This is a genomic window from Spirosoma areae (genome assembly GCF_054781775.1).
This window is the reverse complement of the sequence record NZ_BAAGTT010000040.1, coordinates 403,224-460,894: the sequence shown is the minus strand read 5'-3', so window position 1 is coordinate 460,894 and position 57,671 is coordinate 403,224. Positions and strand designations below refer to the sequence as shown.

The window sequence follows — 57,671 nt, the reverse complement described above, 5'->3', positions numbered from 1 at the left end:
GCCCGTAAACTGATTCGAAACGCCGAGCAGCGACGCATCACGGCGGGGATGATTATTGTAGCGGCCAATGCGGGTGGCGCCTGGTCGCCCATTGGCGACGTCACAACAACGATGCTTTGGATTGGCGGGCAAATCACGACGGTCAACATCATGCGTATGCTGTTCCTGCCGAGTTTGGTGTCCATGCTGGTACCACTGGCTATGCTGATGCGGATGTACAAGTCCGACACGCAGGCGGTTACACTGACCAATAAATCAGGCATCAGCCGGCCGTATGTAACCCCTGCGGCCCGCCGGGAACGCCGGATTATGCTGGCTACAGGCTTAGGGGGCATGTTGTTCGTACCTGTTTTCAAGACCCTCACACATCTGCCGCCCTACATGGGCATGATGCTGGTGCTGGGCCTGATTTGGGTCGTGTCGGAACTGCTCCACAGCGACAAGGACGAGGCTGACCGGCAAAAGTTCACGGCGGCTTATGCCCTCAGCCGCATTGACGCGCCGAGTATCCTGTTTTTTCTGGGGATTCTGCTGGCCGTCGGGTCATTGGAAGCAACGGGGATTCTGCGTAGCCTGGCCGGATTGCTCAATGGGGGAGTGGGTAATTTAGACGTGATCGTGCTGCTGATTGGACTGGTGTCGGCGGTGGTCGATAACGTACCGATTGTGGCCGCAGCGATGGGCATGTATGACCTGCAAACCTACCCAACCGACGCCAAACTGTGGGAGTTTCTGGCATATTGTGCCGGTACGGGCGGGAGCTTACTGCTGATTGGGTCGGCGTCGGGCGTGGCCGTCATGGGCATGGAGAAGTTAGCCTTTGGCTGGTATCTGCGGAAAATCAGTTGGCTGGCATTGATCGGCTACGTTACCGGTGCGCTGGTGTATCTGGCCCAGTTCGCCCTGGTTAACAACAAATAAGTCAGGCTATTAAACGGCGTTGTTGTTTTGGCGTCTAAAGCTTACTTTTGACTAAAACCATTGACAAAACCATGAAAAAAATACTGTTTATCGCCTGCCTGCTAACGGCTTACTGGCAGTCGGCAGCGGCTCAGTCGACGCCAACCGCCGAGGAAGTAATCGGCAAATACATTACCGCCATTGGCGGAAAAGAGGCCCTCATGAAAGTGACTGACCTAACCACCACGATGTCGAGCGATGGGCAGATGGGCGCCATCCTGATTACCCGCAAGCAGAAACTGCCTAATAAGTTCTCGATGGTTATCAATGCCAACGGGATGGAAGTGATGAAGCAAACCGGCGATGGCTCAAAGGTGCTGATGGGCGGGATGCAGGGGAGCCGTACCATCGACGGCCCGGCGGCTCAGCAGATGACCCTGATGAGTACGCTCTTCCCGGAGGTACATTATACCGAAAATGGCGTGAAGTCAACCCTCGTTGGCCCCGAAAAAATAGATGGGAAAGACACCTACAAACTCAGCCATACGATAGGGGAGGGAGGGGCCGTCTGGACCGATTTCTTCGATACGGAAACGGGCCTGAAAGTGCAATCGATTACGACGAACAAATCGCCCCAGGGCGAAATGACAACGACGACCACCTATCTGGATTATAAAGACGTAAACGGCATCAAATTCCCGATGACGATTAAGCAACAGTCGCCACGCGGCCCCATGACCATGACCGTCGATAACGTGAAGATGAATAAAGGCCTGAAAGATTCGGATTTTACGGTGAAGTAAGTAACCTGCAGCGTGGACGGTCGGTCGCGCTGCCATTACAAAAAAGACCGCTGGAGAAAACCAGCGGTCTTTTCTGTTGAATGAAGTTTTATCCTGTTAGTGAACGATAACCCGCTGGGCTGCCCGGCGAACGCCCGCTTCGGCTTGTAAGAGGTACATACCGGCGTTAGCTTGTTGAATTGGCCACTCAAATTGTTTGCTGCCACTGAATGCCGGTATCTGAACATCCAGAATTGCTTTACCGGCTGCGTCGAGTAACCTGATACGCACCGTCGCGCGGTCGGGCTGGTCAATTTCTATGCGAAGTCGTTCACTAACTGGATTCGGTATCACGCGCACGGCAAGCGATATGTCTGGTTCCAGTGCGGTCAGGACAAAGGCAAAAACATCGGACGGTGGAGATACACAGCCATTTAGGGTCACAACCACAAAATAAGGATTGCTTTGGAAGGGTGTGAAGGTCGACGCTGTTGCATTCGGAATGGGTTGCCCGGTTGTCAAATTTGTGCCGCTGTACCATTGCACGCCCGATTGAGCACTACTCACCAAATTTCCTCCCGATGGCGTAATCGTTGGCTTGGGCGGCAATGGGTTTTGCGCTGTTAACGTCCCCGAAATAGCCGACGAACAGCGATTGTTGTCTGTTATCGTCACCGTAAATTCCCCTTCGGGTAAGCGCGTTACGCTGGGGCCTGTGCCCAGCGAGTCTGTTGGTTTTTTTGTCTGCCAGGCATACGTAAAGGGTGCCTGACCACCCGTAACCTGTACAGTCGCGCCCCCATCGCGCCCGCCCGCACAGTTCACATTTTTCAGATTTGCTACTGTCAGCGTTGCGGCTGTTGCATTTGAAATAGTCACCGTCAGCGAGGTTGGACAGCCCGCTTCGTCACGAACAAGTACAGGATACTGACCCGATGTGAGACTTCTGAACGTGTTGCCCGGCTGAAACCCCGACTGCCCTACCTGATACTGTTTTTGACCAATGCCGCCACTGCTGGTCAAGGCCACCGAACCGTCGGGGCAGGTGCAGCAGGAAGCCGCCTGCGTGGTGGCCTGTAGCAGCAATGGTTCCGCTTTCTTAACAGCTACTGATGTGTTGGCCGTACAGCCGTTTGCATCCTTCGCTACAACGGGGAATGACCCTTCGCGGATGTTGCCAAAGGCGCTGCCCGCCTGAAACGCCCGCGTGCCAACCTGATATTGATACGGGCTTGTTCCTCCATTGGCCGAAGCCGTTATAGATGCAGTACTGTCATTCACACAACTAACCAGGGTGGCCGTTGCAGAGACAATAAGCGGTGCCGGTTGATTGACCGTTATGTCGGCTTTGCCTTCACAACCGTTATCATCTTTCACAGTGATGGTGTACGTTCCGGCTTTTAAATCACTGAACGTATTGTTGGGCTGTTGCGAATTTTGCCCTAACTGATACTTGTAAGCACCGTTCCCTCCCGATGCCGCCACGCTGATTTTGCCTGAACTTTCCTCTGCACAACGGGCAGGTGTTGGTGTTAAGCTAACTACAATCTGATTGGGTGCTCCTACGTATGCATTGGTTGTGGCTGAGCAGCCTTTTCCATCAGTAGCCTTAAGAATGTACTCCGTATTGGCTTTTAGATTCTGAAACTGTCCATTGCTTTGATCTGAGCCGCCATTAATGGCATACTTGAAATTTCCATTACCACCCGTAGCTTCCACATTGACAGCCCCATCACTACCACCGGCGCATTTGGCGTTGACAGGGGCTTTTACCGAGAAGGTAATTGGGTCGGGCTGTTTGACTTCGACCTGAGTTTCGGCCTGGCAACCGGCCTGATCCCGTACCCTCACGGTATAGGTGCCTGCCCGAAGACCCGAAAACGAAGATGAGGATTGAAAGTCTGTTCGATCCAGCAGACTATATTTTTTGTCATCTAAGCCGCCCATAGCTGTCGCCGTAATCGACCCATTGGCGTCACCGGAGCAAGTAGCCGGCTGTGCCGAAGCGGATGCACTCAGCTTCGGACTAACCTGTAGCGAGACTGCACTGGATAAAGCAAATCCGCAGCCACTCGTTACGCGCACCTGATACGTACCATTGTCGGCCGTTGTGACATCGCTGATAATCAATTTTGCAGTTGTGTCAGAAGCTTGTACGGTTGTATTAGAGAGGGGTTGTCCATTACGCGACCATAGATAACTTATATTGCCGCTTCCAACTGCCGTTACGCCAAAAGATGCCTGACTTCCCTCGCACACTGCCGATTGATTGGGCTGTATAACGATAGCGGTTGTCGGATTGACCGAAATGGTCGTAGTTGCCTTTGCTCCCTCCACATTACTAATAACACAACTGGCCGAGTAGTCAGTTTTTTGCGTTGGATTCACCGTGATGGATGAACCAGACGCGCCGGTCGACCATTTTATGGTACCCGCACAATTGCCCGCCGTCAGCTTAACCGATTCATTGGGGCAAACTATATTTTTGTTGGCCGAGATTGTTGGCGCGCTTGGTGCGTTAACGGCGATGGTGATTTCGTTGGAGGGATCACTATTACAGCTAAGTAGAGGGCCTCGCCCAACATCCTTACAGGTGACTGTGTATCGAGTAGTTTGTGTTGGTGAGACAATAATCTGTGATCCTGTTTTTCCATCAGACCAAGAAAAATTACCCCCCGAGCAACTTCCTGTTGCTGTTAATGTTGCTGTTTGGCCAACTGTAAGATTATAATTGTTACTACTGATAGCCGGGGGCGTTATTTTCCAGACACTTATGTTCTTAGTAGTTGGATCGCTTTCGATTCCCTTTATTGTACATGTAGTATAAAAAACGGAGCTATAAAAATTAGAACCAGTATTGTTGGGAACTGTCGATAAAGGCACACTAACAAAGTTGTTACCAACAAAACTCTTATTATTATCATACCAGCGTATTACTCCTCCATCACAACCAGACGCTCCAAGAGTATAAGATGATTTATTACAATAAGTTAGATTGTCACTTGATACATATGGAGCCGATGGAAGTATTCTCAAAATATAATCTTCCGTTTCGCCGTAGGACATCACTGAGCAGGCATCAGTCGTTTGTGTGCGTATCCGCATTCGATAATTTCCGGCTACATTATTTCTAAGGGTAAATGTAAACGTAGGCGAGTTGTCTGATTTGATTAGCTCATCGCTGTCAAATGTCCCGTTACTATTATAGTCAATCCAGACAGCGTAATACGCCTGATTACTAATGCCGGTGTAGGTGCGGGAGTCATACTCATACGTATTGACTGTCATGTTGTAACTGTATCCGGTCGTTAACACAATCGGGTCATCTGTGCCACCGGCTGTTCGGTTAACAACGCCCGCGTAGCCTGCCTGCGAGCAGCCCGTACTGAAGGTGCGGTTATTCAGTGTCACATTGCTGATGTACAACCGTCGCTGAAGTGTGTTGCAGTCGACAAAGTTGTATTTGGGCGTACAATAGGATGCCTGCCCGAAGGAATAGCCGCTACTTAAAAGCAGGGAAACACACCACAACCAGGTGTAGGCGCGGGTTGGTAAAGAATGCTTCATACGGTGATGGATAGATTAGAGGACAAATACATAGCTAAAGAAGGTAAGTTATAGCGGTATATATCCGTAGACCGTAAAAGGTAAGTCCTTCTCTGAAGCCTTATTTACTAAGCGGTGTATTAGGGGGCACTTGACCTACAAATTCTTAATAAACTCCTCCAGCGCGTTCAGGTGCTCCGAAAACGCCTGCTGACCGGCTTGGGTAGCCGAGTAGGTGGTATTAGGCTTGCGCCCGATAAACTGTTTCTGCACGAGCACATAACCCGACTCCTCCAGTGCGCGCAGGTGCGTGGCGAGGTTGCCGTCGGTCAGGCCGAGCAGTTCTTTCAGCGCGTTGAAACTCATGAACTCATTAACCATCAGGACCGACATGATGCTTAGCCGCGCTTTGCTTTCAAAGGCTTTGTTAAACTGAGCCAGCAGGTCGGTTTTCATGGGTAGTTCGTTCATATTTGTAGTACATGGCCAGCCCATACACAATGTGCAGGACGCCGAATCCAATGGCCCAGGTCAGCAGGTTATAACCCGGCAGAAACAGCGACAGCAGTCCCAGCCCAATCTCGCAGTACGCCAATGACTCCACATCCCGAAGCGTGTATTTACTGCCGTTAAGCAGGGCCAGCCCATAAAAAATAAGTGTTGCCGGAAAGGCCAGCCAAATCAAATTGTAGTAGAGCAGGGCTAAGCAAAAAACGCCCCCCGTTGCCAGGGGCACGGCCATCGCCCAAAGCAGCCGTTTCGACGGTTGGTTCCAGACCGTTTGCCCCTGCCGCCGGGCTTTCCGAACGGTAAAATACGTGCCCGATACCAGGGCCAGCACCAGCACAACAGCCGCAACCGTCACTAAAAATCCGACCACCGACTGATGGGTTACGTCGTCATATCGTTGCAGCCGGTCATAATTCAGCGCGGTGAGCCAGTTGGTTCGCAGGCGCATGTACACAACGGTCGCCCCTGCCAGCGCAACAACACCCGCCGAGACGCCCGATAAGCCGCTCAGTGACAGAAATTTAGAGGAACGCTCCATCAGGCTGCGGATTTCCGTCAGCGTTTGCAGGTGTTCGCGGGATTCGTGCATGATCAAAGAGCGAAAGAATGAATGAGTGAAATCGGACCGCCGAAGCGGAGCGAGACTGGAACTGTGCAAAAGGTAGTTTATTGGTGATGTAGTGAACTGATTTCCAACAACCTGCCGCCGAGGATAACAAGCCCAACAAGGGCGGCCGTAATAGCTAACATCAGCACAGCCCCCGACGACAAATCTTTAATGGCTTTGATTTGCGGATGCAAACCGGGCGACACAAAATCGCATAACTTCTCAATAGCCGTATTGAACGCTTCGGCGGCCCAAATTAAGCCAATTTGCGTCAGAATAATAGCCCACTCGACCCGGCTGAGTTCCAGAAAAAAACCGGCCGCAATCACCAGTCCGGCAACCAGCAAATGTACTTTGGCATTGTTCTCGAAGCGGAACAAATCAACAACGCCCTGCCCGGCAAACCGGAAACTGCGCCCCACTTTACGAAGGTCAATCATTGGGCAAACATAGCGTTAAAATAAGCGAATTTTAGTACGCTCAAACTGCCGCCCATCAAGAACGTCGCCCATGAGTATGGCTCCCCGAACTTGTAGATACGGTTTCCGGACAGTTTTGGGGAGGTCGAAAACCAACTGGGTTGAGTCGGTGTGGCCCGCTGGTGTTTTGTACTGGTCATGCCAGCCGAAGGGTTGCAGAGTATTTAACTGTTGCTGTGCATTGGTCTGATTTTCAAACACCTGCCCACTGGCATCGGTAACGAAAGCCGTTGTGTTTGTCCACTTATGATCGACCCGTTTGGCCTGATTATCCACCTGAAAGGTGACAATCCAGAAACGGCCTCTGGGTTTTAACGTACCAAGAGTGTCCCGCACATTAACCTGCTGAACAGAATACAAAAAGTCATCGTGTAAAATGGGGTCAGCCAGCCCTATCTCCTTCTCGTGAGCTGTTTGGCAGGCGTTCAACACCACCGCCATAGTCAATACGACAAGTAATGGTCTCATCTATCAATTGATTTTACGTTGTTAATTCGTCCTGCGTTTGGTTGTCATGCTCAACGTACCAGTAAAAGGCTACGTACACAATAACCAGCACGAAACCATAGGCGACTGTCAGTTTCAGGCTCAAATGGTCGTGGTAGGAGTGAGCGATGGCCCGCGTGAGTAACCAGGGCTTCGTCAGGATGTCCCAACTGTTCCAGCGGCCAAACCGACCCAGGTAAATGCCAAACCCGGCCAGCACCTGACTCCCCAGAATCAGCGCCCAGGCCAGCCACTGACCCGCCAGCGGCCTAAGCATTCGATGCACAATCAGCACAGAGTACAAGCCTGTCAGTAAGCCCGTTAGCGCGAACAAAAAGATGGTCATGGTGTCGAACCAGAGCAACGGATTATCGACATGCCGGATGTGAAACAGGTCGGTGATGATGTAGGGTGCGTTTGGAAAAAAAACCAGCCAGGTCAATAGCCCCGTACCCAGCAACCATCGACTGCGGAAGCCGGACAGCCTCAAATCGCGCAGCACCAGCACAACCCCCAGCGGAAACCAGGCCAGAAACAGGTTCCAGGTGAGCATGACGAAAAACCACCAGTTGCCGGTTAGCAGGCCCCGCACCGTAACTAAACTTAATCCGGCTATCGTCAGCAGCGTTAAGGCCATCAGTCCTTTGCCGGGTCGGGCGTCTTGGGGCGAAAGAGTGCCGGGTGTATAAGCGGGGAAAAAGGATTGTTCCATTATTACAAAAGTACTTTGTTGTACAAAGTAAACAATGAATAAGGTAGCCATCAAGCGAACGGGTGAAAATATTTTTTATCGGTTTAGGATAAATTCGATTTGCTGACGGAACCAAGTTGTCTGAACGAGTCGCTTTTTGTCCAGATTCAAACGTGTCAGGTAGGTTTTATTGAAGGCGTCTTTCATGTCAAAGTATTTATAAAACCGCTCAAACTCGTCGCTTTGCAGGTCATCGACAATGGTATCGGGCGTTTTGTCCATCATATCACCCGTTTTTAGTTCTTCGTATGAACGGGAGGATTTTAAGTTTAGCAACAGGGAGTTAAACCGCTCCTTCTTCTGCCGCAGGATTTCCGCTCCATAAGCAGCCTTGTCAAAATCAGGATGGTTTAATTCTGTAATGTTATCGGGGTGGTAAACGTAATTTTCGAAATCGTAATATCGCAGAATGCGATAATTCAGATGCAACTTCTCAATACGGTCAATCTCCGTATCCGATAAATAGTCACGGTCACGGAGGGCATAATAGCGAGCATCATTTTTCGCTTGCAGAAACAGACTTCGAACGTCTTTCATCCCCACGAACAGCGTATCAGGCAAAGCCAGCAGGTTGTAATACTCATCATTCTGATTCTCACACAATACGATTTTCTTGCCCTTCATAATCTCAAACAACATCTCTTTGGGAACGGCAATGTCGTACACGTCTAACCGCTCTTTCGGTTGTGGGAGCAGCGTTTGCGGCTGGTCGAAATCGAGGTCATCAAAATCAATGATGACACCCTTGTCGTATTTGCGGGCGTAGTCAATGAACCCCAGCGAGTGCGAGGCCGTCCAAAGTTGACAATTTTCGGGAATCCAAGTTTCCGTAATTTCTTTGAGCAAATTGAATTGCAGTTTGGTATCCAGATGCAGGTCAATTTCATCGAAGAAGTAAACGGTATCGGTGAACTGATCCCGACGGACGAGCAGGTTTAACAGAATATTTAGCACTTCTTTCTCGCCTGCACTCAGATAATCGTAAGGAATTTCTGAATTGCCTTTACGAAAATTTATCTGGGCAGGCTTTCCTTCTAAAGGAGGTAATATTTCAAATAATGATAACGTAGTGTTATTTGTGGCCCCAAAAATTTGCTTAAAGGCATTATTAATGGCCCCAATGTATGTTGCTCTTATTTGTTCAGCAGAAGAGTTATCTCTGAATAATTCACGTAAAATCTGACCTGATATACGGTCGATGTCATTCTCAAACCTGTTCTCACGATCAATAAAGTTTAAAGGTCTATCTGAGTCATTTTCAATATCAAATGAATCGTCAGTTTGCCTTCTCACTAATCTCGAAACCTGTCGAAAACTGGTTCGTCCGTAAAACGAACCGCCATCAAATATAGGATCACTCAATGCTGAAGAATTGATGATGTGCTTTTTTGAATCGGCAGTAGTAACTGAAAGAGAGTAAGACTGGTTTCTGTCCTTCACTCGATCTACTACTCTGCTTGATATCGCTATAGCAATACCTCGTTGTCCACTTCTGCTCACACGTGACGTATCTACTTTCGAAGCACTATTAAACACCTCAAACGCATCAAACACCGACGACTTCCCTGATCCGTTCGACCCAATGAGGAGCACCAGTTTAGCATCGGCAGGAATACCGTCGATGGTTAGGTCTGTGAAGCGTTTAAAATTCTGGAGTTCTACCTTGGTAATGTGCATACTTCAAAGTTGAAAAATTCCGGTTGTACTTAGGCCATTCGCTGCCTTCCTGATAACGAGAATAGGTTGAAGAAATCAATCGCGACAAGAAATTTTTTGTATACTAACTATTAATTATGGTTTATAAAATAGACGTTAATGGACTTTAATTTGAACTAACTGTAACAAAGGCAGAGATTTCTGTATTTTTATAGCATAATAGTAAGTAAAAGTACCCGCCTGAATTAAACTAATCCATTTATCCTCAGTCTAAACGTTTCTTAACAACCCCATAATCTACTCATGCCCGTCTGGAACGCCGATAACGCCCGACACCTGCTCGCCCGCGCGTTGTTCGGCTATACGCGAAATGATCTGAGCAGGGCCTTGTCGTATGCGTCGGCGGCTGATTTCGTCAGTAAAGAATTGCTGGCCGATTTGCCACTCCCCGCGCCCCCTAATGCCTGGGTTACCGAAGCGCCGGTGGCCAACGACCCAAATACCGGTACCCGCTACACCGAGTTGACCACCTGGTGGCTGAAACAAATGCTGACGGAAGGCACCTCGATGCGCGAGAAAATGGTGCTCTTCTGGCACAATCATTTCGTGTCGGACCGGGAAAAAGTCAACTACCCGCAGCACATGTATCAGCAGAACGACCTGTTTCGGACGTATGCGTTCGGGGATTTCAGGCAGTTTGCCAAGGACGTGACCATCAACCCGGCTATGCTGATTTACCTCGATGGGCGGCAGAATAACAAAAATGCCCCCAACGAAAACTATGGCCGGGAACTGATGGAACTCTTTACGCTCGGCATCGGCAACTATACCGAAACCGACGTGAAGCAGGCCGCTTTAGCCCTGACCGGCTGGCGCGTCGATGGCTTGAAACCCACGTTTAACAAAGCCAACTTTGCCGATAAAGACAAAACCTTTCTGGGTAAAACCGGCAACTTCACCTATACCGACATTGTCGATATTATTCTGACCAAAAACGAAGCGGCAGAATTCATCTCCCGAAAACTCTACAAAGAGTTTCTCTTCTACAAACCCAACGAGGTGTTTGTGAAAGAAATGGCTGATGTGTTTCGCAAAGCAAATTATAACATCCGGGCGGCACTCCAGTTTTTGCTGACCTCCGATGAGTTCTACAAACCCGAATACCGGGGGGCGAAAATTAAAAACCCCGTTGAACTGTCCGTGGGCTCACTCAAGTTCCTGAATATCAGCAAGCCTGATTTTAACTACATCGCCGAAACCTCCCGAACGCTTCAGCAGTATTTGTTTTTTCCGCCCAATGTAGCGGGCTGGCCGGGGCAACGCGACTGGATCAGTTCGAACACCTACCCGGCACGGGGCGGCTTTTCGGACGCGCTGGTGAATGGCCGCAAAAGCAACGGACAGAATTTGTCGTTTAAGGTAATCCCGCTCGATTACGCCCGCAGCTTTAAAAGCTCGGAAGATGCTCCGCTCTTTGTGAAAGATGTTATTAGCCTGATGCTGGTTGTGCCACCAACGGCGACGAAAGAAAAACTGCTGTTAGACACACTCTTAGACGGAACCATTGTGAGTAACTGGTCTACCAATACGCCAATGGCCGACGTTCGTATTCAGAAATTTCTGAAAGCCGTTATGCGCCTACCTGAGTATCAACTCATTTAAAGAGCGAAAGAGTGAAAGAGCGAAAGAGTGAAATCCTCCGGTAGCCAGCCACTCTTCCGCTCTTTCACTCTTTAATCATGAACCGCAAAGACTTTCTACGACAATTAGGGTTGCTGACGGGCGGGGTTGCCTTCGGGGTGAAGGGTATGCCAGTGCGGGCCTATGCCCATAGCCCGTTCATGTATGATTTGGCCGGTACGAATGGGAACATTCTGGTGCTGGTGCAGCTATCGGGCGGCAACGACGGCATGAATACGGTGGTGCCCTTCACGAATGATATTTACTACCAGAAACGCCCGACTATCGCCATTCCGAAGGATAAGGTACTCAAACTGAACAGCGAACTGGGGCTAAACCCGGCAATGGCGGCCTTTAAAGAACTGTACGATAATGCCCAGCTATCGGTCGTTTCCAACGTTGGCTACCAGTCGCCAAATCGCTCGCACTTTCGGTCGACCGACATCTGGCTGTCAGGCTCGGATGCGAACGCATACCTGGATGAAGGCTGGGTTGGCCGGTATCTGACGCATAAATTTCCGGCTTATCCGGTCACACTGCCCGAACAGCCATTAGCGGTGCAGTTGGGTTCGGTGGAGTCGATGCTGCTGCAAAGCGAGGTGGGGTCGATGGGTACGGTGTTCGATAACCCCGACGCGTTCTATCAATTAGTGCAGGGAACGAGCGCCGACACAGCCACTATCCCGAACACGGTGGCGGGCGAAGAACTCAAATTCCTGCACCAGATAGCGGCTCAGTCGATTCAATACTCCGACATTATCAAGAAGAAAGCGGACATTGGTAAAAACGCCGTTACCTATCCCAACACCAACCTGGGCAAGCAATTGGCTATCGTGGCCGACCTGATTGCCGGCGGATTGACAACACCCGTGTATTTAACCACCATTGGCGGCTTCGATACCCACGCCAACCAGGTTGTTGCTGCCGATACGACAACGGGAAGCCATGCCAACCTGCTGAAAACGGTGGCCGAGGCCATCACAGCATTTACGAAAGACCTGACGAAGCAAAACCTCGGCAATCGCGTAACGGTAATGACGTTTTCGGAGTTTGGCCGACGGCTCAATCAGAACGGCACCACCGGCACCGACCACGGCACCGCAGCGCCCCTTTTTGTGGCTGGTCAGCCGGTTCGGGGGGGCGTTGTGGGGACGGCCCCCGATTTGAAAGACCTCGACAGCAGTGGGGATATAAAATTCAAAAACGACTTCCGGCAGGTGTATACCAGCATCCTGCGCGACCACCTCGGCGTCGATGCGGCTACTACAAAAACCATTTTAGGGCGTGACTTCGAGATTCTGCCAATTTTCCGTCAGACACCGGCCTTAGAGGTTACGGAAGGTCAGGTGGCCCTAAGTCAGAATGCGCCCAATCCGTTTGCCGATGCCACCGAACTTCAGTTTTCGCTCAAACAGGCTAAAGATGTCCGGCTGAGTGTATATGATATGAAAGGGCGCGAAATCATGGTTCTGCGTGAAGGCCGGTTCGACACCGGCAACTACATTGTTCCCGTTAGTGGCGTGGGTCTGATGGCGGGCCATTATCTCTACAGCCTGCAAACCGACGAAGGACGGCAGGTGAAGCGGATGATGAAGGTTTAACTAAGAGGAGAAAAGGGAGGAGGGGGAGGAAAGGAATAGAGGGAATTCACATTTCCTTTTTCCTTTCCTCCCCCTCCTCCCTTTTCTCTCTTTTTGTTATCTTTACCCAAAAGCAACTATGGCGATGGTAGCAGTCGACAATCTGGCAGAATACCTTCTGGAGCAACTCAAGACGCAGGAGATGGTGCGCGTACTGGCTTCGGAGGCTGAGTATCTGGATATTGCCCCCGGATTTCCGGGACGGCTGGAATACCAAAATGGCGAAATAATAGCAATGAGTTTAGCAACTGCCCTTCATGAATTAGTCGTATCATTTATCAGCCGTTTACTGACGAACTATTATTTTGACAAAGATTTTTTAGTGACCAGTAGCAACGCCGGAATGCAGATTCCTCGCCCCGACGGCAGCTATTACCAGCCTGACCTGATGGTGACAAAAGGAGCCTGGCAGTTCAAAGAAGGCTCGAAATCAATCATCACGAATCCTTATTTGCTGGTCGAGGTCATGTCGCCGGGTACGCATCGGTACGATAAAGAAGACAAGTTGCCCTTGTATAAAGATGTTCCAACGTTACAATACCTGATTTATGCAGCCCAGAACCGGCCCTACCTGACCGTTTATGAGCGCACAAATCAACCCGATGTCTGGCTTAATACCGATTACAAATCCCTTGATAGTGTAGCCCAACTTGGCGATTTAGCCTTGCCGCTAAGCGAGATTTACCACAAAATTCAGTTTCCTCAAGCCTAAACCTAAAAGCCGGGCCGCCGTTGCGGTTTAAAAAACCGTTTAGGTTTACAACCTCAATGAAGCAATTCCACCAACTGCCCCCCCGCCGTCAGGAACAATTAATGGCGTTTGACCGGCTACTGACCATCATGGACGAACTGCGCGAACAGTGCCCCTGGGACCGCAAACAAACGCTGGAAAGCCTGCGCCACCTGACCATCGAAGAAACCTACGAACTCTCCGATGCCATTCTGGAAGGCGACCTGCCCGAAGTTCGTAATGAGTTGGGCGACATTCAGTTGCACTTGGTTTTCTATGCCAAAATTGCATCCGAAACCGGAACCTTCGACATGGCCGATGTGCTCAACGGCATTTGCAATAAACTCATCAGCCGCCATCCGCATGTCTACGGTGACTCGGACGGTCGCACTGTGATTGCCGAAACTGAGGAGCAGGTCAAAGCCAACTGGGAGCAGCTTAAACTCAAAGAAGGTAATAAGTCGGTGCTGGGGGGCGTGCCGGGGTCACTGCCCGCGCTGGTGAAGGCCATGCGGATTCAGGAGAAAGCACGCGGGGCCGGTTTCGACTGGGACGAAAAACAGCAGGTGTGGGAGAAAGTGGAGGAAGAGATGCAGGAATTTAAAGCTGAATTCAATGCAGAGGCCAACCAAACCATCGACCACCAGCGTGCCGAAGGTGAATTTGGTGATTTACTCTTCTCACTGGTCAACTACGCCCGCTTCATCGACATCAATCCCGAAACCGCGCTGGAACGAACCAATAAAAAATTTATCAAACGCTTTCAGTATCTGGAAGAGCAGGCCCGCGCCAACGGTAAAACACTAACCGAGATGACGCTGGCCGAAATGGACGTGTACTGGAACGAAGCGAAAGAGAGTGTATAATGAAGAATGTACAATGGATAATGAACGACGCATTCCCATCGAATCTCAAACCGTTATACATTCTTCATTAACCAGTATTCATTAATTATGCGAATAGTCTTTATTACCGACCCACATCTTGGGGCTGAAGATGAGCAGCCCGAAGGCGTTGATGTCCGGCAAAATTTCCGGAAGGCACTGGCCTATACAACCGACCTGAAGCCGAATTGTGTTGTCGTTGGTGGAGACATCTGTAACGCCACCGGCGACAGGGCCATCTATGAGTGGGCAAAGAACGAATTAGACAAACTATCGCTGCCTTACTATATCATTGCTGGCAATCACGATGATTCGCCCCTGATGGCCGATGTGTTCAGAAGAAACCAGGATCGGCATGATCGCGAATTGTATTATGCCTTGCCGCTGGAGGGCCGCCCAGCCTTGTTTTTAGACTCAGCCAAAGGTGAGTTTTCTGCTACCCAATGGACCTGGTTTGGCGAGTACATGCGGGCGCTAAAGGAGAATAACCTGCTGATATTCATGCACCACCCGCCCCTGCCCGCCGACGTAACCTTTATGGATACAAAATACCCGTTTCGGCAAAGCGACGAGTTCCTGAAACTCACTCATGATTTACCCTGCCATGTTACGGTTGTTTGTGGGCATTACCATGTTGAGAAAGTTGTGCAGCGCGGTAATCTGCTGGCCTTACTGTCGCCCTCCACATTCTACCAGATGAAACAGGATACACCCGGATTTGCCATCGATCATTACCAGATTGGGATTCGTGAAATTAACCTTACCACACACGGTACAACCAGCACGGTGCATTATATTGATCCGGACCAACCGAAAACCTAAGCGATGCAGCAGGTACTTTTACGGCGCTTCTCTTTCAATAAATCGTATTGCTACTCATCTGAAAATCAGCATTTATACGGTTGACCGATTTCGTAGTTCTTCGGTAAAAACCGGCGCGTAATCGACTGACCTTTGAGAAGTTTTCACCATAAACCAACTTCTCGAACATGGAAACTCCTAAAGACAGTAAAGGCAGCGAATTCCACGTGTTGCTGAGCGGCATGAAATTGCCCGCTAAACTCGAAAGCAAGATTGCCCTTCGAATCCAGTCTGCCGTATCGTCGGTGTTGTCGGACTATCCTAACCCCGACGATCCCGACGGCGATGATGGCCCCGCTGGCGGGGGCGGGGGTCCATTTCCCGGCGGGGGCGGTCTGCCGTATGCGGTTATCCCGTCGATTCGCTGGAAAGGCTACTGGATTAAAGCCCTCGGAAACGACTTAAAAATAAATACGGCTGAGATCGACACGCAGCAAATCCAGTTACAAAAGGGGGTTCAGGTTCATTAATCGCCATGCTAACGCCCAGCACCACCCTCTGCCCCAGCGCACGCGCCGAAGAAGGCGCATTGCTGCTGGGTGTTGTTGGCCCCGACCAGTCGGTCAGGATGCTTTCGGAGCCGGAAGTACTTACCCCCGAATTAGCCGAAGCGGTTGCCGCTATCGACGCCCCTGAACAACAGTTTCGGTTTGCGAATCGCTGTGTTAAAGCGGGCTGTAATCAGTGGCATGAGGGGCGATGTGGGGTAATTGACCTGGTGATGTCGTTCAACCGACATCTGGCGGAGCCAATTGCATTGCCTGCCTGCGCCATCCGGTCCCAGTGCCGGTGGCACAAACAAAACGGTCCTGTTGCCTGCACGGTTTGCCCCTTCATCGTGACCGACTCCGCGCAAACGAATGAGGAGCGGTTGGTGTACATCGATTTACACGCTTACGAACGAAGCGCGTAATTACGCCCTTGTTTTCGCTCGGCTCTGGCCGGGTGAAGACCAGGCAGAAGGGCCTCCGGCCCGGATTGACTAACGAGCAAATAGCGTTGATAGTCAATCCGGGCCGGAGACCCGTTAACTTTGTAACACAGACGCTGAAAGCGAATGTCGTTGACAGCCAGAACTACCGCGCCGAATAATTTGGCGCTTCTTTCTGAATGGAAATATCGTGCGGATGACTCTCGCGCGAACCGGCGGTGGTAATCTTCACAAATTTGGCTTGCTGGAGGGCCGTGATGTCGATGGCACCGCAGTAGCCCATCCCGGCTTTCAGGCCGCCCACCATCTGATACACAATCTCGGCCACTTTGCCTTTAAACGGCACCCGCCCAACGATTCCTTCCGGCACGAGTTTCTTGATGTCGTCTTCGGCATCCTGAAAATAGCGGTCTTTTGAGCCGTCTTCCATCGCTTCCACCGACCCCATGCCCCGGTAGGTCTTAAACCGGCGACCTTCATAGAGCACCACTTCGCCGGGGGCCTCTTCGGCGCCAGCCAGCAGCGAGCCAATCATCACCGTACTGGCGCCACCCGCGAGGGCTTTCGTAATGTCGCCCGAAAAGCGAATGCCACCGTCGGCAATCACCGGAACGTCGGTTCCCAGCAGCGCTTTGGCCGCTTCATAAACGGCCGTTAGCTGGGGCATCCCAATACCGGCAATGATGCGCGTGGTGCAGATGCTACCCGGCCCAACGCCCACTTTCACGGCATCGGCTCCGGCATCGGCTAACGCTTTGGCACCGTCGCCCGTCGCCACGTTTCCGGCAATGACCTGTAACTTCGGAAACTGTTGTTTGATGTTCCGAACGGCATCCAGAACACCCTTCGAATGGCCGTGTGCCGTATCGACGCTGATGACATCCACCCCCGCTTTCACCAGAGCTTCGATACGCCGGTGCAAATCCGGCGTGACACCCACAGCAGCCCCTACGCGCAGGCGACCCAGTTCGTCTTTACAAGCGTTGGGGTGGCTCTTTTTCTTCAGAATATCTTTGTAGGTAATCAGCCCCACCAACCGGTACTCGTTGTTGACGATGGGTAGTTTTTCGATGCGGTATTGTTGCAGAATACTCTCTGCTTCTTCGAGCGTTAGCCCTTCCCGCGCCGTAATGAGGTTGTTGCGGGTCATCACATCCGTAACGGGTTTGGTCATGTCGTGCTGGAAACGCAGGTCGCGGTTGGTCAGAATGCCGACTAACTTCCCCGTCTCATCCACAACCGGAATGCCGCCAATCTTGAACTCGCGCATAATTTTGAGCGCGTCGCCGAGGGTAGCGGTCTCCAGCAGCGTGATGGGATCGATAATCATCCCGCTTTCCGACCGTTTCACCTTGCGGACCTGCTCGGCCTGGGCTTCAACGCTCATGTTTTTATGGATAATACCAATGCCGCCTTCCTGCGCCATGGCGATAGCCAGCGCCGATTCGGTAACGGTGTCCATTGCCGCCGAAATAAGCGGAATGTTCAGTTGAATAGTACGGGTAAGCTGGGTTGTTGTTTGCGTATCGCGTGGGAGAACCTCCGAATAGGCAGGTAAGAGCAGTACGTCGTCGTAGGTGAGAGCCTCGTAAAGAAACTTGCTGGTATCTAAGCTCATGAGCAAATAGCCGATTTGTTATTTGCCGGATAAAAGTACGTAATGATTTACGATTTATGAAGTACGATTTACGATTTCAGGTATCCAGGCCTAAACCGTACTTCATAAATCGGAAGTCAATCCAGCGTTATATGAATCGTTTTGCCGTTATCGCCCACGCTAAACTGGCAGTCTTTAAACTTAGGGGCCGAAAATGTCGGACGGAAATTGTTGCTGAGCCCGTAAGGTTCTTTTGGAATGCCAAAGATGCCTTTATCCATTTTGCCGTTGCCATTTTCATCGTGAAAAACAGCAATGGCATACTCGCCCGGTTCAACGGAGAATGCGGCCTGAATAGTACTGCTTTGGGCATCCAGTTTTTTGCCTTCTGCCGGTTTGCCCGAAGGAAACCGACTGTCGGGCCGGAAAAGGGCAAAAAAAATAGCTCCCTGCCGGGTGCGAATGTCTTGAACCTCAACCAGTAAATTGACTTTCTGCGTTGACGTTTTCGGGTGCTTATCCGTTAAGAACAGACCCAGAATTAAGGGCAAATAGAACATAGACACTGTGTTTTTCTAAAAACGGATTTATCTTGCAGTTATGATAGCCCAACCGCCCCCCCCGCTCAAACGATGGATGACCAAACCGTTCCCCGATTCGGTGGAGCAACGAACGGCTATCGAGTCCTTAACTCAATCATTGGGCATAAGTTCATTTTTAGCGGCTTTACTGGTGCAGCGGGGCGTACATACCTACGACGCGGCCCGGTTGTTTTTTCGCCCCGAAATTACTCACCTGCACAACCCCTTCGAGATGAAGGACATGGACCGGGCCATTATGCGGCTGCAAATGGCGATGCTGCCCGAACGGGAAGAGAAAATCCTTATTTACGGCGACTATGATGTCGATGGGACAACCTCGGTGGCGCTGGTCTACGGCTTTCTGAAAAAGTATCATCCGGCCATCGATTATTACATTCCTGACCGCTATAAAGAAGGGTACGGCATTTCGCAGCAGGCGATTCAATGGGCGTTCGAGTCGGGTTTCTCGCTGATTATCGCCCTCGATTGTGGCATCAAATCCATTGAGCGCGTGGCCGAAGCAAAAGCGCTCGGCATTGATTTTATCATCTGCGACCACCACCGCCCCGGCCCTGCACTGCCCGATGCAGCCGCCGTGCTGGACCCGAAACGGGAGGACTGCCGGTATCCCTACAAAGAACTAAGCGGTTGCGGAGTGGGCTTCAAGCTGTTGCAGGCGTTTTGTCTGCATAAAGACATTGACCTGCAGCACCTCTATCCGTGTCTCGACTTAGTGGCGGTCAGTATTGCATCGGACATTGTGCCGCTCACGGGCGAGAACCGCATATTGGCCTACTATGGCTTAAAATATCTTAATGCGGCACCACGCACGGGCCTGAAAGCGTTAATCAACATAGCGGGCTTTTCGCAGGAGTTAGACATCACGAATCTGGTATTCGGGTTAGGGCCGCGTATTAATGCTGCCGGTCGGATTCAGCACGCCAAAGCTGCGGTGCAATTGCTGCTGGCCGAATCGGAAACGGAAGCCAACGCGTTTGCGATGGCTATTAATAAGCACAACAATAGCCGACGCGAATTCGACAGCAGCATTACCGAGCAGGCATTGGCCATGATTCGGGAAAGTGAACTGCTGACCCAGGCCAAAAGCACCGTGCTGTTCGATGCGGGCTGGCATAAAGGTGTAATTGGTATTGTGGCCTCGCGCTGCATCGAACATTTTTACCGCCCAACGATCATCCTGACCCAGTCGAACGATAAAGCGGCCGGGTCGGCGCGGTCGGTGCCGGGGTTCGATGTCTATGAAGCCATTGAGGAATGCGCCGATTTGCTGGAGCAGTTTGGCGGGCATACGTTTGCGGCTGGCATGACCATGTCGGTGAGCAATATCGATGCCTTCCGGCAGAAGTTTGAAGAAGTTGTGGCGCGGAAGATCAAAGAGGAACACCTGACGCCCCTAATCGATATTGATCTGCCACTCGATTTCAGCGAGGTGACCGACAAGCTGTATCGAATTGTGAGACAGATGGGTCCCTTTGGGCCACACAATATGCAGCCGACGTTTATGACCGACGATGTGTATTTGGTCAGTGAACCCATTATTATGAAGGATAAGCACCTGAAAGTTAACGTAAAGCAGGGTAGATCGGGACATACGTTGACTGCCGTTGGGTTCGGCTTTGGCCACATGGCCCACCAACTTCGGCCCGGTCGGCCCTTCTCGATTTGTTATCAGGTCGAGCAGAACTTTTACAATGGAACCGTATCGCTTCAGTTGATGCTGAAGGATGTAAGAGTTTAGTTGATAGTTGGTAGTCTATAGTCGTCATCCACTAACCGCAATGGCGGTTGGACCGTGACTATTGACTACTCACTATCGACTATTGACTAAAACAAATGATTCTTAGGACCGAAAATTTAATTAAGAAATACGGGTCGCGCTTGGTTAATAACAACGTGTCGTATCAGGTTGAAACGGGCGAAATCGTAGGGTTGCTGGGGCCGAACGGCGCGGGCAAAACCACCTCGTTCTACATGGCCGTTGGCTTGGTGAAACCCAACAGCGGCAAAGTTTTTATCGACGACAAAGACGTAACCGACCTGCCCATGTATAAACGGGCGCGGCTTGGCCTGGGTTATCTGGCGCAGGAAGCCTCGGTTTTTCGGGATCTGACCGTGGAGGAAAATGTGCTGGCGGTGCTCGAAATGAGCACTTTACCCAAAAAAGAGCAGAAGGCCAAAGTAGAAGAACTGCTCGAAGAATTCAGCCTCACGCACGTTCGCAAGAGCAAAGGCAAGGTACTCTCGGGTGGCGAACGCCGGCGCACCGAAATTGCCCGGGCACTGGCCGTAGACCCCAAGTTTATTCTTTTAGACGAACCCTTTGCGGGTGTCGACCCAATTGCGGTGGAAGACATTCAGAGTATCGTGTCCAAACTGAAACACCGCAATATTGGCATCCTCATCACCGACCACAACGTCAACGAAACCCTCTCCATCACCGACCGGGCGTATCTGCTCTTCGAGGGCAAAATTCTGAAGCAGGGCACCGCCGAAGAATTAGCCAACGACGAGCAGGTTCGGCGGCTGTATCTGGGCCAGAATTTTGAGTTGAAGCGGAAGGTGTAACGCGGACCGTCCGCGTTACATCACCCCAGCACCTCCCGCAACACCGGCAATGACTTAACCTCGCCAATAGAATCGAGGTGAATCTGATAGTAGGCCACCAGTGCATCGACCAGTTCATTGCGGCTTGACCGGGCCAGTTTGATGGGGGTTCCAAACGGCTGCCGGAGCATGATGTTCAGGGCCGTTTCCATCTCGGTATCGGGCAGAAACGGGTATGAATTCTCGCGGAGCTGGCTCTCGAACTCGCGGGCCGATTCGGGGCCGAAGCCCAGAAAAAACGATAGTTTGAGTAAAAATATGAGGTGAAAATTCTCGTAGTTCGTTCGGGCCTCTTCCAGAAACAAGACTGAATCCATCAGAAATCGGAACAGTATCGGGCTGCTGGCTTCCTCTTTCAGCACTTTGTTCAGCATCTCCGTTACGAACATGGCAATGGTCGATTTAGCGACCTCAAAAGGCAGACTTTGAAACGGGTAGCTGGTTTTAATTTCCGAAAGCCGGTGCAGGTCGCGGTCGTGTTTGTTGTAGACGACCATATCCAGCAAGGTCAGCGGCTGAAACAGGGCGATTTTATTGTTCTTGCTCCGGGCCGTGCGAACACTGTTGACAATATAGCTTTGCAGGCCGAACTCCTCCGTATAAACGCGGGCAATAATGGACGTTTCGCGGTAACGGATGTAACTGAGGGTAATACCCCGTGTTTTTTGCAGCATTTGGTAGGTGAGCAGTAGCCTACTAAGATAACTCTTTTTCGATAAAATTCCGGCAAAATGCCTTAATCTCGTCGCGAATCCGGCGGTAGTTTGCCATTACCTCATTGGGGTTTCTCATCACTTTGGAAGGGTCTTCAAAAGTCTGCTAAAGCCGATTAATTTTCCCGATCCAGTGTGGGCAGTGCGATTGCCAGTGTAAAGCACTAAAATTTGCTTCATAATCAAAGGGTTTTCTTCATGACAATTGCCGAGGACGGACAGAGGCTGCTGAACTGGCTGGTTTGCTGAAGGGTATCGGGTACGGTGGTTCGCGAGATGCGCTCGAAACCCAATCGTTCGAAGTAGCGGTCGGCGGTGGTCGTGAGCAGGTATAACTCATGAATGCCCTGGCGATGAGCTTCCTGACGAGCTACATCGCAAAGCTGTCGGGCGATGTCCTGATTACGGACGTCGGCATCGACGCAAACCGAGCGAAGCAAGCCAACATTACCATAGACCTCAATGCCAACGGAGCCGATAATCCTGTCGCCCTTGAGTGCCAGCCAAAAGTTGGGCAAACCATTCGGCAAATCATCGCCGGACAGTTGATTTCGGATCAACAGTTGCGCCAGCATAGTTAACTGGTCAGGTCGGGCAGATTGAATCTGGATAGCCATCGTCGAAAATTTTAAGTTAACAATGCGGGCAGGAACGCGAGTTTGCCTGCCCGTTTGTTGCTGGATTTAGCAGCAATCATCGCAGCACCGACCGTCGGGGGTGCAGCAGCTTTGGCGCGGGTCAATCAGGATGGCTACCCGTGCCGGATGGGCGAAGGCTTTGGTCAACTCCGCTACACGATTCTGATGATCAGTGAATATTTCTGCTTTTGTTAAGCCCATGCTGTAGACGAGGTCCTGATTCATCGTAATATTACGATGAAGTAAAATCAGATGCAAATTTTCTTTGCAAAATGTATTCTTCTTTCGCTCATGAAACTTTATAACACCAACTCCGGCATTGTCCTCGAGTTCGATAAGCAATTTTATTCTGTACCGGCTACCAATTGGGACACAGTAGTCAACCGCGACGATTTGCCCGATTTTCTACGCAATGTAATCACGTCGGCTCCCGCGTTAGACAAAGCGCAAAGCTGGATTCAAACGGGTCTCCTGGCGCCCATTGGTCGGCAGGAAGTGTGGGCGTCGGGGGTGACGTATTTGCGTAGCCGGAATGCGCGCATGGAAGAATCCAGAAAATTCGGGGGCGATACCGGGGTCGCGTCCGACTTCTACGACCGCGTTTACGATGCCGAACGTCCCGAATTGTTCTTCAAATCGACGCCTGAGCGTGTGGTAGGGCCGGGTGCCAATGTCCGTATCCGGGCCGACTCGACCTGGAACGTACCGGAGCCTGAGTTGACGCTGTTCATCACGTCATCGGGCAAAATTGTGGGCTATACCTGCGGCAACGACATGAGTTCGCGGAGTATCGAGGGCGAAAATCCGCTGTATCTGCCTCAGGCCAAAACCTACGATGGCAGTGCGGCCCTCGGCCCGTGCCTATACGTGCCCGAAACACCCATTTTGCCCGATACGCAGATCCGGCTCGAAATCATCCGCGACCATCAGGCGGCTTTCACCAATAGCATCGCCATTAACCAAATGAAGCGGCAACATACCGAACTGGTCTCGTTCCTGTTTCGCGAGTGTTCCTTCCCGAATGGTTGCTACCTGATGACTGGCACCGGTATTGTACCGTCCGACGATTTCACGCTTCGGTCCGGTGATGAAATCAGTATTACGATTGAGGGTATTGGCACGTTGATGAACGTGGTGGCGTAGGCAGGTTGTTTTTCGTAGTTTTGGCAGTAAATCGCGCTTCCTGTTATGATCACCGAACTCGCGCAACTCGACCCGAACGGCACCTACACCTACGCCGATTATCTGAAATGGCGTTTTGACGAAAGTGTGGAGCTAATAAAGGGCAAACTTTACGACAGGTCGCCTGCGCCCCGCTCAAAGCATCAGCGGATAGCCATGCGGTTGTCAGGTGAATTATACAGCAATTTCCGGGGCCTTACTTGTGAAGTTTATCCAGCTCCCTTTGACGTCAGGCTGCCCAACCCCGACTACGAGCCGGGTTTCAACAACAAGATTTACACGGTTGTTCAACCGGACATCAGCATCATCTGCGACCCCGCCAAGATCGACGAGTTTGGCTGCGTTGGCCCGCCCGACTGGATTATTGAGATTACGTCGCCTTCGACGCATAAAAAAGATTTTAACGAGAAATTTGACCTCTACGAGTCGGCGGGGGTGCGCGAGTATTGGATAGCGGTCCCAAAAAGCCAGGAGATGTACGTCTACGCGCTCGAAAATGAACGCTATACCGAACGAGAGGTATATGAACAGGGCGCTAAGGCCACATCGACGCTTTTCCCTGAACTAACCCTTGAACTGGACTGGATTTTTGGCTAAGCCCTTACGTTACGACCCGAATTCTTGCCTTCACGTCGGTCACTTTTCCCCGCAGGGTATCCAGCGAATCGTCCATGACAGTTACGTGACCCATTTTGCGGAAGGGTTTGGTGATGGCTTTGCCGTAGAAAAATGGAAAGATGCCGGGCATAGCCAGCAAATTTTCCAGCCCTTCATACACGGCCGGACCCGTGTGGCCATCTTCGCCGAGCAGATTCACCATTGCCGCTGGTTGATAGGCTGTAGTATCGCCGAGGGGATAATTCAGGATAGCCCGCCAATGCTGCTCAAACTGCGACGTAACATTGGCCCGCATGGTATGATGGCCGCTGTTGTGCGGACGCGGAGCCACCTCGTTAATTAGTACATCGCCCGTTTTCGTCAAAAACAATTCAACGGCCAGCAAACCAACAATGCCAAAGGCGTCGGCGGTTCGTCGGGCAATGGACTGCGCCTGCTGATTGATGGCTGCGGAAATTTCAGCAGGGGCAAACAGGTATTCGACCAAATTAAGTTCGGGATGAAACACCATCTCGACCGTTGGGAAGGTCTGCACCTCGCCCTGTTCATTGCGGGCAACGATAACGGCTAACTCTTTGGCATAATCAACCGCTTTTTCGAGCAAACCCGGCGCATCGAACGCTTTTCCGACGTCGGCCACCGATGCAATTTGCTGAACCCCACGACCGTCGTAGCCATCGCGGCCAAGTTTATGAAAAGCGGGGAAGAAATCAGGCTGATGAATTTGCACGAGTGCGACATCCGCCCGGTTTTCGGTTAGGATGAAGTCGGCAGTGGGCAGATTATGGTCGCGGTAGAATTGCTTCTGGAGCCGTTTGTCCTGAATAATCCGAATAACTGAGGGTTGCGGAAAAACCCGCTTCCCTTCGCGTTCGAGGGCGTCGAGGGCGTCGACGTTGACCCGCTCGATTTCAATTGTCAGCACGTCGACCGCCTGCCCGAACTGGTAAACCGTATCGTAATCAGTGAGCGAACCCTGCACGAACCGGGTGCAGAGGTGGCGGCAGGGAGCCTCCGGATCGGGGTCGAGACTATGAACGCGGAGGTTCCAGTCGATGGCGGCCTGCAGAAGCATCAGGCCAAGCTGGCCCCCGCCGAGAATACCGATGGTAGGTGTCAAAATTGTTTCAGGTTCAAGGTTCAAAGTTCAAAGTTCCGTGTTCCATGTTTGCCGACCAAACCTGAAACCTGAAACTTTGAACCTTGAACCTGAAACAGTATCAGTCCCTACGGCTAATATCCGAACCGCCCGATTCACTTTTGGCCAGTACTTTCGCCGAGCCATAGTAGTAAATATCGGAGCCGCCCGATGCCTTCATACTCAGTTCTTTGCTGGCGTTGACATACACATCGGAGCCACCCGACGAGTTGGCGTTGCAAATATCGACAGTCAGCTTGCGGGCGTCGAGGTCGGACCCGCCGGAGCCATTGGCGTTGAGCGTGCGGGCCGAACCCTGCAAAATCGTGTCGGCCCCACCCGATGCCGACACGTTTAACTCGTCGGCTTTGAGGTCTAATTTCACATCTGATCCACCCGATGCTTCCAGGTTCAGGTCGTTGAACGACAGCCTTCCCTGACCAAAAACATCGGCCCCACCCGACGCCTGCAAATTAGTTAACTGCCTGAACGTTACGTAGGCCTTCACGGAATTGTTGCGGCCAAAATTCCAGCCACTGAATCCTTTACGCTCAATGTAGAGTTCCAGCGTACCGTTTTTCACCCTCGAAATAACCTGGTCTTCATCGACGCCTTTAGCTTCGAGGGTTAGTTTTTCCGAATTACCCTGCGTCAGATAAACGTCGATACCACTGCTGACGCTCAGGCCACTAAAGCCCGAAACGGTGCGGTCTTTTTTCCAGTCGTCGCTGGCTGTATTCATCCCGGCTGTCAGCAAAATAACCGATAAGGCAAGTACTTTCATTGGTAAAGGAGGTTTTTAGAAGTTGTGCTTTTTGTAGAAGATGTAAAAAACGTCTGTCACGTTGCACGCGAAACCGAAAAAGGTGTCCGGTTTCAACGGTAACTTTGTCCGGTAACGGACGTTGTCGTTACATAATTTGCTGGTAAAATTCTGTAAATCAGCGGGGTATGAATCTGGCACGACACTTGAACCATTACAGGAAAGCGTTTAAGTCTAACTGGAGTGGTTTCAAAAACGACGGATTTTCGGTTAACCAGCCTGTATCTTTACGGTGCTGATGCCTATTGGCAAGGTACTGTCTGAAACCTGCCTGGTCAGAATAGCTTGACTAAACTAAAACCAGTTCAAAAGTAACCAATTATGATTCAACTCCGCAACGTCTCGAAGTTCTACCCCGCCGGGTTTGGCCGGGTATATGTGTTGCGTAATATCAACCTCGACATCGTTCAGGGCGAGTTCGTATCCATCATGGGGCCATCGGGGTCGGGCAAGTCTACGTTGCTGCACATTCTGGGTTTGCTCGAAGAACCATCCGAAGGCGAGTACCTGTTCGACGACCAGCCCGTGCAGAAACTGTCGGAAAAACGGCGCACTGAACTCCATCGGACACGCATCGGCTTCGTGTTTCAGGCCTATCACCTGATTGACGAGCTGACCGTTTATGAAAACATCGAAACGCCGTTGCTGTATAAGGGCCTGGGTGGGTCGGAACGGAAGAGCCGCGTGGCCGAACTCCTCGACCGCTTTAATATGGTGGCCAAAAAAGATTTGTTTCCGGCGCAGTTGTCGGGCGGGCAGCAGCAGTTGGTGGGTATTGCGCGGGCGCTGGCAGCCCAGCCGAGCGTTATTTTTGCCGATGAACCAACCGGTAATCTGCACTCCGACCAGGCCCGCGACATTATGGAACTATTCCGTGAACTGAACCAGAAAGACGGCGTGACGATTGTGCAGGTGACACACTCCGAAATCAACGCCGAATATGGCTCGCGGGTGGTGCGGCTGAAAGATGGCTGGCTGGAAGACTCAGCCGTGAAACTGAGCGAAGAGGGCGTTAAGTAACGGTTCGGCAACGGCTGGCGGGTTCAAACGCTGGTCGTTTAGCTGACGAAACCACTGAATGCCCATCACGTTCGCACAAAAAACAATTTCGGCCTGGGCCAAGGCATCGGGTTGGTATGTTCCTTCGTAAACGATAATGCCTGCCGGTGGAGCCAGTTTGAGCAGTTGCTGGCGGAGAATACCATTGATGCAACCCGTCTGGAGCGAGGGTGTGTAGAGGGATTTATCGGCATACCAGAACAGATTCGACGCGAGGCATTCGGCCATGTTCCCGTTTGTATCCAGCAGAATGACATCATCAAATCCATGCTGGTTTTTATAAAGACCAGCCAGCACGTAGGGGAGGGCATTAATGGTTTTAACTGCCGAAACTGGCGAAGGCGACAACCGGAACGCATCGTAAAAACCAAGCCGGGCTTTCTCCATTACTGAAAAGGGGGCAGTGGGCTGGGCTGTAATCAGCACATTAGCCTTGTTTGTGGTGGGCGTATACAGCCCGCCCGCCTGCCGCCACACCTGAATTTTTAGCCGGGCGGGCTGATCGGCAAGGCCATTGGCCGAAAGGAGTTGCAGCAGCGTCTGATGAACCGTTTCCGCATTGAACCCATCCGGCAAATTTAGCTGTAGAGCCGCCAGTGCGGCCGAGAGCCGGGCGAAATGGTCGGGCCAGAACCAAACCCGCCCGGTTGCGTATCGAATGGTTTCAAAAAAACCATCGCCGTACTGAAATGCCCGGTCGTTTATCGACAGATGAAAATCAGTTTCGAAAAGTACATCCGAATTATAAACCAGAAACATGCTTAGTTTGTGCCGTTTATCCTAAAACGATAGCCGTGCCGAAGGTAAGTTTGTAACATTGAACCAGCAAAATTATGTGTATGCAAGTGGCGTTGAAACAAATGCGGGTCGGTATGGCCCTATTGCTAACGACAGGTTTGTCGGGCCTATACGCGCAAACGACACCAGGACAGACCAACGCTTCGGCGGCAGTGTCGCCCGGTAGTGTAGTGGCCAGTGCATCGTCGCGGCTGAATCTACAGCAATGTATCGACATTGCCCAACAGAACAACCTTCAGATTCGGCAGGGGCAATTGACGGTTGCCAACAGCGATTTGCAACTGCGTCAGTCGCGGTTGAACCTGTTGCCCACAACGAGTTTTCAGGCAAACCAATCCGTCAACGGTGGGCGCAGCATCAACCCCCAATCCAACGCATTCGTTCAGCGAACCGTCAATGCCAGCAGTTTTCAACTCAATGCCTCGGCTATACTGTACAACGGTGGGGTATTACGCAGCACCGTGCAGCAGAATGAACTGTCGCTTCAGGCAGGCCAGCAGGAACTGAGTGCGACGAAGAACAATGTATCGTTGAGTGTGGCGCAGCAATACCTGAACGTGCTGACCGGCGCCGAGCAGTTAGCTATTGCCCAGCGACAGGCCGACGTAACACGGGCGCAACTCGACCGAACCCAGCGGTTAGTCAATGCCGGGTCGGCTCCCGAAGCCAATTTATTTGAGTTACGGGCTACGTTAGCCGGTAATGATCTTGATATTGTGAATGCCCAGAATACGCTCGACCTGGCAAAAGTAGCCTTGCTTCAAGCCATGAATGTGCCTATCAACCAGGATTTCGATGTTGAACAAATCAACGTTCCCGATCCGGGTCTCGATCCCTACACCGCCAACGTGCAGCAATTGTTTGATGTGGCCTCGACCAACCTGCCGGAAATTAAAGGGTCCGACCTGCGCGTGAAAGCTGCCACGGCTGGTGTTCAGGTCGCGAAAGGCGGACTTTATCCAACTTTATCGTTGAATGGAGGTCTGAGTACGATCTACTCCAGTGCTGCCAGCGAACCGTTTCAAACGGGTACTGTTCAGCAGACGGTAGGCTTTTTTACTGACCCCAACGGCAACCAGTACCCGATTACGGCTCCTTCACCAACCTTCGACCTCCGAAACATCGGGTATGGTACGCAGTTGGGGAACAACTTCAGCCAGTCGGTTTCTCTATTTTTGCGCGTTCCTATTTTTCAGGGTAACTTGTCGCGGAATCGAATCACAACGGCCAGAATTCAGCAGCAGAACGCCGAACTGGGCGCTCTGAATACGCGCCTGACACTGCGTCAGCAGATTGAAACGGCATACACCAGTATGCGGGCTGGCGCAAACCGGTACCGGGCAACCCAGGCGCAGGTGGCATCGCTGGAGCGGGCTTTTCAGGTGGCCGAAAGCCGGTTAAACGCCGGGGCCATCAATGCAACCGATTACAGCATCGCTAAAACCAACCTCGACCGCGCCCGCGCCAGTCTGATTCAGGCCAAGTATGATTACATATTTCGCACAAAAATTTTAGATTTTTACCAGAACAAACCGCTTAGTTTCAATTAATGAGTGAATGAGTGATTGAATGAATGAGTGAATAAAAACAGTCTACTCATTCATTCGCTCATTCGCTCAATCACTCATTCACAATTATGAAGAAGAAGTCGAACCGCATTTGGTGGATATTGGGAGGATTGGTTATCTTAATCGTGGGGGGCTTAGTGGCTGCCAAACAAACCGGCATGATTGGCAAGCCCAAGTCGACCGAAGTGGATTTTGCAACCGTTATGCGTACCAATATTACTGAACGGGTTAGTGGGTCGGGGCGGGTGCAGCCTCAGGTTGAAGTGAAAATCAGTCCCGACGTATCGGGTGAAATTATTGGCCTGTACGTCAATGAAGGCGACCCCGTTAAGGCGGGTCAGTTGTTGTGCCGGATTCGCCCCGACAACTACGAGTCGATGATGGCGCGGGCGCGGGCAACGGTCAACCAGAGCCGGGCCCAGTTAGAGCAATCAAAGGCGTCGGTGGCGCAGTCAGGGGCGCGATTGATTCGGGCTAAATCGGACTACGAACGCAATCGTAAGTTGTTTGCCGATAAAGTCATTTCGGCGGCTGATTTAGAAACCAGCGAAGCCAATTATAATGTAGGCCGGCAGGAAGTTGAAGCGGCTAAGGCCAATGTCAGAGCGGCTCAGTTTAACATTCAGAGTGCCGAAGCCAGCCTGCGCGATGCCAGCGAGAACCTGCGTAAAACCACCATCTATTGCCCCGTGAATGGTACCGTCTCGAAACTAAATATCGAGATGGGCGAACGCGTTGTGGGTACCTCGCAGATGGCCGGTACGGAAATTATGCGGATTGCCAACCTGCAAAATATGGAAGTGCGGATTAACGTCAACGAGAACGACATTGTTCGGGTGAACCTGGGCGATACGGCCGATATTGAAGTCGATTCATACACCACTGCCGGACGGAAATTTAAAGGCGTTGTTTATGAAATAGCCAATACGGCCAATGGCCTGGCCAGTTCCTCGGGGGCGGCTGCTTCCCTGTCGACCGATGCCGTTACTGAGTTTGAGGTAAAAGTGAAAATTCTGAACAGCTCTTACGCAGATTTACTGGCCCAGAAAGATAAAAAAGGGTATCCCTTTAAGCCGGGCATGACGGCCTCGGTTGAGATTATAACAGACCGGAAATCGAATGTACTGGCTGTGCCAATTGCTGCCGTGACCACCCGTGGAGCCGACTCGACTGCTGTCGATACGGAAAAAATGAAGGATAACAGCAACGGCACCGTTGAGGAAAAACCCATCAGTCAGGCCGATAAGAAAGATAAACCCAAAGAGATTGTTTTTGTGAATGTGGGTGGCAAAGCCACGCAGCGCGACGTAAAAACGGGCATCAGCGATTTTGAAAATATCGAGATTTTAGCGGGCCTAAAACCGGGTGAGCAAATAATTTCGGGCCCCTTTATTGCCGTATCGAAAAGACTCAAAAACGGCGAACTCGTAACTAAGCGCGACCCAAACAAGACCAAGAAGAAAGAAGAGAAAGAGGTCGAATAACCACATAAATTCTATGCACGGAAACGCCCACGCCTTATTAGTAGGCGTGGGCGTTTCCGTGCATACAGGACGTTAGTATAAGGTAGGTTAAGATTGACGCGATAATGATCTTAGGACTTTCGCTTAAAAGATGATTGCTGGTATTCGGGGACTGGCCAATTCCAGACTCAAGTAGTCGGAAAACAGATTGGTGCGAACTCGGCAGACTGTCTCACTAACTTGCTTGGCGTATACTGTCAAGGCTACTACCAGTACCCCATTCGTTCCCCAAACGATGGATTGTCGAGCCGGTCCGCCGGTGCGGAACATTTGGGTGGTGGGCCTGTCCCCGTCGGTTAGCCAAAGACGACAAAGTCAAAAAGTCTCACGCTGAGACCGTTATTTACTGGATGATGATATTCGACTCATGTTTAGAAAAATTCGTGGAACCCAATCTTAAACATACTCTAAGGGCAATTTGATACGGGGTTTCAGTAGACACAAAAACCGTAGTGAATTGTAAACTAAACCGCCGATTTGATTAAGACAAAATTCCTTAATCTGGGCATACGCTTACAGCTTATAAATTCTTTCTTTTTAGCTCACTGACGGCAAAATCAGCGGCTCGAGCCGTAAGGGCCATAAACGTGAGCGAAGGGTTCTGGCAGGCAATCGACGCAAAAGAAGCTCCATCTGTAACGAATACGTTCTTAGCTGTCCAGAGTTGGTTATTGGCGTTGAGCATCGAGGTTTTCGGGTCGCGCCCCATGCGCGCCCCGCCCGTTTCGTGAACGGCCCCGCCGGGTGTCGAGTGATTGTTGTACGTGCTGATGTTTTTCAGGCCGGCGGCTTCAAGCATTTCGGCAGCATCGTTCATCATATCCTTCTGCATGAGATGCTCGTTTTCGCGAAATCTTACGTCGAAAATCAACGTCGGTAGTCCCCATTTGTCGAGTCGATCCCGGTTGAGGGTAACCTGGTTATCTTCGTAGGGTAAACACTCGGCGAACCCCATAATGCCCATGTTCCATGGGCCGGGCTGAGTGGCTTGTTCCTTCAAATCGGCGCCAAAGTTGGACGCAACCCCGGCCGCTTCAGCAATGAGACGTTGCCAGCCCGACCGGGATGCACCACCCTGATAACCAAAGCCACGCAGATACTCCCGCTTATCGGTGCCGATATTTCGATACCGGGGAATGTAAATGCCATTCGCCCGGCGACCATAGTAATACTTATCGTCGAATCCCAGCCCATCGGCCTGGGCATTGGCTCCCGCCTGAAAATGGTGGTCCATGATGTATTTGCCCAACGTACCGCTATCGTTGCCAAATCCGTTTGGGAAACGACTGGACACCGAGTTGAGCAGAATAAAATTCGTGGCCATCGCCGACGCATTCAGGAAGATAATCCGGGCATAATACTCCGTTGTTTGATGAGTCTTGGAATCAATAACCCGAACGCCCAGGGCTCGGTTGCTTTTCTCGTCGTACAACACCTCCGAGACAATACTATCGGGCCGGACGGTGAGTCGGTTGGTTTGGCGGGCGGCTGGCAACGTAGCGGATAATGTACTGAAATATCCGCCGTAGGGACAGCCCTGGGCGCATTTGTTTCGGTATTGACACGGGGCTCGACCCACGGATGTATGCACCGGATTCGCTTTCGACAGATTTGCCGTTCGGCCTATGGTGAGCACGCGGTTCATCTTGGTTTTCAATCGCTCGCGAACGTGTTGCTCCACACAATTCAACTCCATGGGCGGCAAAAATTCACCGTCGGGCAACTGCGTAAGTCCTTCTTTATTGCCCGAAATTCCCGCAAAACGCTCGACGTAACTGTACCAGGGAGCCAGGTCTTTATACCGTATCGGCCAGTCGGCGCCGAAGCCATCACGGGCGTTGGATTCAAAATCCATCTCGCTGAACCGGTAGCTCTGCCGCCCCCACATAATTGACTTACCGCCCAGTACGTCAGGGCGATACCACGCAAACGGATGAATTTCTTTGTAAGGCGCGTTCCGATCGTCGAATGAAAAATCGCCGTTTTGTTCGTTGTACGGGCGGACACGAAAATCAGGCTCCTCTTTTTCGGTAGGCAAAACGTTACGTCCTCGATGTGCAAACTCCCAGGGGGCTTTCAACGCAGTAGTGTAACCCGTTACGTGCTGAAGGTCACGGCCCCGTTCGAGCATCAGCACGCGGAGCCCTTTTTGGGTGAGTTCTTTAGCCGCCCAGCCACCACTAACGCCCGACCCCACAACAATGGCATCGAACGTATTACCAGCCTGTGCTTTTAAATTTAGGTTCATAAGGGTAAGGAGTAGGGGGTTGCCGGTTTCGATACGTCGAATCCGTAGTTAGTGAAGGCAGGCCTGTCAATGTGACCCCACAAAAAAAGACATATCACAGTCTATTTTACCTATTTGGAAAAGCAAGGAAAATGAGAACGTAGCACAGGCGGAAGCAGACTAATCAGGCGTTACATTCAAAAGGATAGTCTATTTAGACGACCAGGTAAGACCGTTTGTGAAATGAGTCATGTTAGTAGAGGGGTGACATTATTGGCTTACGGGTCCGTTGGAGTTGAATCCATTTGGTAAATATGGACTCGAACGACAACGTCAATCAGTTTTAGGGTAGAATTTTTCCAGTATATTGATTATAAAATCAGCGAATGTTTTTCGCTCTCATATTTTGTACTTTTCATAGTTAGCGTTCAGAAAAGTAACCTTTTTGTGAACGTTTTCAGGCTCATAAAGTAAAAGGCAGCATTAGCCAATTTACTACAATGATAGTTCACTGATAGAAGTCTTTAACTGACCGAAACCGGCCAGTTGAGGTAGGAGGGGAAGTGTACGGTAATAAATACAAATGTCACCTAATGAAAACGCTACTCAGTATTCACCAGAAGCTTAACAAGGGATTTAGAGCCGATTTCCTGCCCAAATGACGTTTACCAGAACTGTGCTTCCACAAACACTTGACTCATGACGTTGGTTAGGAAAGTCAAGCAAACACGGGCGATACGTCCTGGTAGATTCGCACTGAGTCAACCAGGCCCGCTTCGTTTAGATCAGTGAAGGCCACGGCGTGTACAGTCGCTTTTTGGCCATCCTGACGAACGTAATGATTAAGCGCTTCCAGCACGTAGTTTTTATCCGAGCCGTAGATGTTTGTCAGGTCGTGTTCGATACTGGCAAACGACTGCCAATACTGTCCCAAACCCTCTAAAACGGCTTGCTTTCCTCCCTGCATGGGTGGATCGTTGTTGAACTGCACCATCACATTGTCGGCTAAGAAATGGCCATAGGCTACAACGTCGCGGTTGTCCATCGCTTGTAGGTAGGCCAGGTAACGTTCATAAGCGTCGGCGGTGAGTTGGTTGATGCGAAGATTACTGGTGATCATGGCTGTGCGCGTTTTGGTTGTTTGAACTTGACAAAACTACGCCAGTCGGCAAGGTAGGTGATAGGATAATTTACGGCTTTACTGGTAGTTTTTGCGAATGAGCTATCCGCGGTACGCCACTGGAGTCAGGCCTGTTTTACGGCGAAACAACCGCGTGAAATAGGAAGGGTCATCATAGCCAAGCCAATATACAACCTCTTTGATGCTCATAGCCGTTTGTTTAAGCAGGCCCTTGGCTTCAAACAGGACAAACTCGTCAATGCTTTGCTTAGCCGATTGGCCCGTCTCTTGCTTCAATACTTCAGATAAGTGTTTAGCTGACACGTTCAACTGACGGGCGTAGAAGCTAACCTCTTTCTGCTGTTGGAAATGAGTGTGCACTAACTGGGTGAATTGCTGAACTAACAGGTGGTTCCAACTCGCCGAAGCCCTGTCGGCGTGCAGTACGTCTGTGTACAATCCATTGATGTGCTCCAGGAGGGCAAACATCAGCCCCGCCGAGATACTGGGATGAGCAATGTAGTGTTGCAATGGCCTCATCAAGTCATTAACCTGTGCGTATTGCTCATCCGATAAATGCAGAACATGCTGAGCACCAGGTCGGAAAAAGGGGTAGTCGAGTAAGAAGTTATTGTAAAACGGCGGCCCAAACAAGTCCGGGGTGAAAAAGAACGTTGTGTTTCTGACCTTCCAGTTGTTCTCCAGCCACAGGCGGGTGATACCCGGGCCAATAAGGGTGAGTGCTCGCCGGGGCACGTCAAAGTCGCGAATACCGATCCGAATCCGGCATTGATCTTCATGCATGAGCCCAAAAGCGTAGAAGTAACTCCGATAGGGAAATGCAATGTGACCCGCTTTGGCAAAGTCGGTTTCCGTGGCCAGGTACACGTGTCGGTCAAGTTGATGAACGCCAACAACTTGTTGCAAGAACTGGTGAAACGCAAAGTTGAATGGTGTCTGCTGGACCATAGGGCTTGTAGCTATTGCAAAAGTAACTAATTGAGGACTTGGTTGGCTTTTAACCTATGCAAGGCTATCGTATAGTCCAAACTTTCCTGGTGAAACTAATGCCACTTCACCACGTTTACCCGTGGACTTACACTGGTAAAGTGGTGATTTCTCCGGCACACTAATCCGTTTTAAAAAATTCCGTTCTGATTCTGCTGGCGGGGCTTTTTTTAAACGGTGATTAATCGGGTACACTGAATTGGAAAGGGAATAAAAATCCGGGTTTACTCCCCATTTACAACCTGTATCACGCTAAGAGCGTATCATTTTTGTCCGGCCTTGATCGCTGACAAGCAGATATCAAACGATTCGCGGGATCTTTCCTTCGGCTCAATAAGTTGGCAGAGCCGTTAGGGATATTCTTACTAAGGTAGGTCACATTGCCGGATCGGTGAGACAGAACTACCCAGGATTAGTCAATGAGTATGTCCCCAGATTTCAGTAGTTTTGAGTAGCCTAAAGGTCCGTTTGTTTATGAAATCGAGCATTCACCCCCGCTACTATATTCTGCTGCAGATCCTGATCATACCGCTGTATATCAGCACCTATAATTGGATACTGATTGGCGGGGCCTATTGGCAAAACAGGCGCACGTTCGTGCTGGCAACGGGCATTATGGTGGTCATTTCGATCAGTAACTACTTAGTTAACAGTGCCCTGGTCCGGCGGATGATGCGTAAAGAAAATCCTGAGCCAGCCCAATACATGGCCAAAAGGCTTAACCAGTTTAGGATAACCGCAACCTGCTCCTCGCTTCACTTTAGTCTGGCTTTTTTTAGCTACCAGTGGATTGGTCTGCCCGGTTTTGTCCCTGACCTAACTCAACTGGTGTTTGGTGTGCTATTTACCATCCTGGTCGATGCAATCGTTACCATAGCCTACGAAAGCCTTCACAATTTCGCCTACTGGCAAGAGTCGCGTCAGGAAGTGGACATCCTGAGTAGGGCCCAGCACCTGGCGCAGTTAGATGCCCTGCGCCAGCAGGTGAATCCTCATTTTCTATTCAACAGCCTCAACTCCCTCACCGCCCTTATTGACGAAGACCCTAAGCAGGCCGGAGCGTATGCCGAAGAACTCAGTTCGGTCTATCGTTATTTACTGCGTTGCAACGAAACTCCGCTGGTCTCTTTAGCCAGCGAATTGGCCTTCATTGATTCCTATTACCACTTGCTCAAAACCCGTCACGGCGACTCACTGCGGTTGGTCACGCGCATTGTGCCGGGTCTGGAAGTACGGCAAATTCCCCCGCTGACGCTTCAACTGTTAGTCGAAAATGCGGTTAAACACAACGTGATTCTGCCCGATCAGCCGCTGATCATTGCGCTGACTACGGATGAGCGGCAACGCCTGATTGTTAGTAATAATAAGCAACCTAAACCCCGCCGGGCCTTGAGTAACGGCGTGGGGCTGAGTAACATCCTCAGCAAGTACCAGATGCTACATCAACCCGCGCCCATCATCGAAGACGACGGATGCGAGTTTCGCGTGATCCTGCCACTGGTATGATGATTACGGGTGATTGAGTCGGCCAGTCTTCGGTAAGGTTACGATGCGTTGATGGCTTTAGGGTGCTAAGCCTGCCTTCGCGGGCACTGTCCTCTGGATTTTCATGCCCCGCTATGAAAGCAGCCTGGTAACGATCCGGATCATTCCTTAAAACAGCATAGCATCCATAATCATCATGATGAGTATTGCTGCCGAATCGTACGGCAACGGCCGACCGTTTGTAGTTGACAGGTATTAATAGTTGCACACGGGATCCCTATTTCCTATCTGAAACGGAGGGTGTCGTGGACGATTTTGAATTTTAGTTTAGATGGAGTGACTCATTCATCGATAGTAGATTAAGATTCCAATAAATCGTATTAACCCCCCTTTTATTGGACGAAAACGGCCGGTTGAAGGAAAAGGGGAGAGGGTATGGTAATAAAAGTTTGTTACGTAAGAAAAACGATACCTACCGAAAGGCGGCTATTGTTTACCAAATGAGCAAAGGGGCGAGTACAGAGACCAGGTTTTGACCAGCCTCAGGCAATGGCTGGCCGGTTGAAGCGGAGTTTGACGAGCGTTCCGTTCTGGTTCTCGTAGGTCAGAATACCATCGAGCTGGAGGGCGAGCAGGTCTACCAACTGGGTGCCGAAGCCCGTTTCGTTAACGGCTTCCACGGGCTGCTTGCCGATTCCATTGTCGGCCACTTGCAGCAGCAATGAATCGTCGGCCATCCGCGTCAGGCTGATGCGAATGATGCCGCTGTCCTTGCCGACAAACGCATATTTAAGCGAGTTAGTTAGTAACTCATTCGTTATCAATCCTATGGAAATCGCCGTGTCAATATCCAGCACCAGTTCGGGCATCGAACAATCGATGGTAATGCGGCTGGCAGCATCGAACGAATGGAAGATGTTTTCGCTCAGATTATTAAAATAATCGCTCATTTCGATAGCCCCTAACTGCTCACCCTGGTACAGTTTCTGGTGGATGATGCCCATGCTCTGCACCCGGTTCTGACTGGCCTGTATGGCTTCCAGTACGTTGGGGTCGGTGACTTTAGCCGACTGCAACGCCAGCAAACTCGACACCAGTGCCAGATTATTCTTGACTCGGTGATGAATCTCTTTCAACAGGAGTTCATTTTGGGCGTTTTTTTGAGCAATCTCGTCGCGCTGCTGTTTAATCACTACAGCTTCCTGCAGGGCCAGTTCGCGAGCCTGTTCACGCAGGCGGGCCTTCATCAGGTACCAAAATCCAAGCAGTAACAGCAGCGCATAAGCCGCATAGGACCAGGGGCTTTGCCACCAGGGCGGGCTGATACCGATGCGAAGGGGTGTTGCCAGTTTAGTCCAAATCCCGTCGCTGTTGCGGGCTTTTAGGTGGAACAGGTAAGTTCCTGGTTTCATCTGGGCAAAATCGACGGTATTTTTCAGGCCGATGCTTACCCACTGTGGCTCCTCATTCGCCCCGGTCAGGGCGTAGGCATATTCCCGACTGGTGGTGTTGCGGTAATCCAAAAGCGCAAATTTGATGTCAAGGGTGTTTTCCCGGTACGACAACGCCAGCTCATTGGCTCGCCAGCGATTTTCGGGCAGGGGCTTCATCGTTTCTGTCTTGTCGGCATCGAAACAAGACACCGCCACCAGCCGCAGGGGCGACGGCGTTCGGGGGGCGTTCTGAATAAGGGCTGGCCTAAACCGCCGTAGGTTGTTTTGGCAACTAAAATAAACCTCGCCTGTGATGGGCTGTGCGGCAATGGGCGTGGAATAGACCGAGGTGCCCACAAACTGCGGAAACGTGGTCACCTTCTCTGTTAAGGGATCGATACAGGAAACCACCTGATTCTGATTGAACCAGATTTTACCGGTTTCGTCCAGCGTGGCATGGGCAAAATAATCATCCGTAAATCCGTTGGCGATGCCATATTTTTTGAACCGCCCCGTTTTGACCGACAGCCGCTGTAAGGGAGCACTATACCCACTCGTTATCCACACATCGCCCTGATTATCAACCAATGGCGCGTAGGTGTAGTTGCTGGCCAGCCCATCCGGGTCGCCTTGCCGGAGCATAAATCGCTGCACACACCGGGTGCGTTTGTCCACCCGGCAAAGCCCGTTGGCGGCTCCGCACACCCAAACGGTATTCTGAGCATCAACGGCAATTTTTTGCAGCAGGTTCGACGGTAGGCTGTTGGTATTGGTAGGGTCATTTTTCCATTGCTCATAAACGCTCACGATGCCTGTTTTTACCGACAGGCTACCCTTTGGGATGCGGAAAAGCCCATCGCCCCAGGTCGATATCCACAGGTCACCTTCCTGATCGAAGGCCGAAAAGATGGGTATCTGGATGGATTTACCTCCTACTTTATGTAACCAGACCGGAGTACTACGGCCCGTTTTTTTGTCAAAAATGAACAAGCCGTCATCCCCCGAGACAACCAGCAGGTAGTGATCGAGCAGGGGGGTAATGGAAAATATGTTGGACAGCTTCAGCACAAATCGGGTGTCGCCCCGGCTGGGATCGTGGCGAATCAGGCCCAGATCGGTACCGATCCAGATAAGGCCAGCTCCCGGCGGAGAACCGCGCGTCAGGCCGTCCGATTCAGGTAATATGTGGTTGGCCAGCGGCCTGACGCTGGCCAGTTGCGGCATTTTTAGGTTGGGGTAGCGTTCCTGGCGGGTATCGAAAAAGAGCGGGTTCTTATCGCTGATGCGCTCCAGCCAGATCAGCCCCTGCCGATCTTCATAAAGCGTTACCAACCCTGATAGCCGTTCCTGATTTTCGACAGCTACCGGCGTACATTGCTCTACCACGGCCCGGTCTGCCGAAATTCGGAAAATGTCGTTCTCGCAACAGAGCCAAAGCCGCCCCGACTGGTCTTCCAGAATTACTTTCGGAAACGGAATCGATTTCCCATCGGCGGTGTGCCTATCGAACGAGGTGATTTTCTCCGTCTTAGGATCAAACACCCGTAGCCCGGTTTGGGCCGGAACACCCATCCAGAGCAGGCCTCGATGGTCTTTACAGAGGCTGTTGTGGGCATTCAGACCAACCGTAAAGTTGGGAACAGGCGCCCCCTGTTTGTCTACTGCCGGAAAACAATGCCATTGTCTACTGATCCGGTTGTAGTATTCGAACCCCACGGTGGTGCTGACATAAATTAGGCCGGGCCAGTCCAGGCCCGGCCTAACGGGGCCAGGTTCGACTACAATGGGCGACAGTGGATTGCCCTGTAACTGCCCTACCTCGCCGGGTTTTGGCAAAAAGCGGACCGTACGGCCTGTTTTTGGGTCGAACAGATTCATACCCAAATCGCTCCCAATCCAGATCTGACCTGACTCATCTTGTTGCAGGAACCGCAGGTTATCGGATGATAGACTGGCTTTGTTGGTCGGCACATGCCGAAAATGGGCAACCTTTCCGGTTTCCGGATTATAGGCATTCAGGCCACCATCGCGGGTGGTGATCCAGAAGATGCCCTTCTTATCCTGAATCATATCGACCGCCCGCGACGAGGAGAGGGAATTCAGATCAACCGGATTGGAGCGAATCGTTACGATCTCGTGGCCGTCGTATCTGTTCAGGCCATTGCCGCTGATGAACCAGAGAAAATCGTCGCGGTCATTAAAAAAGTGATTGATAACCAGTTGATTTCGGTTGCGACCCAGCGTCGCCTTGGGCGGTTCGTTAAAATAAAGCACCGTGGATTGTGCCTGCCCAGTGGATGAGGGTAGGTACAACAGGACGATGAGCCACCATTGAATGTATTTACCCATGTTAGGACAACCCGTATGCAGTAGCGCACAAGATACAAAAAACGGAAGTTTTACGGAGCCATTGCCCGCCATCCGTTAAGGAGCAGGTGGTGCATCGGCATTCCACATACCCATGATTGATACCCACTTCCCGTCTTTAGTGCGTTTGAGCAATTCGGTGTACCGGCCCTTATCGATAACCACTTTCCCATCGGGCGTTCGTACATCCATCTGGAATTGACCCGTTTCCCACCCTAAGCTACCCTCACTGCCCGTAGCAATCGTTTTGACGGCTACATTGGTAGCCCCCGCGTCAATAGCACCTTTCCAGTAGTTGAGGATGTTTGCCCGCCCCGTAACGGCAGACTCATTGGGCGGATACAACGTAGCATCTTCAGCATAGCAGTTCGCAGCAGCCATCGCGTCTTTAGCATTGAGCGCAGCGGCAAAGTCCCGGTTCATCTGCGACAGTTCTTCGGCAGTGGCGGGCTTTTCCTGGGCGGGTGTGTTGCAACCGGGGGCAAACAGGAGCAAGGCGGCAAAAACGGCCAGGATTGAGACCTGATTTTTTATTTTCATTGAATTTCGGTGCTTGAGCGTGAAACCACAAAATAGAGGGACTTGTCGTTTATTCATAGAAGGTCTGTGTCTCACGTACCACTGCTATGGAACTCATTACTTTACCGCTACTGGTGCCGAGTCAGACTCGTGGTAAAACGTCGCTTTCCAGGCGCCGTTGATTTTGGTGAAAAGCATCGTACCAGCCACATTTTCGTAGTTTATTTTTTTGCTGGTTTTGAGCGTGGCATCCTGGCTGACGGAGAAGGTGTAGAGTACCAGCGAGTCGGACAAAATCCGGATGGCTTCCTTTTTGGGAGTGATTTTGAACCCAACCATCTGGCTGAACCCATCCGCGTTCAGTTTTTTGAGTGCGTTGTAGTCGCCGAAGGTGCCATCGGGATTAACCGCCAGAAAGTCAGGCGTATTTTCAAAGAACGTCATGCACCGCTCGATGTCTAATTTTTCAGCGTATTGGAAGAATTCTTTGATGAGGGCCGAAATTTCCTTTTCAATCGCCTGCTTTTGTTCGGATGTCATGGCTGACACGTCGGTCGTTTGTGTGGCCGTTTCCTTCACGGGTGTGTTGCAACCGGAGGCAAACAGCATCAGGGCCATAACAGCGGCCAGCATCAGCGGTAATGTGTTGGTTCTCATTGGGGTTTGTGAGGTTAAAAAAGAAACTTTTCAACAGGGTTGATTAAATTTGTTGACCTATTTAGCCGTAGGATCAGCAACCGGATTCCACATATCATAGGTCTGGAGCCACTTGCCTTCGGTATTGCGTTTGAGAACGATGGTATATTTTATTTTCTCGGTCACGATTTTTCCGTCTGGGCCTTTCAGGTGAAGATCAGCCGTACCGATTTCGTACCCTAGGTCGCCGTTGCTGCCTGTGGCGATCGTCGAGACGGCACCATCAACATAGCCCGCACCATCCAGGAAACCCTGCCAATATTTCTGAATGGCCTCATGACCCGTCACGTTGGGTTGGCCGGGCGGCAGTATGACGGCATCTTCGGCGTAGCAATTAGCGGCTGCTGCGGCATCCCTGGCGTTTAAAGCTTTCGCAAAATCGCGGTTTACCTGCGAGAGCTCCTCGGCAGTGGCAGGCTTTTCCTTCGCGGGTGCGTTGCAACCGGCGACAAACAGGAGCAGGGCGGCAAAAGCGGCCAGCATCAGAGGTAATTGGTTAGTTTTCATTGGAGATTGGTTTAGTTTTTGAGGTTCATCGGACCGCCGAATCGGGAGATTGTTAATCACTCCATTCATTTGGGGGCTATCGTGTGGAGTCGAGTAGTTCCCAGAACTCCTGATTCACCAATTGGCGTGTCGCTTCGATTTATTGGCCATAGGCCGCAAGCGCACAGCGTATAAATCCCATCCGAGAATCAGGCCGCGCTTCACCCGTTCCTGGTGCAGTTTTTTAAAGACTCCCCGCTCTGCTTTCATATACTCGTCACGCTTGCCGGGCAGGGTTTTCATGGTTTCCTCGATGCCAAATATGGGCCGTGGCGTTTGGGCCTGAAGCGAAAGGCTGCTCAACAGCAGGGCAATGACGAAAAATAGGTAACAGGTTTTCATTGGGGTGTATGGTTATGTAAATTGATTGGATGAATTCATGAGCCAACCAGCGTAAGGTTTTCAGCCTTTTCGAGGGTGCTCAGGTGGGCGTACTTTTCGGTGTTGGCCGGGGTCAGACGCCTTCACGGCGTAGCCCTCGGTCAGAAATTTTTGGGTGACATAGTTGCCAATGAAGCCAGCTCCGCCAATGATGCCTACCGTTTGCATACAGGTTTGGGATTAAGCTGTCGGGTGGTTTATAACCCGGTGGTGAGGAGTGGTATTTTCGCTTATTTCAGCATGGCTCTCGCTTTATCCGCACGATCTTTGGCCACAGCGAGCCCCATTGCTACGGCTTTATCGTAGTATTCGGCAGATTTTGCGTATTCTTTATTCTCCATGTAGAATTCGCCCATACTGTCATAGGCATTCGGTTCTTTCGGGGCCAGGGCAATGTATTTCTCAAAAGCTGCCCTGGCTTTGGCCATGTCCTTCTTCTGCATAGACAGGTAGCCTATCGTGTTGTAATTAGGCGCAAACTTCGGGCTCATTTTTGCCAGCTTTTGCGCGTAGTCCAGGGCTTCGTCCACGTTTTTGTCGGTCCAGGCAGCGTGCTTCGACGCCCACTCCAGCGCCTGTGGCGTTTTCGGATAGGCAGCCACCAGCGCCTTCATGGTTTCAGCAACTTTTGCCGTTGTATCTGCTTTCCAGTTCACGAGCCATTGCCGCATTATTTTTTCGGCCTCGTTGAGGTTCATTGCATTGAGGGCCAGAGCTTTGTCGATCAACGCTGGTTTCTCGGCTTTAGACCCGTATTGCACGGCATACACGTAGGCCATGAAGAAATTCGGGTCTTCGGCCAGGGCTTTGTCGAGTTCGGCTTTGCCTTCCTTGAAATGAATATTCTCGTACAACGCTGATGCCCGATGCAGCGACGCGATAGCCGTTTTTGAGGTTGATGATACAGGCAGGTAAAAATCCTGAGCGAGTACGCTGTTGATGCTCCCCAAAAGGAGCGCGATTCCTGCAACTAAAGTTTTCATGAGTTTGATTGGGGTTTAATAGGCCTAAACCTACCGCCAACATGCTCCCAAGCCAAGTTCGCCCGGACGAACACACTCTTTTACTGTCCGAAGGTCAGGAATTACTTACCGGGGAAACAAACAGATAGAACTACGATTGACTAAGTGGCTGATTTTGACCCTCAAATGGTCTGTATTCGTTTCAGCAATGCCTCACGCAGGTTGTGGCTGAGTGGAATCGTTTTACCCTTAATCCCGATATGCCCTTCGCCCACCTCATCGACCTGCATCAGATTCACCAGATAGGACCGGTGCACCCGCACAAAATAATTGCCCGGGAGTTTGTCTTCCAGCACTTTCAGGGTCGTTGTCAGCAGGTATTCTTTGTCCGCCGTGCAGAGGTGGCAGTAGTTGCGGTCGGCTTCAACGTAGAGAATATCGGCGATGAAAATCTTGATAATCTTTTCGCGGTGCCGCACAAAAATCCGGTCACTGAGTACAGAAGGTGCGTCGGGGGTAGTGTCGGCAGCGGAGTGAGGCTCGTCGGCCAGGCGACTGATGGCCAGTTCGATAGCCCGTTGTAATTCAATCGGCCGGATCGGCTTGGAAATGAAGGCGTAAGGACGGGTTTTTTTTGCCCGGGCAAAGGTAGCTTCGTCGGTATTGGCCGTGACATAAATAATCGGGATGTTCCACCGCTGGTGGATCGCATGAGCCGTGTCGATACCGTCGAGCGGGCCTTTGAGGCTAATGTCGAGCAGAATCAGGTCGGGTCGGTTGGTTTCGGCGTGTAGGATGGCTTCTTCGCCCCGAGGAACAATCCCGCTCACCTCATAGCCGAGTTTGCTGAGTTGCAGGGCGATGTTGGCAGCAATAATCATGTCGTCCTCCACGACGAGCAACTTCACGGGGGTGTCCATGCTTTCGTCAAAAAATTACTACGTTCGTACCGGATGGCGCAGCCAGTTTGGTAGAACTGGCTGTAGCGCATCTTCGGTAACTCTGCCCGGTAGTTCTATAGCTATGCCAGACTGCCGACGTGGTAAATCCGCCACGAAGTAAACTCATTTTTTAACATTTGTGAAGATCAATGAGCTAATCAAGCGAAGGCATTAGGAAATATGGCGAAGCCAGAGAATATAAATTAAGTTTACTTCCTGTTCACATCATAGCCAGCCCCAGCTTGAGATGAATTAGCCCGCATCGACACGGCGTTGTGGCAGATAGACAGTCAACTACGCGCTTAAAATCTCACCCGGTCCATCCTTGGAATCAGCCCGTGAATGATGGCTAAGGCGATCAGATAGCCCGTGCTGACGAAAACGAATAGCGGCACATACCCCACACGGGCAATCAACAGCCCCGACAGCGCGGCAAACAACCCGCCTGTGATGGCTCCGAAAAGCCCGCCAATGCCCACCACCGAGGCTACCGCCTGCTTCGGGAAAACATCGGAAATGATGGTGAAATTGGTGACCGAAAAACCCTGATGCGCGGCCGTAGCCAACGCAATCAACCCAACGGCGACGCGAAAATCAGCCGTGACGGACGCGAAAAAGACGGGCAGCACACACAGTGAGCAAATCAGCATGGTGGTCTTTCGGGCCTGGTTGGGCGACCAGCCCCGGCCAAGCAAATACGACGACAACCACCCGAACACGATATTCCCCAGGTCGGAAACGACATAGATCACCAGAAACGGAATGCCAATGGTTTTGAGGTCCAGCTTTTGCGTGAAGGCAGCATTGCTGTTGAAAAAATCGGGAAGCCAGGTGAGGTAAAACCACCAGATGGGGTCCGAAAAAACTTTGCCCGTCACGAACGCCCACGTCTGTCGGTAGTTCATCAGGCCGAGCCACGACGGTTTTTTATCGCTGTCGGTTAGCTCGTCCGCATCGCTGCGGATATAGGCAAACTCGTCGGCAGAAATCCGGGGGTGTTCATCGGGTCGGCGGTAGAGCAGTCGCCACAGTACCAGCAACACCAGGCCCAGCGCGCCCGTTGCCATAAACGCCAACCGCCAGCCATAATGCAGCGTTAGCCAGGGAACAACCACCGCCGTAGCGATGATACCCACGTTGGCTCCGGAGTTGAAAATGCCCGTTGCGAAGGCCCGTTCGCGTTTGGGAAACCACTCGGCCACCGATTTGATGCTGGCAGGATAATTGCCCGATTCGCCCATACCGAGGCTGAACCGGGCCATAGCCAGCCCCCCCACCGACCGTACAAACGCAACCGCGATACCCGCCAGCGACCAGACCAGAATCGACAGGCTGAACCCCCGCCGGGTGCCGACGCGGTCAATGAGCCAGCCAAAGAGAATAAACCCGATGGCATAGGCCCACTTAAACGCCGAATCGACAAAGCCCATCTGAATCTTGAACTGCTGTACGTCGGCAGGAGTCAGCGGCTGATTGGTGGCAATACCCAGCATCTCTTTTCGGAACGACTCGTCGAGCATGGTGAACGAAAGCACCGAACGGTCGATGTAATTGATGGTGGTGGCAATGCACAGCAACCCCACAATCAGCCACCGCAGATTACCGGCTGGTTTGGTAAACGGGTGGCTAGTAGGTAATTGATTCCTGGTAAGTGGGTTCATCTAATTGCTATTCATTTGCCTGGCTAAGTGCTCGTTGCGGTACTGCGCGGGTGAGCGGCCCGTGATAGCCTGAAACTGTTCGTAAAAATTCGACAGGTTATTGAACCCGCAGTCGAAACAGATGTCACCCACTTTGGCCGATGTTTCAATCAACAGTTTGTGGGCGTATCCTACCCGCAGTTCGTTGATGAACCCCACGACGGTTTTGTTGGTCCGGCTCTTGAAATAGCGGCAAAACGCCGTGGGCGACATATTGGCCTGAGCCGCTACCTCCTCCAGCCGAAGTGGATTTCGAAACGACTGCATCAGAAAATTCAGTACCATATTCAGCCGGGCCATATCGCCCGCGTCCATCGATTGCGTATAACTCAAGGTCGATAGCAGCGTATTCTCCTGACTTTCAGTCAAATCGTGCAGAATGTCCAGAAACGTCAGTAACCGTCGGGTTCCCTGCTGCGAATGAGCGTTAAAAATTTTTTCGGCCACCACCTGCTGCGTTTTTCCATAAAAATGAATACCCCGCTGCGCCCGCTGAAACAGGGCTTGAACGGGCTGCATTTCGGGGGTTTTGAAAAACGGCTCGCCAAAACAATCGTCCCGAAACAGAATGACCCGCGCTCTTGCCCGAACGCCCGACGGCCGGGCCGCGGACGGCTCCTGGTAATGGGCAGGGCCGTTTTTCCAGACGTGCGATAAATTGGCCCCGACCAGCACCAGATCGCCCGGCCCGAAACGGTCGATGCTGTCGCCCACAAACCTCGTTCCTTCGCCCTCAACCACCAGCATCAGCTCAATTTCGGGATGAAAATGCCAGGGAACCACGAAATACGGGCGGTCTACCTTTAACACGTTGTACGACTGGTTCTCGTCAACATGAATGCGCTGGAATAACGGTTCGTGCATGGTAAAGTACAGTATTTTATAGGTATGTTCGGTTGAATAGCGACTAAACTTGCTAAAATACCGGATAATGCCGAAAAGATAGCAAACTTTTAAGCCTCACCTGCTCCCTAACTTTACTTGAGCAAATACAAGAATCTATAGGAAAGTTTATAAATACTAATCTTCTAAAACTCACTTACTCCTGTTTTGGTCAACAGGCAATAATCATTGTTTGCTCGTACCTCAAAACGTTAGGGCATACACGCCAATAAGCGGGCCTTATTCCCTTTTATGGCGGTTTTCTTACTTTTTAAAAAATTCATTGAAAAAAATGGACTAAAAGAAGGTCTTTTTGACACTGGGTACTGTAAAACACGCCGAATCCATGTTCAGGGACTTCTCAACCTACCATATCGCATTGTGCCAAATTCCCCTAACGTCAATCTGAAACCCGAATTAAGTTTACATAAATAGTGTCGTTCATGAAGTGTTCTTCTTTCAACCACATTTTTTCAATTGCATTGGGCTTATTGCTGTATGCTCATGCCGTAAAAGCACAGTTGCAGGTGGCTACACCCTTACTGGCTAAAGACGTGAAAGCATATGTGCCATTGGGCCTCAGTGGCTCACCGTCTATAATCGAAGAAGTAAATGTGACCGGGCAATCGTTCGACAAAGCCCTGCGAATCAATACGTTCAGTCAGGAAAATTTAGCGCGTGAAATAGGGATAATCCTGCCACTTACGGCCCCGGTAAAAAAAGGAGATGTGCTGTGGTTAACCTTTCAGGCGCGCAGCCTGAAAAGTACCCGTGAATCGGGTGAAGCTCTGGTGGAGGTGCGGCTCGATGAGCTAATCAATGGAAAATACGAATGGCCTTCGTTTATGGAAAGAGGCTTATCCATCGGTAGCGAGTGGCTACAAACAAGCATCCCGATTGAGATTAAAGAGCTTCCATTTCATTCGAAAAGTAATGGACAAATTTTAGAACCTACCCATCTTCGACTGCTCTTCCGGTTTGATAAATACCCGCAAATCCTCGAAATAGGCCCCGTTAGCCTACTTAATTACGGCCCTATATCAGTCAATGAGTTGCCCCGGACTGTAGTACGCTATGCCGGCGATGACACGAATGCTCCCTGGCGAAAAGAAGCTGCCGACCGGATTGAAAAAATCAGAAAAGGAGATTTAGCCATCACGGTTGTCGATAAAAAAGGACGCAAAATTCCGAATGCAGCAGTATCCGTTCGGATGCAACGGAGCGCGTTTACGTGGGGAACGTGTTCGAGTACGTTTATGCTGACGGGTGAAACGCCTGGTGCTAAAATGTATCGGGATACATTGCTTCAGTATTTCAATCAGGTTGTTTTTGACAATGAATTGAAATGGAAAAACTGGGCGAAAATCAAAACCTATCAGCCTACAGTCAGCATGATTAACTGGCTCAATGACAGGAATATTTCGGTAAACGGTAGTGTGGTCGTTTGGCCTTCGTGGAAACATTCGCCAATTGGTTTGGATAGCCTGAAAACCGATACCGTAGCCTTGCGGAAAGCTGTTCTGGACCGGGTTCGGTTTGTTACGACTACATTTAAGGGAAAAATACCGGAATGGGATGTCATCAACGAACCTACGTACCACCATACTATAATCGACATTGTTGGGAAACCCGAAATTGTAAAATGGTATAAAGCCGCCCATGAAGCAGACCCGAAAGCAAAGTTGTTTTTAAACGATTTTACCATGTTTCATATAAAAGAAAACAATGCCGACGGCGTTGGGTCCGATTATGTGTATAATACGGTAAAGTATTTGGTCGATAACGGTGCGCCGATACATGCCATAGCTGAGCAGGCCCACATTGGCGGAACACCACCCGGTATTCCACTGGTCCTGGAACGCTTAGATACATTTAGTAAACTCAAGCTCCCGATTTCGATTAGTGAATTCGATATATATAGCGACGATGATGATTTTAAAGCCAATTATCTACGGGATTTTGTAACGGCTATCTACAGTCACCCGGCAGCAACGGGCTTTACGCAATGGGGGTTTTGGGCGGGTTCTCATTGGTTGCCAATGGCTGCGTTGTGGAACAAGGACTGGACGATTCGGAAACACGGGAAAGTATATACCGATTTGGTCACTAAAACCTGGTGGACAAATCTGGATGCCATAACAGCCGCAAACGGAACCTGTCAGGTACGGGGATTTTGTGGTGATTATGACATTCGTGTAACCCATCAGGGCAAAACCACTCATCAAAAGCTTTCATTGGATAATAAGGGTGCTAACCTTACAATAAAACTGGATTAAGCCACCTTACCACTCCGGCCATGAAGGTTATAAAAAACACAACAACGCATCGTCCATTTTCCGGGCCTGATTCCCCGGCGAATGAGACACTCCTGTGGCAAGCTTTTAAGCAGGGGAACCGGGATGCGTTTGAGTTTTTATACCAGCAAAATATCCAGCACCTGATTCAATACGGGTATAAAATCACGACTAATAGAAACCTGATTCAGGATTGTATTCAGGACCTTTTTGTCGAGTTGTGGGAAAGTCGGGAAAACCTTAGTAATGTTAATTCCGCCAAACATTACCTGCTGAAATCGCTCCGCTATAAACTGATACGGCATCTTCAGTTCACGGCGACAGAAACACTTGACGAAGTGGAATTTGTGGCTGATTCCGAAACCGTTGAAAGTCAACTGCTTCAGCAGGAAACAATGTTCAGGCATTCCCACCAGTTGGCTGCAGCCTTGATGCTTCTGCCTAAACGCCAGCAGGAAGCCATTCACCTACGGTATTTTCAGGAGTTGAGCAACGAAGAAGTGGCCGAAATCATGGGGGTCAACTACCAGTCGGCCTGTAAGTTTATCTACACAGCCCTCAAAACATTACGGCATAAACTCCAGTTAGCGGGCCTGATTCCGCTCTTATGGGCGTTTCTTCGTCTTTTTTAAAAATTCTCCGAAAAAAATGGATTAAAAAGGGCTGTTTTTTACACTGGGTTATACATAACACGTACTCTCCATGCTCAGCGACTTTTCCACCTACGACATCGAGGATTTTGCCTTCGAGGAAACCTTCCAGCAATGGGTGCTGAAAACCGATTCGCCCCACCGCCTGTTTTGGGAAAACTACATTGCCACTCATCCCCACCAGACCGATAAGATATTGGCAGCCAGAACCCTGGTACTGGACTTAACTACCACGCAGTCGATTTCCGTCGACAACGACTTAGCCCCCACGATTTGGCGCAATATTCAGGCTCGTGTTTACCCCATAAGACGAATAGGCTGGCATCAGGCAACTGTTTGGCGGGTAGCGGCTTCGGTCAGTTTGTTGCTTTTGTTCAGTGCTGCCCTATGGTGGTGGCAAACCAATAAATCGGGTACGAATCCATCACTTGTTTCATCCCGGTTTAGCGAAAACGAAGGGTTGCTCGAAGAAGTGAATCGTACCGACAATATCCTTAAGATTCACTTGCAGGATGGTACGGTGGTGAGCCTTGCCAAAGACAGCCGGCTCGCCTATCCCCGAAAATTCGATGCCCGGCAACGGGTCGTTTACCTGAGTGGGGAAGCCTTTTTCGACGTAACCAAAAATCCTGACCAGCCCTTTTTGGTGTACGCTCATGAAACGGTTACGAAAGTAGTAGGAACAAGTTTTCGAATAAAAGCCTATGATGCTGATTCTAAGGTGATTGTGGCCGTTCGCACGGGTCGTGTTTCGGTATTTGCCAAAAAAGATTTTGAACTGAATCCGTCAACGCCACAACCTGTAGGGGTAGTGCTTACTCCCAATCAGCAGGCGGTTTTTTCACGGCAGGAAGCCCAGCTTCATAAAACCCTGGTAGAACAACCCGTCTTACTCGCTCCACCCGCTCAACAACCCTCCTTTGACTTTGCCAATACACCCATCCATGAGGTATTTACCCTGCTGGAAAAAGCCTATGGGGTGGATATCGTCTATGACGAAGACCTGTTTGCCAATCGAACCCTGACGGTCAGTCTGGAAGACGAATCCCTATACGAAAAACTAAACGTGATTTGTAAAACGATGGGCGTTTCGTACCAGATTATTGAAACGCAGGTAATTATTGAACCTAAAAAAAGTTATAAGCTGTCCGAAAACCCCTAAATCCCCTAAAGGGGACTTTGTTCGTGAGTGAGACAAGTCCCCTTTAGGGGATTTAGGGGCGGTCCGACGGGTAGGTTTTCAGACCAAGTAGGAAGTAATTTTCAGACAGTTTCTCCGCACTAATAAACCCCAAATAGCATTAAAAACTGAGTAAAACGCAAGAAAAAAGTCGGTAATGTGTCCAGCATTACCGACCTCAATTGATTTCCCAACGCATCCGTAGCAGAATGTGGGGAATAGTTTTGCTGATTCATTTTCCGGTAAACCCTCAAAACAATCAAAAGTATGAAAAAACTTCGACCACTCGTCCAGGTAGCACTCATGACGATTAAATTCTCCTGCTTTCACCTGTTCCTGGCTATGCTGACCGTTGGGGTAAGTGCCGCCAAAGAAAGCTACGCTCAGGAACTGCTCAGTCGTCCGGTGTCGGTAGTGTTGCAAAATCAGGACCTCCAAACGGTATTGGTCCGAATTGGCAAATCGGCCAACGTTAAATTCAGCTACGAACCGTTGCTGATGAGTGGCAAAGAGAAAGTAACCCTGATTGCCCGCAGTGAGCCGCTTTCTACGGTGTTGGACCGGCTTTTAAAGCCGCTTCAATTGAGCTACGACGTGTCGGGGAAATACATTATTCTGACACCAACGCCCCGGTCTTATGAATTCGGGCCAGAAAAAAAAACTGAAAAGGATACTCCTCCGACTGATATAAACGTAACGGGCAAGGTCTCCGACGAAAACGGCGCGGCTTTGCCGGGGGTTAGCGTCCTGTTGAAAGGCACGCAAAAAGGAACCACCACCAATGGCAACGGGGTGTTTTCGATTGCCGCTCCCGATGCGTCATCTGTTTTGGTTTTTTCGTTTGTCGGCTATCTGTCGGAGGAAGTCGTCATTGGCAATCGCAGTCAGGTTGATGTTTCATTGAAAGTCGACAATAAATCCCTGAATGAAGTCGTCGTGGTGGGTTATGGAACCGTCAAAAAATCGGATATGACCGGTTCTGTATCGTCAATCTCGTCTGACAAATTTGCCGAGCAAAACGTAACCCGTCTCGACCAGGTGTTGCAGGGAAGAGCCTCCGGCGTAGTTGTGACCAATACGGTAGGCGCGCCCGGTGCCGATGTGAAAGTCAGGATAAGGGGGGTCAATTCTGCCCTGGGGAGTAATGAGCCGCTGTATGTGATTGATGGCTTTGTGGGGGCTGATTATAACCTGATTAACCCGAATGATATTGCCTCGTTAGAAGTCCTGAAAGATGCGTCTTCTACGGCTATTTATGGGAGCCGGGGGTCGAACGGGGTGATTATCATCACCACCAAAAGCGGGAAACGGGGTAAAATAAACGTAAACTATCAGGGGCAGTTTTATCAGTCGGAGGTAATCGGTAAACTAAATGTATTGAATGCGGCTGACTTTGCGACCACCGTAAACGACCGGAACCAGGTACTCAAGCTAAACCCGGCCTTTACCCCCGACCAAATCAACACCTTCCGGCAGATGGGCGGGACCAACTGGCAGGACCAGATTTATCGGACCGCCGTTGGCTACGATCATCAGTTGGGTATTTCGGGCGCGACGGATAAGACCTCCTATTTGGTGTCCATGAATTACCTCGACCAGCAGGGTACGGTTCAGAATACGTTTTTCAAGCGATACACCCTGCGGTCCAATCTGGCGACTCAACTGACGGATAAACTGTCGTTTAAGCTGAATTTTTTTGCGGGTCAAACCCAAAATCTCAACACGCAAATCCGTACCGGGTCGTCCAGTAACCCGATTGTTCAGGCATTGGCCTGGGCACCCACTACCCCGATTTATGATGCCAATGGCAATTATACCATCAGCGACCCAGTCAGTTCCGTAAAGGCTAACCCCGTGGCGTTGCTGTACGACCAGGAAAACATCGGACAGAAATCGTTTGCCAATGCCATTGGCGGGCTGACTTACGAGTTTGTCAAAGGGTTATCCTTAAACGTCCAGTATGCGGTCGATTATTTGTCGCTCGACAGCAAAGGGTTTAGCGGCAACTACCTGACTAACTTTTCGCCCAATGCCTCGAAATCGACGGGTCAGCAAATCACATTACAAAGCACCAATTCGCTGTCCTATAATAAGGTTTTCAACGGTATTCACAGCCTCAATGCCGTCGCCGTTTTTGAAACCCAGGCGTTTAAGGGCGACTATTTCAATGCCAGTGCTACGGGCTTAAAATTCCCTGATTTAAAATACGATAATCTGGCCCAGGCGAATGCCTTTAATGCTGGGTCGAGTTTTACAAACACTGGACTCGTTTCGTACCTCGGTCGGGTCAATTATAGCCTGAAAGACCGCTATTTACTCTCGGTGTCGGTTCGTCGCGACGGTTCGTCGAAGTTCTATGGCGACAATAAATACAGCACCTTTCCGGCGGTGGCCGTTGGCTGGAATTTAGCCAATGAGCAGTTTATCCAAAACCTTCGTGTCTTTAGCGCCTTGAAGCTGCGGGGAAGCTGGGGCTTAACCGGAAGTCAGGCCATTGGGGCTTATGCTACCGAATCGGCTTATAATACAGTTATTTATGGGTTCAACAGTACCGCCCTCAGCTCGGGCATTCAGTTAGGAAACCCCGGCAACAAAGACCTGAAATGGGAAACTACGGCGCAACAGGATTTGGGTCTGGAAGTGGGATTGCTGGGCGGACGGGTAAATGTTGAGTTCGATTATTTTGTGAAGAATACCAGAGACCTGCTCTTAAACCGGCCGCTACCGCTCTACGCAGGCGGTGGGGTTATTGCTTCTAATCTGGGTGAGATACAGAACAAGGGCTGGGAGCTTTCGGTGGGGGCCACGGTGTTAAAATCGACTAATCTTAGCTGGAAAAGCGATTTTGTTTTCTCAAACGTACAGAACACCGTTGTGTCGCTGGGTGGCGTGGCGGCCCGTATTTTTTCATCCCCCAACGTTTCGGGAATTGCGGCCCAACCCGAATTTGTGTATGAACCAGGTCAATCGTTAGGGTCGTACTGGGGCTTAAAATACCTCGGCACCTGGAAGCCTTCGGAGGCTGAGGAAGCCCAGAAATATGGCAACAAACCTGGCGACGCGCGTTATCAGGACGTAAATGGCAATAAGGCAATTGGTGCCGAAGACTACCAGATTATTGGGAATGGAATGCCCAAAACGTCGCTGGGCTGGAACAACACGGTTAGCTACCGGGACTTTACGGTTAACTTTTTCTTCCAGGGAATTTTTGGGGTCGATAAGTTAAACTACACCCGCACAATGGCCCTGATGGGAAGCCGGGATACACGTCAGCCTATTCTGGCGGAAATCAACGACCGCTATATTCCGGGTGTCAACGAAACCTCCAATTTCCCGGCCTTCAGCGCGACCAACAAATTTGAGCCTCAATCGACCTTATTCCTGGAAGACGGAAGTTTTGTACGACTCAAAAACGTCAGCCTGTCGTATAAACTACCCAAAACCCTGCTAAAGAACATCGGCGAGTGGAAAGTATCGGGCCGGGCTACCAACCTGCTGACATTTACGAAATATAAAGGCGTTGACCCCGAATCAAGTTCGGTAGGAAGCGGTACAGACATCAATCAGGGTATTGATTATGGCTCTTACCCTAATTCAAAAACCTACACACTGGCCCTATCTGTCACATTTTGAAAACTCTTACCTTGAAAAAGATGAAAAAGTCAATACTATTTACAGGTTGCTTCATTGTCCTGCTCTCGGCAGGGTGCCAGAATTATCTGGAGGAAGATTTAAGGGGAAAAGTGTTAGGCAATTCCGTGTTAGCAACCGAGGCCGGGTTAGAAAGTGCCCTTACGGGTGCCTACAAAGGCTATGCGAACACGTTTGGAGCCGGGTTTATTGCCGGTGGTGCGGCTGATTGTGCTATGGGGGGCGATGATGTAACCTGCCCGGCAACACAGTCGGTTCAGAACGAATTTGAAACCATGAACGTAAGCACGGCCAGCGCGGCATCGACTCCGGTTTACAGAGGTTGCTATAAAACGATTCAGGGTGCCAACAATGTCATTGAAAACTACGCGAATACGAAGGGCGACCTTGCCAAAATAAAAGTGATGGCGGGTGAAGCCTACTTTCTGCGGGCGATGAGTTATTACTGGATGGTGCGGTATTACAAAACCGTTCCCATTTTAACCTCGGCCACGTTCTCCTATGATTTACTGACGGTAAAGCGGAGTTCAACTGCTGAAGTCTATAAACTCATTGAAGCCGACCTCGCTCAGGCCGAAACACTGCTGACTAACGCAAAACGTGCGCTGGGTCGCCCGAATGTGGGTTCAGCAAAAGCCCTGTTGGCCGATGTGTATTTGACAGAAGCCGGATGGCCGCTGAAAGATAATTCGAAGTATGCGATGGCGGCTGCGAAAGCCAAAGAGGTGATTGACAACAAAGCCGCCTACGGCTTTGATTTAGTGCCTTCCTTTGCGGCCCTGTTTGAAAATGACCCGGCCAAAATTGGGAGTGCTGAATTAGTGAAAGAAGAAATTTTCTCGATTACGACCAATAAATCAGATGGAACTTCGGCCAATTCGTTGTTGGGAGCCTATTACCTGCCCGGCGAAATTGGAGGCTGGGACGTAGCCTTTGCCGAACTGAACTTCTTTACCAATTTTCCGGAGGGTGCCAGAAAAGATGCCACGTTTGCGACAACCTATAAAAAATCGGATGGCACCGTGCTTACCTGGGATAAGCTGGCCCTGAAACACCCGTATTACAAAAAGCGGTTTATCAACGCGAATAGTCCGTTGCCTACCTGGGAATCGTCCCTTCCGGTTATTTTAATGCGGTATGCCCATGTTCTGACCATTTATGCTGAAGCCAAAGCCCGCTCCGGTGGCCCCGACCAACTGGCGTATGATGCCATAAATGCCATCCGCAAGCGGGCAGGACTAACGGCATTGGCCGGCCTGTCGGCTACGCAGTTTGCCGATGCAGTTGTACAGGAACGGGCCTGGGAATTTGCGGCTGAAAACAACCGCTTTTTCGACCTGGTTCGGCTGGAATTGGTGAAAGCGGCAAACTCTAACCGGCATCCCTCCGAAACGGCACTTGACCCCAACACAATTGTGGAAGCGGATTATACCTTTCCCTTCCCCAGTACCGAATTTCTAATCAATCCTGATTTGTAGAAATTATCAGGGCAAGCCTGTAGGAATGTAAATCATTTGCCAGTCGATACCCGTCAAATACAATGGGTATTGACTGGCAAATTTCTGATGTGGCGAGTACACCTATCCATCAGGTAGTTGGAGCCTGATGGATTATTGATAAAATTCCGCATACTGAAGATATAGTATTTTATGGCCTTATTCTGTGAAAAACCGTTAATGTTGCTAAAATACCGGATACTCTTGAAAAGATAGCAAATTCATTCACTCGGTCTGCCCGCTACCTTTGCCTTACTAAATCCAAGAGTTTACAGGAAAGTTTATAAACGCTACCTTCCTAAACCCGACCTGCCCGTGATTATCGAAAGCGCGAAAGTGGTTGTCTGTTCACCCGGACGGAATTTCGTTACCCTGCTGATTTATACTGACGAAGGCATTTACGGCCTCGGCGACGCGACCCTCAACGGGCGGGAACTGGCGGTGGTGGCCTACCTCGAAGACCACCTGCTACCCTGCCTCATTGGCCGCAACCCGTTCGACATCGAAGACATCTGGCAGTATGGCTACCGGAGTCCCTACTGGCGACGCGGGCCGGTGACAATGGCGGCTATTGGGGCCATCGACATGGCCTTATGGGACATAAAGGGAAAAGCCCTCAACACGCCCGTTTATAACCTGATGGGTGGCCGGAGCCGTTCTAAAATCCTGGCTTACACCCACGCCAACGGCACAACCATCGGCGATACGCTCGACAAAGTGGCACAGGAAGTGGAGCGTGGCTATCGGGCCATACGGGTGCAGAGCGGGGTGCCGGGGCTGGATTCGGTCTATGGCGTGGCCAAAGGGAAAGAAGCCTACGAACCCGC

At 50.7% G+C, this 57,671-nt stretch carries 50 protein-coding genes and 1 pseudogene (2 of these 51 cut by a window edge); 23 read left to right on the top strand and 28 right to left on the bottom strand.

The features are described 5' to 3' along the window. Positions 1-921 carry the 3' portion of a sodium:proton antiporter NhaD gene (gene nhaD, locus ACYVI1_RS25505; protein WP_460913764.1) on the top strand. Its footprint begins 381 nt before the window's first position, so 921 of the gene's 1,302 nt are visible here — the last part of the coding sequence; the start codon falls outside the window, past its left edge; the stop codon is at positions 919-921. Between the two features lie 71 nt (positions 922-992). Further along, a complete protein-coding gene (locus ACYVI1_RS25500) occupies positions 993-1,703 on the top strand; it encodes a LolA-like protein (protein WP_460913763.1) in 711 nt (236 codons plus the stop codon). Positions 1,704-1,799: 96 nt separating this feature from the next. On the opposite strand, the gene ACYVI1_RS25495 is transcribed toward ACYVI1_RS25500, so the two are convergent. The 7 genes from ACYVI1_RS25495 to ACYVI1_RS25465 form a co-directional block, all read right to left on the bottom strand. After that, on the bottom strand, positions 1,800-5,249 hold the full coding sequence (locus tag ACYVI1_RS25495; RefSeq protein ID WP_460913761.1) for a T9SS type A sorting domain-containing protein: 3,450 nt from the start codon (positions 5,247-5,249) through the stop codon (positions 1,800-1,802). A 135-nt stretch (positions 5,250-5,384) separates the two neighbouring features. Next, a complete protein-coding gene (locus tag ACYVI1_RS25490) occupies positions 5,385-5,684 on the bottom strand; it encodes a winged helix-turn-helix domain-containing protein (protein ID WP_460913760.1) in 300 nt (99 codons plus the stop codon). After that, the gene (locus ACYVI1_RS25485; protein WP_460913758.1) at positions 5,656-6,327 is read right to left on the bottom strand and encodes a hypothetical protein; all 672 of its coding nucleotides are present in this window, start codon (positions 6,325-6,327) and stop codon (positions 5,656-5,658) included. The genes ACYVI1_RS25490 and ACYVI1_RS25485 overlap by 29 nt, the downstream gene beginning before the upstream one ends. Before the next feature lie 77 nt (positions 6,328-6,404). Next, positions 6,405-6,785 carry a diacylglycerol kinase family protein gene (locus ACYVI1_RS25480; protein ID WP_460913756.1) on the bottom strand — a complete coding sequence of 127 codons (381 nt, stop codon included), beginning with the start codon at positions 6,783-6,785 and terminating at the stop codon, positions 6,405-6,407. A gap of 15 nt (positions 6,786-6,800) precedes the next feature. After that, positions 6,801-7,292: a hypothetical protein gene (locus ACYVI1_RS25475; RefSeq protein ID WP_460913755.1), complete on the bottom strand. Its 492-nt coding sequence runs from the start codon at positions 7,290-7,292 to the stop codon at positions 6,801-6,803. A gap of 13 nt (positions 7,293-7,305) precedes the next feature. Continuing rightward, the gene (locus ACYVI1_RS25470; RefSeq protein ID WP_460913753.1) at positions 7,306-8,022 is read right to left on the bottom strand and encodes a DUF1361 domain-containing protein; all 717 of its coding nucleotides are present in this window, start codon (positions 8,020-8,022) and stop codon (positions 7,306-7,308) included. Between the two features lie 75 nt (positions 8,023-8,097). Continuing rightward, a complete protein-coding gene (locus ACYVI1_RS25465; RefSeq protein WP_460913752.1) occupies positions 8,098-9,738 on the bottom strand; it encodes an AAA family ATPase in 1,641 nt (546 codons plus the stop codon). A gap of 282 nt (positions 9,739-10,020) precedes the next feature. Here ACYVI1_RS25465 and ACYVI1_RS25460 point away from each other — a divergent pair, with 282 nt between their 5' ends. From ACYVI1_RS25460 to ACYVI1_RS25430, 7 genes are all read left to right on the top strand, one after another. Then, complete coding sequence (locus tag ACYVI1_RS25460; protein ID WP_460913751.1) at positions 10,021-11,379, top strand: DUF1800 domain-containing protein; 1,359 nt, start codon at positions 10,021-10,023, stop codon at positions 11,377-11,379. Between the two features lie 77 nt (positions 11,380-11,456). After that, a complete protein-coding gene (locus tag ACYVI1_RS25455) occupies positions 11,457-12,998 on the top strand; it encodes a DUF1501 domain-containing protein (RefSeq protein ID WP_460913748.1) in 1,542 nt (513 codons plus the stop codon). 118 nt (positions 12,999-13,116) lie between these two features. Next, positions 13,117-13,749: a Uma2 family endonuclease gene (locus ACYVI1_RS25450; RefSeq protein ID WP_460913746.1), complete on the top strand. Its 633-nt coding sequence runs from the start codon at positions 13,117-13,119 to the stop codon at positions 13,747-13,749. A 56-nt stretch (positions 13,750-13,805) separates the two neighbouring features. After that, positions 13,806-14,633: a nucleoside triphosphate pyrophosphohydrolase gene (mazG, locus tag ACYVI1_RS25445; protein WP_460913744.1), complete on the top strand. Its 828-nt coding sequence runs from the start codon at positions 13,806-13,808 to the stop codon at positions 14,631-14,633. Between the two features lie 87 nt (positions 14,634-14,720). Continuing rightward, positions 14,721-15,473, top strand: a complete 753-nt coding sequence (locus ACYVI1_RS25440; protein WP_460913742.1) for a metallophosphoesterase family protein — start codon at positions 14,721-14,723, stop codon at positions 15,471-15,473. Between the two features lie 167 nt (positions 15,474-15,640). Further along, positions 15,641-15,982: a hypothetical protein gene (locus ACYVI1_RS25435; RefSeq protein ID WP_460913741.1), complete on the top strand. Its 342-nt coding sequence runs from the start codon at positions 15,641-15,643 to the stop codon at positions 15,980-15,982. 5 nt (positions 15,983-15,987) lie between these two features. Next, positions 15,988-16,425, top strand: a complete 438-nt coding sequence (locus ACYVI1_RS25430; protein ID WP_460913740.1) for a hypothetical protein — start codon at positions 15,988-15,990, stop codon at positions 16,423-16,425. Between the two features lie 163 nt (positions 16,426-16,588). Here ACYVI1_RS25430 and guaB read toward each other — a convergent pair whose 3' ends face one another. Beyond that, positions 16,589-18,061, bottom strand: a complete 1,473-nt coding sequence (gene guaB, locus ACYVI1_RS25425) for an IMP dehydrogenase (protein WP_460913739.1) — start codon at positions 18,059-18,061, stop codon at positions 16,589-16,591. 116 nt (positions 18,062-18,177) lie between these two features. After that, positions 18,178-18,600, bottom strand: a complete 423-nt coding sequence (locus ACYVI1_RS25420; protein ID WP_460913738.1) for a DUF2141 domain-containing protein — start codon at positions 18,598-18,600, stop codon at positions 18,178-18,180. A 40-nt stretch (positions 18,601-18,640) separates the two neighbouring features. Here ACYVI1_RS25420 and recJ point away from each other — a divergent pair, with 40 nt between their 5' ends. Further along, positions 18,641-20,380 carry a single-stranded-DNA-specific exonuclease RecJ gene (gene recJ, locus ACYVI1_RS25415; RefSeq protein WP_460913736.1) on the top strand — a complete coding sequence of 580 codons (1,740 nt, stop codon included), beginning with the start codon at positions 18,641-18,643 and terminating at the stop codon, positions 20,378-20,380. A 95-nt stretch (positions 20,381-20,475) separates the two neighbouring features. Beyond that, positions 20,476-21,207, top strand: a complete 732-nt coding sequence (gene lptB, locus ACYVI1_RS25410; RefSeq protein WP_460913734.1) for an LPS export ABC transporter ATP-binding protein — start codon at positions 20,476-20,478, stop codon at positions 21,205-21,207. A 20-nt stretch (positions 21,208-21,227) separates the two neighbouring features. Here lptB and recO read toward each other — a convergent pair whose 3' ends face one another. The 3 genes and pseudogenes from recO to ACYVI1_RS25395 all read right to left on the bottom strand — a co-directional run. Further along, positions 21,228-21,920: a DNA repair protein RecO gene (gene recO, locus ACYVI1_RS25405; RefSeq protein WP_460913732.1), complete on the bottom strand. Its 693-nt coding sequence runs from the start codon at positions 21,918-21,920 to the stop codon at positions 21,228-21,230. A 221-nt stretch (positions 21,921-22,141) separates the two neighbouring features. Then, positions 22,142-22,576 carry an arsenic resistance N-acetyltransferase ArsN2 gene (gene arsN2, locus ACYVI1_RS25400; RefSeq protein ID WP_460913731.1) on the bottom strand — a complete coding sequence of 145 codons (435 nt, stop codon included), beginning with the start codon at positions 22,574-22,576 and terminating at the stop codon, positions 22,142-22,144. Between the two features lie 93 nt (positions 22,577-22,669). Continuing rightward, positions 22,670-22,798 (bottom strand): annotated as a pseudogene (locus ACYVI1_RS25395) (transcriptional regulator); the annotation flags it as partial. A 90-nt stretch (positions 22,799-22,888) separates the two neighbouring features. Between ACYVI1_RS25395 and ACYVI1_RS25390 the strand changes: the two are divergent. Together ACYVI1_RS25390 and ACYVI1_RS25385 are read left to right on the top strand one after the other, a co-directional pair. Continuing rightward, positions 22,889-23,740, top strand: a complete 852-nt coding sequence (locus ACYVI1_RS25390; protein WP_460913730.1) for a fumarylacetoacetate hydrolase family protein — start codon at positions 22,889-22,891, stop codon at positions 23,738-23,740. A 45-nt stretch (positions 23,741-23,785) separates the two neighbouring features. Then, entirely contained in the window at positions 23,786-24,376 is a 591-nt protein-coding gene (locus tag ACYVI1_RS25385) for a Uma2 family endonuclease (protein WP_460913729.1), read from the top strand. 4 nt (positions 24,377-24,380) lie between these two features. On the opposite strand, the gene ACYVI1_RS25380 is transcribed toward ACYVI1_RS25385, so the two are convergent. Then, positions 24,381-25,517 (bottom strand): 5-(carboxyamino)imidazole ribonucleotide synthase, encoded by a 1,137-nt coding sequence (locus ACYVI1_RS25380; protein WP_460913727.1) that lies wholly within the window; start codon positions 25,515-25,517, stop codon positions 24,381-24,383. A 100-nt stretch (positions 25,518-25,617) separates the two neighbouring features. Next, a complete protein-coding gene (locus tag ACYVI1_RS25375) occupies positions 25,618-26,319 on the bottom strand; it encodes a head GIN domain-containing protein (RefSeq protein ID WP_460913726.1) in 702 nt (233 codons plus the stop codon). Positions 26,320-26,679: 360 nt separating this feature from the next. Between ACYVI1_RS25375 and ACYVI1_RS25370 the strand changes: the two genes are divergently transcribed. Beyond that, positions 26,680-27,378, top strand: a complete 699-nt coding sequence (locus ACYVI1_RS25370) for an ABC transporter ATP-binding protein (RefSeq protein ID WP_460913724.1) — start codon at positions 26,680-26,682, stop codon at positions 27,376-27,378. Here the strand turns inward: ACYVI1_RS25370 and ACYVI1_RS25365 are convergent. After that, positions 27,343-28,176, bottom strand: coding sequence for an aminotransferase class IV (locus tag ACYVI1_RS25365; protein ID WP_460913723.1), 834 nt, complete (start codon positions 28,174-28,176; stop codon positions 27,343-27,345). The two genes, ACYVI1_RS25370 and ACYVI1_RS25365, sit on opposite strands and share 36 nt — an antisense overlap. Positions 28,177-28,250: 74 nt before the next feature. Here ACYVI1_RS25365 and ACYVI1_RS25360 point away from each other — a divergent pair, with 74 nt between their 5' ends. Together ACYVI1_RS25360 and ACYVI1_RS25355 are read left to right on the top strand one after the other, a co-directional pair. Then, on the top strand, positions 28,251-29,765 hold the full coding sequence (locus tag ACYVI1_RS25360; RefSeq protein WP_460913722.1) for a TolC family protein: 1,515 nt from the start codon (positions 28,251-28,253) through the stop codon (positions 29,763-29,765). Between the two features lie 86 nt (positions 29,766-29,851). Then, positions 29,852-31,267: an efflux RND transporter periplasmic adaptor subunit gene (locus ACYVI1_RS25355; protein WP_460913719.1), complete on the top strand. Its 1,416-nt coding sequence runs from the start codon at positions 29,852-29,854 to the stop codon at positions 31,265-31,267. Positions 31,268-31,826: 559 nt separating this feature from the next. Here the strand turns inward: ACYVI1_RS25355 and ACYVI1_RS25350 are convergent. The 3 genes from ACYVI1_RS25350 to ACYVI1_RS25340 all read right to left on the bottom strand — a co-directional run bounded on the left by ACYVI1_RS25350 (position 31,827) and on the right by ACYVI1_RS25340 (position 35,622). Beyond that, positions 31,827-33,554 carry a GMC oxidoreductase gene (locus ACYVI1_RS25350; RefSeq protein WP_460913718.1) on the bottom strand — a complete coding sequence of 576 codons (1,728 nt, stop codon included), beginning with the start codon at positions 33,552-33,554 and terminating at the stop codon, positions 31,827-31,829. A 697-nt stretch (positions 33,555-34,251) separates the two neighbouring features. Continuing rightward, positions 34,252-34,653 (bottom strand): nuclear transport factor 2 family protein, encoded by a 402-nt coding sequence (locus ACYVI1_RS25345; RefSeq protein ID WP_460913716.1) that lies wholly within the window; start codon positions 34,651-34,653, stop codon positions 34,252-34,254. 102 nt (positions 34,654-34,755) lie between these two features. Next, positions 34,756-35,622, bottom strand: coding sequence for a helix-turn-helix domain-containing protein (locus tag ACYVI1_RS25340; protein ID WP_460913715.1), 867 nt, complete (start codon positions 35,620-35,622; stop codon positions 34,756-34,758). Between the two features lie 513 nt (positions 35,623-36,135). On the opposite strand from ACYVI1_RS25340, the gene ACYVI1_RS25335 reads away from it, so the two are divergent. After that, positions 36,136-37,167 carry a sensor histidine kinase gene (locus tag ACYVI1_RS25335; protein WP_460913714.1) on the top strand — a complete coding sequence of 344 codons (1,032 nt, stop codon included), beginning with the start codon at positions 36,136-36,138 and terminating at the stop codon, positions 37,165-37,167. Between the two features lie 521 nt (positions 37,168-37,688). On the opposite strand, the gene ACYVI1_RS25330 is transcribed toward ACYVI1_RS25335, so the two are convergent. The 10 genes from ACYVI1_RS25330 to ACYVI1_RS25285 all read right to left on the bottom strand — a co-directional run bounded on the left by ACYVI1_RS25330 (position 37,689) and on the right by ACYVI1_RS25285 (position 47,555). Further along, on the bottom strand, positions 37,689-40,928 hold the full coding sequence (locus ACYVI1_RS25330; RefSeq protein ID WP_460913712.1) for a histidine kinase dimerization/phosphoacceptor domain -containing protein: 3,240 nt from the start codon (positions 40,926-40,928) through the stop codon (positions 37,689-37,691). Positions 40,929-41,003: 75 nt separating this feature from the next. Beyond that, entirely contained in the window at positions 41,004-41,486 is a 483-nt protein-coding gene (locus ACYVI1_RS25325; protein WP_460913711.1) for a YybH family protein, read from the bottom strand. Positions 41,487-41,582: 96 nt separating this feature from the next. Beyond that, complete coding sequence (locus tag ACYVI1_RS25320) at positions 41,583-42,122, bottom strand: nuclear transport factor 2 family protein (protein WP_460913710.1); 540 nt, start codon at positions 42,120-42,122, stop codon at positions 41,583-41,585. Between the two features lie 57 nt (positions 42,123-42,179). Beyond that, positions 42,180-42,668: a YybH family protein gene (locus ACYVI1_RS25315; protein ID WP_460913709.1), complete on the bottom strand. Its 489-nt coding sequence runs from the start codon at positions 42,666-42,668 to the stop codon at positions 42,180-42,182. Between the two features lie 114 nt (positions 42,669-42,782). Continuing rightward, complete coding sequence (locus ACYVI1_RS25310) at positions 42,783-43,049, bottom strand: hypothetical protein (protein WP_460913708.1); 267 nt, start codon at positions 43,047-43,049, stop codon at positions 42,783-42,785. A gap of 60 nt (positions 43,050-43,109) precedes the next feature. Beyond that, positions 43,110-43,256 carry a hypothetical protein gene (locus tag ACYVI1_RS25305; protein ID WP_460913706.1) on the bottom strand — a complete coding sequence of 49 codons (147 nt, stop codon included), beginning with the start codon at positions 43,254-43,256 and terminating at the stop codon, positions 43,110-43,112. Between the two features lie 62 nt (positions 43,257-43,318). Further along, the gene (locus ACYVI1_RS25300) at positions 43,319-44,071 is read right to left on the bottom strand and encodes a tetratricopeptide repeat protein (RefSeq protein ID WP_460913704.1); all 753 of its coding nucleotides are present in this window, start codon (positions 44,069-44,071) and stop codon (positions 43,319-43,321) included. A gap of 161 nt (positions 44,072-44,232) precedes the next feature. After that, a complete protein-coding gene (locus ACYVI1_RS25295; protein ID WP_460913703.1) occupies positions 44,233-44,970 on the bottom strand; it encodes a LytR/AlgR family response regulator transcription factor in 738 nt (245 codons plus the stop codon). 323 nt (positions 44,971-45,293) lie between these two features. After that, the gene (locus tag ACYVI1_RS25290) at positions 45,294-46,652 is read right to left on the bottom strand and encodes an MFS transporter (protein WP_460913700.1); all 1,359 of its coding nucleotides are present in this window, start codon (positions 46,650-46,652) and stop codon (positions 45,294-45,296) included. Next, positions 46,653-47,555, bottom strand: a complete 903-nt coding sequence (locus ACYVI1_RS25285; protein WP_460913698.1) for an AraC family transcriptional regulator — start codon at positions 47,553-47,555, stop codon at positions 46,653-46,655. A gap of 461 nt (positions 47,556-48,016) precedes the next feature. Between ACYVI1_RS25285 and ACYVI1_RS25280 the strand changes: the two genes are divergently transcribed. The 6 genes from ACYVI1_RS25280 to manD form a co-directional block, all read left to right on the top strand. Then, positions 48,017-49,849, top strand: coding sequence for an endo-1,4-beta-xylanase (locus tag ACYVI1_RS25280; protein WP_460913697.1), 1,833 nt, complete (start codon positions 48,017-48,019; stop codon positions 49,847-49,849). Positions 49,850-49,869: 20 nt separating this feature from the next. Continuing rightward, positions 49,870-50,499 (top strand): RNA polymerase sigma factor, encoded by a 630-nt coding sequence (locus ACYVI1_RS25275; protein ID WP_460913696.1) that lies wholly within the window; start codon positions 49,870-49,872, stop codon positions 50,497-50,499. 70 nt (positions 50,500-50,569) lie between these two features. Further along, the gene (locus tag ACYVI1_RS25270) at positions 50,570-51,679 is read left to right on the top strand and encodes a FecR family protein (protein WP_460913694.1); all 1,110 of its coding nucleotides are present in this window, start codon (positions 50,570-50,572) and stop codon (positions 51,677-51,679) included. 285 nt (positions 51,680-51,964) lie between these two features. Next, complete coding sequence (locus ACYVI1_RS25265; protein WP_460913693.1) at positions 51,965-55,330, top strand: TonB-dependent receptor; 3,366 nt, start codon at positions 51,965-51,967, stop codon at positions 55,328-55,330. 20 nt (positions 55,331-55,350) lie between these two features. Next, positions 55,351-56,826: a RagB/SusD family nutrient uptake outer membrane protein gene (locus tag ACYVI1_RS25260; protein ID WP_460913692.1), complete on the top strand. Its 1,476-nt coding sequence runs from the start codon at positions 55,351-55,353 to the stop codon at positions 56,824-56,826. 333 nt (positions 56,827-57,159) lie between these two features. Then, on the top strand, positions 57,160-57,671 hold the start of the coding sequence (gene manD, locus ACYVI1_RS25255) for a D-mannonate dehydratase ManD (protein WP_460913691.1). It continues 700 nt past the right edge of the window; the window shows 512 of its 1,212 coding nt (coding positions 1-512); its start codon is at positions 57,160-57,162; its stop codon lies beyond the right edge, outside the window.

What these genes read in the sequence shown, in the direction of transcription:
- ACYVI1_RS25345 (WP_460913716.1), bottom strand. Translation starts at nt 34,653, where the DNA reads ATGATCACCAGTAATCTTCGCATCAACCAACTCACCGCCGACGCTTAT.
- ACYVI1_RS25360 (WP_460913722.1), top strand. Translation starts at nt 28,251, where the DNA reads ATGTGTATGCAAGTGGCGTTGAAACAAATGCGGGTCGGTATGGCCCTA.
- ACYVI1_RS25300 (WP_460913704.1), bottom strand. Translation starts at nt 44,071, where the DNA reads ATGAAAACTTTAGTTGCAGGAATCGCGCTCCTTTTGGGGAGCATCAAC.
- ACYVI1_RS25350 (WP_460913718.1), bottom strand. Translation starts at nt 33,554, where the DNA reads ATGAACCTAAATTTAAAAGCACAGGCTGGTAATACGTTCGATGCCATT.
- ACYVI1_RS25495 (WP_460913761.1), bottom strand. Translation starts at nt 5,249, where the DNA reads ATGAAGCATTCTTTACCAACCCGCGCCTACACCTGGTTGTGGTGTGTT.
- ACYVI1_RS25420 (WP_460913738.1), bottom strand. Translation starts at nt 18,600, where the DNA reads ATGTTCTATTTGCCCTTAATTCTGGGTCTGTTCTTAACGGATAAGCAC.
- ACYVI1_RS25500 (WP_460913763.1), top strand. Translation starts at nt 993, where the DNA reads ATGAAAAAAATACTGTTTATCGCCTGCCTGCTAACGGCTTACTGGCAG.
- ACYVI1_RS25480 (WP_460913756.1), bottom strand. Translation starts at nt 6,785, where the DNA reads ATGATTGACCTTCGTAAAGTGGGGCGCAGTTTCCGGTTTGCCGGGCAG.
- ACYVI1_RS25340 (WP_460913715.1), bottom strand. Translation starts at nt 35,622, where the DNA reads ATGGTCCAGCAGACACCATTCAACTTTGCGTTTCACCAGTTCTTGCAA.
- ACYVI1_RS25440 (WP_460913742.1), top strand. Translation starts at nt 14,721, where the DNA reads ATGCGAATAGTCTTTATTACCGACCCACATCTTGGGGCTGAAGATGAG.
- ACYVI1_RS25280 (WP_460913697.1), top strand. Translation starts at nt 48,017, where the DNA reads ATGAAGTGTTCTTCTTTCAACCACATTTTTTCAATTGCATTGGGCTTA.
- ACYVI1_RS25265 (WP_460913693.1), top strand. Translation starts at nt 51,965, where the DNA reads ATGAAAAAACTTCGACCACTCGTCCAGGTAGCACTCATGACGATTAAA.
- ACYVI1_RS25330 (WP_460913712.1), bottom strand. Translation starts at nt 40,928, where the DNA reads ATGGGTAAATACATTCAATGGTGGCTCATCGTCCTGTTGTACCTACCC.
- ACYVI1_RS25385 (WP_460913729.1), top strand. Translation starts at nt 23,786, where the DNA reads ATGATCACCGAACTCGCGCAACTCGACCCGAACGGCACCTACACCTAC.
- lptB (WP_460913734.1), top strand. Translation starts at nt 20,476, where the DNA reads ATGATTCTTAGGACCGAAAATTTAATTAAGAAATACGGGTCGCGCTTG.
- mazG (WP_460913744.1), top strand. Translation starts at nt 13,806, where the DNA reads ATGAAGCAATTCCACCAACTGCCCCCCCGCCGTCAGGAACAATTAATG.
- ACYVI1_RS25460 (WP_460913751.1), top strand. Translation starts at nt 10,021, where the DNA reads ATGCCCGTCTGGAACGCCGATAACGCCCGACACCTGCTCGCCCGCGCG.
- ACYVI1_RS25310 (WP_460913708.1), bottom strand. Translation starts at nt 43,049, where the DNA reads ATGAAAACCTGTTACCTATTTTTCGTCATTGCCCTGCTGTTGAGCAGC.
- ACYVI1_RS25450 (WP_460913746.1), top strand. Translation starts at nt 13,117, where the DNA reads ATGGCGATGGTAGCAGTCGACAATCTGGCAGAATACCTTCTGGAGCAA.
- ACYVI1_RS25370 (WP_460913724.1), top strand. Translation starts at nt 26,680, where the DNA reads ATGATTCAACTCCGCAACGTCTCGAAGTTCTACCCCGCCGGGTTTGGC.
- ACYVI1_RS25475 (WP_460913755.1), bottom strand. Translation starts at nt 7,292, where the DNA reads ATGAGACCATTACTTGTCGTATTGACTATGGCGGTGGTGTTGAACGCC.
- ACYVI1_RS25470 (WP_460913753.1), bottom strand. Translation starts at nt 8,022, where the DNA reads ATGGAACAATCCTTTTTCCCCGCTTATACACCCGGCACTCTTTCGCCC.
- ACYVI1_RS25435 (WP_460913741.1), top strand. Translation starts at nt 15,641, where the DNA reads ATGGAAACTCCTAAAGACAGTAAAGGCAGCGAATTCCACGTGTTGCTG.
- ACYVI1_RS25325 (WP_460913711.1), bottom strand. Translation starts at nt 41,486, where the DNA reads ATGAAAATAAAAAATCAGGTCTCAATCCTGGCCGTTTTTGCCGCCTTG.
- ACYVI1_RS25290 (WP_460913700.1), bottom strand. Translation starts at nt 46,652, where the DNA reads ATGAACCCACTTACCAGGAATCAATTACCTACTAGCCACCCGTTTACC.
- ACYVI1_RS25365 (WP_460913723.1), bottom strand. Translation starts at nt 28,176, where the DNA reads ATGTTTCTGGTTTATAATTCGGATGTACTTTTCGAAACTGATTTTCAT.
- ACYVI1_RS25355 (WP_460913719.1), top strand. Translation starts at nt 29,852, where the DNA reads ATGAAGAAGAAGTCGAACCGCATTTGGTGGATATTGGGAGGATTGGTT.
- ACYVI1_RS25375 (WP_460913726.1), bottom strand. Translation starts at nt 26,319, where the DNA reads ATGAAAGTACTTGCCTTATCGGTTATTTTGCTGACAGCCGGGATGAAT.
- ACYVI1_RS25295 (WP_460913703.1), bottom strand. Translation starts at nt 44,970, where the DNA reads ATGGACACCCCCGTGAAGTTGCTCGTCGTGGAGGACGACATGATTATT.
- guaB (WP_460913739.1), bottom strand. Translation starts at nt 18,061, where the DNA reads ATGAGCTTAGATACCAGCAAGTTTCTTTACGAGGCTCTCACCTACGAC.
- ACYVI1_RS25305 (WP_460913706.1), bottom strand. Translation starts at nt 43,256, where the DNA reads ATGCAAACGGTAGGCATCATTGGCGGAGCTGGCTTCATTGGCAACTAT.
- ACYVI1_RS25270 (WP_460913694.1), top strand. Translation starts at nt 50,570, where the DNA reads ATGCTCAGCGACTTTTCCACCTACGACATCGAGGATTTTGCCTTCGAG.
- recO (WP_460913732.1), bottom strand. Translation starts at nt 21,920, where the DNA reads ATGCTGCAAAAAACACGGGGTATTACCCTCAGTTACATCCGTTACCGC.
- recJ (WP_460913736.1), top strand. Translation starts at nt 18,641, where the DNA reads ATGATAGCCCAACCGCCCCCCCCGCTCAAACGATGGATGACCAAACCG.
- ACYVI1_RS25315 (WP_460913709.1), bottom strand. Translation starts at nt 42,668, where the DNA reads ATGAAAACTAACCAATTACCTCTGATGCTGGCCGCTTTTGCCGCCCTG.
- ACYVI1_RS25285 (WP_460913698.1), bottom strand. Translation starts at nt 47,555, where the DNA reads ATGCACGAACCGTTATTCCAGCGCATTCATGTTGACGAGAACCAGTCG.
- ACYVI1_RS25490 (WP_460913760.1), bottom strand. Translation starts at nt 5,684, where the DNA reads ATGAAAACCGACCTGCTGGCTCAGTTTAACAAAGCCTTTGAAAGCAAA.
- arsN2 (WP_460913731.1), bottom strand. Translation starts at nt 22,576, where the DNA reads ATGGCTATCCAGATTCAATCTGCCCGACCTGACCAGTTAACTATGCTG.
- ACYVI1_RS25485 (WP_460913758.1), bottom strand. Translation starts at nt 6,327, where the DNA reads ATGCACGAATCCCGCGAACACCTGCAAACGCTGACGGAAATCCGCAGC.
- ACYVI1_RS25465 (WP_460913752.1), bottom strand. Translation starts at nt 9,738, where the DNA reads ATGCACATTACCAAGGTAGAACTCCAGAATTTTAAACGCTTCACAGAC.
- ACYVI1_RS25455 (WP_460913748.1), top strand. Translation starts at nt 11,457, where the DNA reads ATGAACCGCAAAGACTTTCTACGACAATTAGGGTTGCTGACGGGCGGG.
- ACYVI1_RS25390 (WP_460913730.1), top strand. Translation starts at nt 22,889, where the DNA reads ATGAAACTTTATAACACCAACTCCGGCATTGTCCTCGAGTTCGATAAG.
- ACYVI1_RS25260 (WP_460913692.1), top strand. Translation starts at nt 55,351, where the DNA reads ATGAAAAAGTCAATACTATTTACAGGTTGCTTCATTGTCCTGCTCTCG.
- ACYVI1_RS25430 (WP_460913740.1), top strand. Translation starts at nt 15,988, where the DNA reads ATGCTAACGCCCAGCACCACCCTCTGCCCCAGCGCACGCGCCGAAGAA.
- ACYVI1_RS25335 (WP_460913714.1), top strand. Translation starts at nt 36,136, where the DNA reads ATGAAATCGAGCATTCACCCCCGCTACTATATTCTGCTGCAGATCCTG.
- ACYVI1_RS25320 (WP_460913710.1), bottom strand. Translation starts at nt 42,122, where the DNA reads ATGAGAACCAACACATTACCGCTGATGCTGGCCGCTGTTATGGCCCTG.
- ACYVI1_RS25275 (WP_460913696.1), top strand. Translation starts at nt 49,870, where the DNA reads ATGAAGGTTATAAAAAACACAACAACGCATCGTCCATTTTCCGGGCCT.